41 protein-coding genes, 1 tRNA gene, 1 pseudogene and 1 CRISPR repeat array (1 of these 44 cut by a window edge) are annotated in these 57,671 nt (G+C 40.0%); of the genes and pseudogenes, 17 read left to right on the top strand and 26 right to left on the bottom strand.

What is annotated here, in order from left to right:
- Together ACOWPH_RS25195 and ACOWPH_RS25190 are read left to right on the top strand one after the other, a co-directional pair.
- Window positions 1-274, top strand: partial view of a TPM domain-containing protein gene (locus ACOWPH_RS25195; protein WP_015212856.1) — the 3' portion only. The gene continues 536 nt to the left of window position 1, outside the view; 274 of the gene's 810 nt are visible here — the last part of the coding sequence; the start codon falls outside the window, past its left edge; it ends in the stop codon at window positions 272-274.
- 106 nt (window positions 275-380) lie between these two features.
- Window positions 381-1,010, top strand: a complete 630-nt coding sequence (locus tag ACOWPH_RS25190; RefSeq protein WP_015212855.1) for a precorrin-8X methylmutase — start codon at window positions 381-383, stop codon at window positions 1,008-1,010.
- A 26-nt stretch (window positions 1,011-1,036) separates the two neighbouring features.
- Here ACOWPH_RS25190 and ACOWPH_RS25185 read toward each other — a convergent pair whose 3' ends face one another.
- The 4 genes from ACOWPH_RS25185 to ACOWPH_RS25170 form a co-directional block, all read right to left on the bottom strand.
- Complete coding sequence (locus tag ACOWPH_RS25185) at window positions 1,037-1,744, bottom strand: hypothetical protein (RefSeq protein WP_015212854.1); 708 nt, start codon at window positions 1,742-1,744, stop codon at window positions 1,037-1,039.
- A gap of 131 nt (window positions 1,745-1,875) precedes the next feature.
- Window positions 1,876-2,712, bottom strand: coding sequence for a 4-hydroxy-tetrahydrodipicolinate reductase (gene dapB, locus ACOWPH_RS25180; RefSeq protein ID WP_015212853.1), 837 nt, complete (start codon window positions 2,710-2,712; stop codon window positions 1,876-1,878).
- Window positions 2,713-2,868: 156 nt separating this feature from the next.
- Complete coding sequence (locus ACOWPH_RS25175) at window positions 2,869-3,588, bottom strand: DMT family transporter (protein ID WP_422665633.1); 720 nt, start codon at window positions 3,586-3,588, stop codon at window positions 2,869-2,871.
- Between the two features lie 930 nt (window positions 3,589-4,518).
- Complete coding sequence (locus ACOWPH_RS25170; protein WP_015212851.1) at window positions 4,519-5,700, bottom strand: RtcB family protein; 1,182 nt, start codon at window positions 5,698-5,700, stop codon at window positions 4,519-4,521.
- A 207-nt stretch (window positions 5,701-5,907) separates the two neighbouring features.
- Between ACOWPH_RS25170 and ACOWPH_RS25165 the strand changes: the two genes are divergently transcribed.
- Together ACOWPH_RS25165 and ACOWPH_RS25160 are read left to right on the top strand one after the other, a co-directional pair.
- A complete protein-coding gene (locus tag ACOWPH_RS25165) occupies window positions 5,908-6,657 on the top strand; it encodes an HAD family hydrolase (protein ID WP_015212850.1) in 750 nt (249 codons plus the stop codon).
- Between the two features lie 42 nt (window positions 6,658-6,699).
- A tRNA-Ala gene (locus tag ACOWPH_RS25160) sits at window positions 6,700-6,772 on the top strand.
- A gap of 287 nt (window positions 6,773-7,059) precedes the next feature.
- Window positions 7,060-7,474: direct repeats of the CRISPR family, unit length 37 nt; unit sequence CTTTCAACCCACCCCTAGTCGGGATGGTAGTTGAAAC.
- A gap of 486 nt (window positions 7,475-7,960) precedes the next feature.
- Here the strand turns inward: ACOWPH_RS25160 and cas12k are convergent.
- The 15 genes from cas12k to ACOWPH_RS25085 all read right to left on the bottom strand — a co-directional run bounded on the left by cas12k (window position 7,961) and on the right by ACOWPH_RS25085 (window position 29,702).
- Window positions 7,961-9,889, bottom strand: coding sequence for a type V CRISPR-associated protein Cas12k (cas12k, locus tag ACOWPH_RS25155; RefSeq protein WP_015212849.1), 1,929 nt, complete (start codon window positions 9,887-9,889; stop codon window positions 7,961-7,963).
- A gap of 640 nt (window positions 9,890-10,529) precedes the next feature.
- The gene (locus tag ACOWPH_RS25150) at window positions 10,530-12,401 is read right to left on the bottom strand and encodes a GmrSD restriction endonuclease domain-containing protein (protein WP_150110987.1); all 1,872 of its coding nucleotides are present in this window, start codon (window positions 12,399-12,401) and stop codon (window positions 10,530-10,532) included.
- A gap of 202 nt (window positions 12,402-12,603) precedes the next feature.
- Window positions 12,604-12,885: a hypothetical protein gene (locus ACOWPH_RS25145; protein ID WP_422665632.1), complete on the bottom strand. Its 282-nt coding sequence runs from the start codon at window positions 12,883-12,885 to the stop codon at window positions 12,604-12,606.
- A gap of 99 nt (window positions 12,886-12,984) precedes the next feature.
- Window positions 12,985-13,281, bottom strand: coding sequence for a hypothetical protein (locus ACOWPH_RS25140; protein WP_015212846.1), 297 nt, complete (start codon window positions 13,279-13,281; stop codon window positions 12,985-12,987).
- A gap of 92 nt (window positions 13,282-13,373) precedes the next feature.
- Window positions 13,374-14,738, bottom strand: a complete 1,365-nt coding sequence (locus ACOWPH_RS25135; protein WP_015212845.1) for a restriction endonuclease subunit S — start codon at window positions 14,736-14,738, stop codon at window positions 13,374-13,376.
- A gap of 82 nt (window positions 14,739-14,820) precedes the next feature.
- Window positions 14,821-16,569: a type I restriction-modification system subunit M gene (locus tag ACOWPH_RS25130; protein ID WP_015212844.1), complete on the bottom strand. Its 1,749-nt coding sequence runs from the start codon at window positions 16,567-16,569 to the stop codon at window positions 14,821-14,823.
- A 48-nt stretch (window positions 16,570-16,617) separates the two neighbouring features.
- On the bottom strand, window positions 16,618-17,364 hold the full coding sequence (locus tag ACOWPH_RS25125; protein ID WP_015212843.1) for a hypothetical protein: 747 nt from the start codon (window positions 17,362-17,364) through the stop codon (window positions 16,618-16,620).
- A 42-nt stretch (window positions 17,365-17,406) separates the two neighbouring features.
- Window positions 17,407-20,139, bottom strand: a complete 2,733-nt coding sequence (locus ACOWPH_RS25120; RefSeq protein WP_015212842.1) for a DEAD/DEAH box helicase family protein — start codon at window positions 20,137-20,139, stop codon at window positions 17,407-17,409.
- A gap of 150 nt (window positions 20,140-20,289) precedes the next feature.
- Entirely contained in the window at window positions 20,290-20,763 is a 474-nt protein-coding gene (locus tag ACOWPH_RS25115) for a hypothetical protein (protein WP_015212841.1), read from the bottom strand.
- A 296-nt stretch (window positions 20,764-21,059) separates the two neighbouring features.
- Window positions 21,060-22,100, bottom strand: coding sequence for a CHAT domain-containing protein (locus ACOWPH_RS25110; protein ID WP_015212840.1), 1,041 nt, complete (start codon window positions 22,098-22,100; stop codon window positions 21,060-21,062).
- A gap of 135 nt (window positions 22,101-22,235) precedes the next feature.
- On the bottom strand, window positions 22,236-25,826 hold the full coding sequence (locus tag ACOWPH_RS25105) for a tetratricopeptide repeat protein (protein ID WP_422665631.1): 3,591 nt from the start codon (window positions 25,824-25,826) through the stop codon (window positions 22,236-22,238).
- 340 nt (window positions 25,827-26,166) lie between these two features.
- Window positions 26,167-26,352 carry an oleate hydratase gene (locus tag ACOWPH_RS25100; RefSeq protein ID WP_042464510.1) on the bottom strand — a complete coding sequence of 62 codons (186 nt, stop codon included), beginning with the start codon at window positions 26,350-26,352 and terminating at the stop codon, window positions 26,167-26,169.
- Between the two features lie 118 nt (window positions 26,353-26,470).
- Entirely contained in the window at window positions 26,471-27,025 is a 555-nt protein-coding gene (locus ACOWPH_RS25095) for a TniQ family protein (protein ID WP_015212837.1), read from the bottom strand.
- Window positions 26,982-27,833 carry an AAA family ATPase gene (locus ACOWPH_RS25090; protein ID WP_015212836.1) on the bottom strand — a complete coding sequence of 284 codons (852 nt, stop codon included), beginning with the start codon at window positions 27,831-27,833 and terminating at the stop codon, window positions 26,982-26,984. The genes ACOWPH_RS25095 and ACOWPH_RS25090 overlap by 44 nt, the downstream gene beginning before the upstream one ends.
- 3 nt (window positions 27,834-27,836) lie before the next feature.
- Window positions 27,837-29,702 (bottom strand): Mu transposase C-terminal domain-containing protein, encoded by a 1,866-nt coding sequence (locus ACOWPH_RS25085; protein ID WP_015212835.1) that lies wholly within the window; start codon window positions 29,700-29,702, stop codon window positions 27,837-27,839.
- A 557-nt stretch (window positions 29,703-30,259) separates the two neighbouring features.
- Here ACOWPH_RS25085 and hsdR point away from each other — a divergent pair.
- From hsdR to ACOWPH_RS25050, 7 genes are all read left to right on the top strand, one after another.
- The gene (gene hsdR / locus ACOWPH_RS25080; RefSeq protein ID WP_042464508.1) at window positions 30,260-33,592 is read left to right on the top strand and encodes a type I restriction-modification system endonuclease; all 3,333 of its coding nucleotides are present in this window, start codon (window positions 30,260-30,262) and stop codon (window positions 33,590-33,592) included.
- Between the two features lie 326 nt (window positions 33,593-33,918).
- A complete protein-coding gene (locus ACOWPH_RS25075) occupies window positions 33,919-34,299 on the top strand; it encodes an endonuclease domain-containing protein (protein ID WP_015212833.1) in 381 nt (126 codons plus the stop codon).
- 407 nt (window positions 34,300-34,706) lie between these two features.
- The gene (locus ACOWPH_RS25070; RefSeq protein WP_015212832.1) at window positions 34,707-36,176 is read left to right on the top strand and encodes an N-6 DNA methylase; all 1,470 of its coding nucleotides are present in this window, start codon (window positions 34,707-34,709) and stop codon (window positions 36,174-36,176) included.
- A 158-nt stretch (window positions 36,177-36,334) separates the two neighbouring features.
- Entirely contained in the window at window positions 36,335-36,577 is a 243-nt protein-coding gene (locus ACOWPH_RS25065; protein ID WP_015212831.1) for a hypothetical protein, read from the top strand.
- Window positions 36,574-36,975 carry a type II toxin-antitoxin system tRNA(fMet)-specific endonuclease VapC gene (gene vapC / locus ACOWPH_RS25060; protein WP_015212830.1) on the top strand — a complete coding sequence of 134 codons (402 nt, stop codon included), beginning with the start codon at window positions 36,574-36,576 and terminating at the stop codon, window positions 36,973-36,975. The genes ACOWPH_RS25065 and vapC overlap by 4 nt, the downstream gene beginning before the upstream one ends.
- A gap of 200 nt (window positions 36,976-37,175) precedes the next feature.
- Entirely contained in the window at window positions 37,176-38,741 is a 1,566-nt protein-coding gene (locus tag ACOWPH_RS25055; protein WP_015212829.1) for a restriction endonuclease subunit S, read from the top strand.
- A gap of 104 nt (window positions 38,742-38,845) precedes the next feature.
- Window positions 38,846-39,421, top strand: a complete 576-nt coding sequence (locus tag ACOWPH_RS25050; RefSeq protein ID WP_015212828.1) for a hypothetical protein — start codon at window positions 38,846-38,848, stop codon at window positions 39,419-39,421.
- A 251-nt stretch (window positions 39,422-39,672) separates the two neighbouring features.
- On the opposite strand, the gene ACOWPH_RS25045 is transcribed toward ACOWPH_RS25050, so the two are convergent.
- Complete coding sequence (locus ACOWPH_RS25045) at window positions 39,673-41,847, bottom strand: DNA phosphorothioation-associated putative methyltransferase (protein WP_015212827.1); 2,175 nt, start codon at window positions 41,845-41,847, stop codon at window positions 39,673-39,675.
- A 1,046-nt stretch (window positions 41,848-42,893) separates the two neighbouring features.
- Between ACOWPH_RS25045 and ACOWPH_RS25040 the strand changes: the two genes are divergently transcribed.
- Window positions 42,894-43,109: a hypothetical protein gene (locus tag ACOWPH_RS25040; RefSeq protein ID WP_015212825.1), complete on the top strand. Its 216-nt coding sequence runs from the start codon at window positions 42,894-42,896 to the stop codon at window positions 43,107-43,109.
- Between the two features lie 69 nt (window positions 43,110-43,178).
- Here the strand turns inward: ACOWPH_RS25040 and ribD are convergent, their stop codons facing one another.
- From ribD to ACOWPH_RS25020, 4 genes are all read right to left on the bottom strand, one after another.
- A complete protein-coding gene (ribD, locus tag ACOWPH_RS25035; protein ID WP_015212824.1) occupies window positions 43,179-44,306 on the bottom strand; it encodes a bifunctional diaminohydroxyphosphoribosylaminopyrimidine deaminase/5-amino-6-(5-phosphoribosylamino)uracil reductase RibD in 1,128 nt (375 codons plus the stop codon).
- A gap of 20 nt (window positions 44,307-44,326) precedes the next feature.
- On the bottom strand, window positions 44,327-44,965 hold the full coding sequence (gene mreD / locus ACOWPH_RS25030; RefSeq protein WP_015212823.1) for a rod shape-determining protein MreD: 639 nt from the start codon (window positions 44,963-44,965) through the stop codon (window positions 44,327-44,329).
- Between the two features lie 23 nt (window positions 44,966-44,988).
- Entirely contained in the window at window positions 44,989-45,774 is a 786-nt protein-coding gene (mreC, locus tag ACOWPH_RS25025) for a rod shape-determining protein MreC (RefSeq protein ID WP_015212822.1), read from the bottom strand.
- Window positions 45,775-45,866: 92 nt separating this feature from the next.
- Complete coding sequence (locus tag ACOWPH_RS25020) at window positions 45,867-46,871, bottom strand: rod shape-determining protein (protein WP_015212821.1); 1,005 nt, start codon at window positions 46,869-46,871, stop codon at window positions 45,867-45,869.
- Between the two features lie 373 nt (window positions 46,872-47,244).
- Here ACOWPH_RS25020 and ACOWPH_RS25015 point away from each other — a divergent pair, with 373 nt between their 5' ends.
- Complete coding sequence (locus ACOWPH_RS25015) at window positions 47,245-47,607, top strand: single-stranded DNA-binding protein (protein ID WP_015212820.1); 363 nt, start codon at window positions 47,245-47,247, stop codon at window positions 47,605-47,607.
- A gap of 120 nt (window positions 47,608-47,727) precedes the next feature.
- On the opposite strand, the gene ACOWPH_RS25010 is transcribed toward ACOWPH_RS25015, so the two are convergent.
- Window positions 47,728-48,471, bottom strand: coding sequence for an SIMPL domain-containing protein (locus ACOWPH_RS25010; RefSeq protein ID WP_015212819.1), 744 nt, complete (start codon window positions 48,469-48,471; stop codon window positions 47,728-47,730).
- Between the two features lie 636 nt (window positions 48,472-49,107).
- Here ACOWPH_RS25010 and ACOWPH_RS25005 point away from each other — a divergent pair.
- The 4 genes and pseudogenes from ACOWPH_RS25005 (at window position 49,108) to murI (ending at window position 56,555) form a co-directional block, all read left to right on the top strand.
- Window positions 49,108-50,559, top strand: a complete 1,452-nt coding sequence (locus ACOWPH_RS25005) for a cation:proton antiporter (RefSeq protein WP_015212818.1) — start codon at window positions 49,108-49,110, stop codon at window positions 50,557-50,559.
- An 878-nt stretch (window positions 50,560-51,437) separates the two neighbouring features.
- Complete coding sequence (locus ACOWPH_RS25000) at window positions 51,438-53,306, top strand: N-acetylmuramoyl-L-alanine amidase (RefSeq protein WP_015212817.1); 1,869 nt, start codon at window positions 51,438-51,440, stop codon at window positions 53,304-53,306.
- A 346-nt stretch (window positions 53,307-53,652) separates the two neighbouring features.
- Window positions 53,653-55,573, top strand: a pseudogene (locus ACOWPH_RS24995) (N-acetylmuramoyl-L-alanine amidase).
- A gap of 124 nt (window positions 55,574-55,697) precedes the next feature.
- Window positions 55,698-56,555 (top strand): glutamate racemase, encoded by an 858-nt coding sequence (murI, locus tag ACOWPH_RS24990; protein WP_015212815.1) that lies wholly within the window; start codon window positions 55,698-55,700, stop codon window positions 56,553-56,555.
- A gap of 48 nt (window positions 56,556-56,603) precedes the next feature.
- On the opposite strand, the gene ACOWPH_RS24985 is transcribed toward murI, so the two are convergent.
- On the bottom strand, window positions 56,604-56,792 hold the full coding sequence (locus ACOWPH_RS24985) for a hypothetical protein (protein ID WP_015212814.1): 189 nt from the start codon (window positions 56,790-56,792) through the stop codon (window positions 56,604-56,606).
- Window positions 56,793-57,671: the final 879 nt, after the last annotated feature.

Raw genomic sequence — 57,671 nt, 5'->3', positions numbered from 1 at the left:
GATACTTACGCTGATTACCTCCGCTATTGGTGGGGTGATTTGTGGTTTTGCTGCTCAACCTCGCAATAATAAACAAGTATTTGCTTGGCAATGGGCGTTAATTTTCTCACCTTTGTGGGGAATTTTATTTATTGCCTTCGGTATTGGCCCAGTAGTTACCCGCACAAGTGATTGGGTTCCTCTGGTTCGTAATATTTCGGCTTTTCTGATTGGTGTTTTGGTTGCTTACCTATCTCCAGGTTTCAGTCGTCCTTCTTCCAATACTGAGTCCTGAGTACCGAGTATTGAGTTAGGGAGTTCTTCGCCTGCCCCCTAGCTTCTTCCTTCTTCCTACCTTCTGATGATAAGCTGAAAGCTGATATGTGAGAAGCTTAACAGCGATGGAATGGCACGTAACTGATGCTCAAAGCTTGGCAATCATTGATAGTGAAATTGGCGATCATGTCTTTTCACCAGCAGAGTATGAAATAGTCCGGCGAGTAATATACGCCACGTCTGATTTTGAGTACAAGTCTTTGATTCGTTTTTCAGAACACGCTTTACAAGCAGGAGCAGCAGCACTAGCGGCACGTACCACAATTGTGGTAGATGCGCCTATGGTACAGGTCGGTATTGCCTATGAAATTCAAAACACCTTTGCCAACCCGGTGTATTGCAGTATGGAAGCGCTGACACGTCCACAAAAAGAAAAAACTCGTTCCGCTTGGGGAATTGAAACTCTTGCCAAGCGTTATCCAGAGGGAATCTTTGTTGTTGGTCAAGCCCAAACTGCGCTGACTGCATTGGTAGACTTGATTGAAGCTGAGGAAATTCGACCTGCTTTGATAATTGCAACTCCGGCAGGATTTATCAATGTGGATACTGATAAAGAACGTTTGCAAGAATCTTTAGTACCTTATATTACTATTGACAGTCGCAAGGGTAATGCAGTTGTGGCAGCTGCAATTGTCAATGGTTTGGTTGATTTAGCTTGGCAAGCCTACGGACAAGATAGGAATGGGGGAAGTTAGAAAAGATATGGGGAGATGGGGAGGAATTAATATTGATCATCCTCTCTGCTTCTCTGACTTTCTGGACGACGGCGACGACGAGGTTTTTCCTGTTGGTTTTCTCGTAAGCGAAGACTGACTTCATTAAATAAATCTTCTCGCACGTAGGGATAGTCACTGACCCATAGGTTACGACTGGGAATGTAGATGTTGCTAAATTCTTCGATGCTGCTTAAATCTGGGCGATTTGACATGACGATCATTTCTGCTATTTGACCACGTGCGATCGCTTTATGAGCAGGACGTAATGGGGCATCAAACTCGACAGTAAATCCTGTGTCATCGCCTATTTCTAAGTTAATCCGTTTTTCGCGGTTTTCGATAATTACCAAATCGCCTTTGTTATTGACGGTTTCTTGTTTACCAGTCAATTTGTCTGTAATCCACCAATCTAGGACTCGCCCACGAAAAAAGCCGCTGTATTTGTAACGACGGCATTTTGCATTGCGTGTACTAGCTTGAAATACGGGATACCAGAGCCAAAAAAAAGCACTAAATACCCCGAAGATAAATATTACACTAAAGTCCAACTTAAATAGGAGTTGTACTAGCAGAATCACAACTACGGACACTACAGAAATTAACAGCCTCTGCAAAAAACTGGCAGATTTGCCCCAATAGTACTTGTACTGCATCCCGGTAGCAATGAGGGGCATAATTTGTTCAAATTTTGACCGAGTTAGAGGAACTAACATGAGTTATGAGTGCTGAGTTGTGAGTAATGAGTTGTGAGTAATGAGTACCGAGTACCGAGTGCTGAGTTGTGAGTAATGAGTTAACTTCTTTATTCCTCCTGACTCCTGACTCCTGACTCCTGACTTCTTCTTTAAAGTATTTTTTCTAATCCATATACTAATGACTTTAACTGGTTTACTTTGCGAATTGCTAGTAAGACTCCGGGCATATAGCAGGAGCGATCGCTTGTATCATGACGTAATGTGTAAATTTGCCCTGCTGCGCCAAATATCACTTCCTGATGGGCAATTAGTCCTGGTAGGCGGATACTATGAATTCTAATCCCTTCATCGGCTAAAGAGCCTCTAGCACCTGGGATCTTTTCTGTTTCTTCGACTTGAGGCGGGTTAAAGGTTTTACCTAATTCTGCTAATAACTGCGCCGTTTGAATAGCTGTACCGCTTGGTGCGTCGGCTTTTTGGTTGTGATGCAGTTCGATAATTTCTACATGATCAAAATACTGGGAAGCGGTGACAGCAGCTTGTTGCAGCAATACCATACCAATGGAGAAATTAGGAATCAGCAAGCAACCTGTACTCGCTTTTTCGGCAAAGTCGGTCAAATTTTGAATTTGTTGAGGACTTAAACCTGTAGTTCCGACTACTGGACGAATACCATAAGCGATCGCACTTCGCACATTATCGTAAACTGCATCAGGATGGGTAAAATCTACCATTACCCCTGGTGCCATCTGCCTTTCACCTGCCACATAGCCTAACATCGGCTCTAATTGATTGGTAATTGGCACTTCCAACGGTTCGCTTAAACCGGCCAGTTCTCCTGCATCCTTATCTTGATGTTCTGGAGAGGTATCGAGAGCGCCCATTAAAATCATATCTGGTGCTTGAGCGATCGCTTTGATTACCTCACGTCCCATTTTGCCAGCTGCACCGTTGACAATTACAGGGATAGTAGATTGATTAGTCATACTTTAGATCAATGTGTTTCTAGTCATTTTACATCTTGCACTAGTCCCAACAACCGCTAAATCCCATAAGATAATTCAAGATTGCCAATTGTTTGATTTTTTACAATTAGCCAGCGAGATAACCAGCACGATAGATATGAGTTCGCTGACAGTAACCTATGTATCTAGCTGTAAATCTTGAGGCTTTTGGCTAAAAACTATTGCCGATAAAACAAAAGTTGCACCAATGAAACCACTTAGCCCAAGCTGTTCGCCAAGTATCAAAAATGAGAATATCGCTGAAAATATTGGCTCAAGTGTGTAGAGTAAAGCCGCTTCTTCAGACCGAATCCATTGTTGCGCTACTGTCTGAAGCCAGATCACTATGGCAGTTGCAACCAGCCCCAGGTAGAAAATTACCCCCCAGTTTTCATTGATAATATTCATCTCATCAATTAAGCTTGTGTTACTCCAGAGTGCGCCCAGTATTGCAATTACAAATAATTGGATGCTAGTAAGTGATAAAGATGGATGGCGTGGCGCTATTTGTTCTAAAATTAGAGTATAAACCGCATAAAGAACAGCATCACCTAGCATTAACAAATCACCAATTCCTAATACTCCCCCTCCCCAAAACATTACGCCAATACCAATAACAGCAAGTCCGGCAGAAAAGAAAGTTTTCCCAGGTAAGCGCCGACCAAAAAACGACCCCAGTAAAGGTACTAAAATTGCACTTAGGCTAACGATAAATGCTGCTCGGTTTGCATGAATGCTCTCAAGAGCAATTGTTTCAATAGCTAGATAGGCAAAAAATACGAGTCCTAGCAGTAAACCATCGCGTAATATCAGCTTGTTTAGACCACGCAAGTTGCCACTAAATAATAATGCAGCCACACAAAACCGCGTTGCAAATTAATACACTTGGTGAAAGGCTACCGACTGTTTTTTCAATCAGTGGAAAGGTTGTACCCCAAATGATGTTGATGATAACAAACAGTATGATTCCCTGAATCCGCAGGTGGTTTTGTGTAAGTTTTTGGGTGAAAATTTTGAGCCTTACAGCAGCTGTTACCCACTGGCTGAATATATTACTAAAAAACAAGATCATAGCGATCTACCAACTCTCTTCTCAATCACAGAGAATAGAGCAGGTAATATTTTTATCAACATTTTTATTTTCAAAAATTAAGTTTTATCATAATATAGTAAATACTAACTCAATACCTGTCATTTAACCTCAAAAAAATAAAATTACGCAGGTTGGGTTGAGAAACTAAACCCAACATTTACAAGCGTTTGTTGGTTTTCACTATCGTATCCTACGGGATCTTTCGACAACCCAACCTACAAAAATTATTAACCGAGCAGTATTGAATACTGACTAATTATTCTATAGCGGTTCTCAGTTGAATGAGATACAAGAACCCCACCCCCAAACCCCTCATCGCTTGCGGGGAGGGGGCTATGATGTATTTAATTCAAATGCATACCGTTATATAGCCTTTCCCAATCTAGTTAGATACAAAATTACCCCTCCCCAACCCTCCTCTTGGTAAGGGGAGGGTGCGCGACAGCGCGGGTGGGGTGTATTTCATGAGATTGGGAATTGCTATATCTATTCTACCTAATTTTTTAAACATCCTCTAAAATCTTTGATTTATTGGTATTAAATTAGAGGATGTTTTAACAGGGTTTTTCTATGTCATATTGTATCCCTGACAGAAGCATTAGCAATACGCAACGCAGCGGAGTTAAATATATCTGTATACAGACGAAACCCTAGATTTTAAGCGTTAGAAAAAGGTGGGCATTACCCACCTTTTTTTAGCCTTTAACACACATAACCTGTTTGAGTGTTGCCACTATTTCTACCAAATCAGCTTGATTTTCCATCACCTGTTCAATAGGTTTATAAGCACCAGGAATTTCATCTAAAACCCCTGTATCCTTGCGGCATTCTACACCCTGAGTTTGCTCAATTAAATCATCAAGTGTATAGACATTTTTGGCCTTGCTTCTGGACATTATACGCCCTGCACCATGACTACAGGAACAAAAACTATGAGCATTACCTTTACCTTTGACAATGAAAGATTTTGCTCCCATTGAACCAGGAATAATCCCATAATCTTCTGTTTGAGCGCGGACTGCACCTTTACGAGTTACATACACATCTTCGCCAAAATGTACTTCTTTTTCGGCGTAATTATGATGACAATTTACTTCTAATAAAGGTTTAGTCACTTTTCCACCTACTAGATGTTTTTCGACGATGCGTTTAAATCGTGCCATCATGACATCACGGTTAAAAAGTGCGTAATTTTGCGCCCATTGTAAGTCTTTCCAGTATGCCTGAAATTCTGGTGTACCAGCCACAAAGTAAGCTAAATCAGGATCAGGTAATTTTTCACCTGCCATTTTTGCTAATTCTTTGGCTGTATTAATATGGCATTGTGCTAGTTTATTCCCAATGTTGCGAGAACCGGAATGCAACATCAGCCAAACTTGGTTCTCTGTATCAAGACAAATCTCAATAAAGTGATTGCCTCCCCCCAGGGAACCCATTTGTTTCATGGCTTTGCTTTCTAAGTCTTGCACACCACGATGCAAGTCTTTAAAATCGCGCCAGCGTTGCCAGTTAGAAGCTGATTTTTCTACATCTTTGTTTTCATTGAATCCTGTAGGAATTGCGGCTTCAATATCTAGGCGAATTTTCTTGAGTTTACCTTCTAGTTGTTCACCTTTAAATTGTGTTTTAATGGCACTCATACCACAACCTAGATCTACGCCGACGGCAGCAGGAATAATGGTTTCTTTAGTGGCAATTACTGAACCAACTAAGGCTCCTTTGCCTAAGTGAACATCTGGCATTAGAGCAACGTGTTTAAACACAAATGGCAATGATGCTACATTCTTTGCCATCTTGATTTCATCTGAGCCTAATGGATGATTTGCCCAAGATAAAACGGGTGATGGAGTGTTAATTCCTAATTGTTCGTAGGGCATAATTTGAATTTTTAAGAGGAATTGTAAACATAACAGTCTATATTGCTAGTATAGATTTAGACATAGAATTTAATAGCCTTCATGAGCTTGTATTATAAATGTAATACATAGGTAATGTATTTGTCAACCTAATGCTGACATTAACGAACACCAAAATGGATAATAATAATTTGCAGGATATTGCTTCCCCAGGTTTGGCATAGTGGCATGAGTTTAAAGGCAGTTTTGTTTGATTTTAATGGTGTGATCATTAAGGATGAACCAATTCACCTACAACTGATTGATGAAATTCTGATTCAAGAGAATATTCAACCTCAGCGGGTAAATGAACGTCAAGCTTCTCTTGGACGAAGTGATGCTTGTGGTAAGCAAAGCTATCGCGATTATTTTCAAGATCTGCTGAAAAATCGTGGGAGGGTGATTACGGAAGAGTATTTAAGTGATTTGCTCAACCGTAAAGCGCAAGCTTATGTGTTGGAATTGGAGAAGCTAGAAAAATTGCCTTTGTATGCTGGTGTAGATGATTTAATTTTTCAGGCGCGATCGCACAATATTAAACTAGGGTTGGTTAGTGACTCTCTTCTACAAGAAATACAATTAGTGCTAGAACGTGCCAAACTGACTGAATATTTTCAAATTATTGTCACCGGGGATGACATCGCTACCAGTAAACCCCAACCAGAAGGTTATTTATTAGCGGTAGAAAAACTTAATCAAGCTTATCCAGATTTGAATTTGCAACCCCAGGAATGTTTAGCAATTGAAGATACTCCTGCGGGTATTCAAGCTGCAAAACGCGCTCAGATGCAAGTTGTGGGAGTTGCTAATACCTATCCCTTCCATATGCTTCAGCGTCAAGCTAACTGGACAGTAGATTATCTGACTGATTTGGAATTAGACCGGGTACAGGAAGTTTTTTTGCAAAAAGAGGTGAAAACTACCCTGCCTGAGTGTTAACATATAGTACGGCTGTCTGAGTTAGTAACTTGAGACTAGCAAGGGGAATTAGCTCAGTTGGTAGAGTGCTGCGATCGCACCGCAGAGGTCAGGGGTTCGAGTCTCCTATTCTCCATTATATATGTACATTCGCAAATTAAATGTCGCTTTTCGCAATTTAGTGTCGTTATTCGCAAATTAATGTCGTGGTGGTTGTTTTTCAGAGTCAATTTAATTATTCTAAGTTTTCGCAAATTAATGTCGCATGAACTTAACATTTACTATACAATAAATTATTGCTGCAAGGGCATTATTGGATTATTGATATGTGTTCGATCGCAGCACTCCTTTCAACCCTCCCATGATCATTTCTATTTTGCAACCATTTTATTTTAATGGTTAACGCAAGTAAATTCTAGTTATCTTTCAACCCACCCCTAGTCGGGATGGTAGTTGAAACCTCAACGATATATTCTGTTTCTGGTATTTCTTTCTCTCGCTTCTTTCAACCCACCCCTAGTCGGGATGGTAGTTGAAACCGGGGGGTGCTAATTGCGATCGCAAACGCGGATTGTGGACTTTCAACCCACCCCTAGTCGGGATGGTAGTTGAAACTTGAGGTACAGCTATCCTTGATTTCTTCGATCATAAAACTTTCAACCCACCCCTAGTCGGGATGGTAGTTGAAACTTTTGAAAAAGTAGAGGAATGGATGCAGCGGGGTGACTTTCAACCCACCCCTAGTCGGGATGGTAGTTGAAACTTTGGAGGAAAACTAAAATGTTGTCTGCTCGTACAAAGCTTTCAACCCACCCCTAGTCGGGATGGTAGTTGAAACCGCGCCCGTCTAGACCCTTGCCAATACAGGTTTCCAGATGCGATTTTGGCAAACCTGTTAAAAAATCTGTTTTTTTGCTCTCAATAGAGGACATTCATCACTCTTCAAATGAGTCAAATAAATACTGGACAAGGGATTCAAGGTTTTGGCAGATCCCCAGGGTTTTTGACCCCGCTTATGGTTCGCCAAAAAAAAGATTTGGGAGGATTCCCCCGACGAAGGGGGTGATTCAGTAGCCACCACTGTGGAAATCCACATCGTTATAAATAACGACTATGGCTAAAAGCCTTACTCCTTATTGCTGGGAGCGCACCTATCCTGTCTTGCGACAGCAGCATCAGAAGCGGGCAGCTACCAGGCTCAGAAAGCATGACAGTCTTCCAACTGCCAAACTAAGCCAGATTTTTCATAGTACAGAGACTCCAAGGAGCATGAACTACGGCGCTGTTGTATCCATATTATATTGTCAAGGTTCGGATTAGTAAACTAAATTAGCGCAGCTTGACGTTCTTGGTAAGTAAAGACGGCTAAATCTCGTGCTTTTTCTTGTGGACTGCCTCTGATTGACTGTTTTCCAGTTTCAATTGCAATTCCAGCTTGTGCTGCTTGGGATTTGATACTCTCGATTAATCGTCCATAACTCCAGCGATGAACGTTTATTCGATATTCTTTGGCGTATTTTTGTTGGCCTTCTTTGTAACCAGGGCATTGATTTTCTGCTCTGGATTGAATTTCACTGCTGATTTGCTCTCGCATATCGCGGAGTTTGGGTAAAACTATACTGCCAGCTTGATATTTTTTAGCGATCGCAATAATTGCATCTGCTAACAATCTATCCACATATTGTCCTAATTCAGATTCACCAAAAGAGTTGGGTGCATTTTGTTTTTGGGCTTTGTGGCGTTCGTGAGATAGGCGTTGCTGTTGTTGTCGCTGACGATTCAGAAGATTATAGTTTTCACCAAGTAGTTGTTTGACACTGCGATAAGCTATAACTTTATTTTTAACAACATCTACGACTGCTACTGTGACTGGTTTTTCTAGTCCAAAACTAACACCTATGAGGATAGAAGATTTACCTTGATAATTAGGTTTACTGGGACGAGGAAAAGGGTTATTAATTCGAGCTAGTGTTGATTGCTGACGAGTAATAAAAGCTTGTTGTTTATCGTTGAGATCATCTTTCTGTTTTGTTTTATTTAAAATTTCGGTAATTGCTGTAACTTTCTCCTCAACTACCTGTTGAGTTCCTTCGGTAGTCAGCATTCGAGTATCTAAAGAACAATAAAAATTTAGTTGATTTACTTTCCAATGTTCACCTTTTTCTTCACCTGGCAACCAAGCTATTCTTCCTGAGCGTAGAGTAAACAAACTGCTTGAGTGCTGCCTTTTACTATTGCGTAGAATTTCTTGATCCTCTAAAAAGCGTTGGAAGTAGTGCAAATGACGCTTATCGCAGTAAATCTCAAAAGTAAGTTTTCCCAAGCCATTGAACCGTACAAAGAGACGATTTTTATCATTCTTTAACCATGTCATATCCTCGTTAGATTCATAAGCTACAGGAAAGGGAACATTAGCAGTTTTTCTTAAAAGTGCTGCTTGCCATGCTTTTGCTTCATTTTCATTTTGCGGAACATTGAAGGTGGCAATTTCTAAGGTTTCTAACCATTCTTCTCCTGTCAAATCTCTACCTTTGGGGATGCGACTTTGGAGTTGATCTTTTAATCGCTCAATTTCTATTTCTTTTCTGCGCTTATTTCTGGTAAATTCTTCTGGGTTTTCATCCAGTTCACTAATTTGACAGTTATTTTTGAGTAGATATGCAAGAGCGCAACGAGTAAGAGGTTCTTCCGCTTCTTCGTAAGTGCTTAAAAAAATTTTGAAAATTGAAGATGTTTTCGGTTTTGTGGATTTTTTAGTCTTTTTTACCTTTTTCTGTTTGTCATTTTGATTCCTACGGAGCGCTTCGCTATCGGACTGAGGGGTAAATTTGCTAAAAAGTTCAGTGGCTTTATTACGGATTACTTCTAAGCTAGATTGACTTTCTTGCTCAAGTTCTTGATCACTTTTGAGCATTTTTAGCCAACGCTGTTTCCCTTCTATTTGCTGCTTTCTGCGTTTCTGTAAAGCAAACCAGGATTTATACAGATAATCCACTAAAGTAATCGCTGAGGTGTAAAAACGTCCAGGTTGTCCAGTAAAAGGTTCTTGAGTTTTCAGGGAGTTACCCAGTGTTTTGAGTAATTCAGCCGGTATTCTACCTTTTTCTAGCCAGGTTTCAAATTCTGGGTGTTTTCCTATCTGTAGCAAAATTTCATTGATGAATGGTGTATTTTTTTCACTCATCAATTCCCATAGTTGACGGAGGCTGTCTTCTTCAGCAACCAAGCGACATTGAATTGTGATAACGCTCATGGTGTCCTCAGCTTTGTGGATCTGATTTTTTCAATGGTATTTAGGGCTAATTCAGAAAAATTTAGGCGGCGACACCATAATCTAAACTCATCTTGGTCTAACATAGTTAATTTTTAACTTTTTGGTGTAGATTTTGAGTATTCATTTTATATAAACAAATAATCGCTATTCAAATATTACTAATAATTCCCAAAAATAATCTATTCAAAAAACTTAAAAAATGTTGCTATATCTAGATAATTGATCAACTTGAGAAATTATGTACTTGCATCAAAAGTTTTTGTTTAATATCATTTTTTAAATTTAGCATAAAAAATTAATTTTAATTGCTAGTTAAGATATTTTTATCATATATACTACATTGAATTATCAGTATATAAATTAATCTTTCCAAACATTACTTTGCTTGTATATCATGGCTTATGACTGTAGTATATTGTTACTTCTTTGGAATAAAAAATATGGGAGATACAATTTTTTTTACACACATTAATACCGTAGTTTATGAATGTGAGTTTACGTAAAAGGAAAGTTTCTCTTATTAATTGTAATATTTTGTTATATTGTCACTTTTATAATCTTCAACTATTAGATAAATTAATCAATCAATGAAAGAAATGGCAAATGCTGAAGACTACACCTAATTTCTCAACAAAGTTTCTGGAAGGATAGGACTGGCATAACCGTTGTGATATTTAAGGCTAAATTCATCAAGGTATTCCATATCTAAACATTTACCCATCGCCTGACCAATTAACTCTAATAACGCTTTGCTTCGCGCTTGAAAAAAGTCATCAAAGTCATCTCTCCGTAAAGTTTCTGGATCTATGACATGAGACAGCAAGATTTCGTCCAATCTCTGTGGTGAGATACCGGACATCTCTAGTTCTTTGAGGTAGACTGAAGGTGCTTTACTGCCAATTTTTTTGTTAGTTTTGGCACTCAAGGGAGTGCGATTCACTAAGCAGTTATATTTTTTGGGATCTATGCCTTGTTTTCTGCACCAGGCGACAGGGAAGATATGATGAGAATCTATCTTTTCCTCGAAATAAAGCACATCATTGATTTCTTCGCCGGTAATCCAATCAATTGCGCCAGAAAGTCGCAGGAGTGCTGATAAACCTTGATAAACTGCACCATAACGCTTTCTTACAGTTAGCAAACGTTCATGAGTGAAATTAGCTTCCCGAATTGTGGAAGGGAGCGAATCTCCATGTTTTAGCCACAAAGGTATTTCTACTAAATCTTTTCCTGTGCGGGTTTCGTGCCAACCTGTGTACATCTCTCCAAACATTCCGCACCAAAACCAACGTTCTAGCATGGAGCGAGATTTTACAGAACGGGATTTTTCGCCTAATACAGTTAAAATTGCGGCTAAGGCAACTATTTGAATGGGATAACCTAAATCTGTGGCATCAAAGATTTTCTGCCCATGCAGGAATCTGGCTGCTTCTTCAAAGCCGGCAGTGACTTTATTCGCCCAATGAGAATATTCTGTGATGGAAATTTTTAAAACATCTGAGCGGCCACAGGAAACCGCAGGTAATTTTTCTAAATTGCTGCCTTTCTTGATAGCTTCCATTCTCCGTGCATAGCCAGCTAATAAAGCTACCGTTTGCAAAAAGTCGGTGTTACGAACTAAGCGCAGGACTTTAAATTGCTGAAATTGAGCTTCCCGTAATTTCCAATCATCTCGCAGGCTGAAGTCGTTAGCGCAGTAGCTGGAACTCATTAAATCGAAGAAGTTGAGATCACAGCCGGAGGTGTTGGTATCTTCAAATACTTGACAAACCGCTTCTTTTGGTAAGGAATCCCGCAGTTGGATGACTGGAATTTGATAATGCTCAAATTTTTTCAGGACTTCTAGTTCTAAGGTGTCTATTAGTTCTAGTTTTTGAGGATCATATTGCCAATATTTGGAATATTTACTTCGCCATTCTGAGAAGAAGAAGATTTTTGATAAGGGGAAAAGTCCAGCTTCATATTCTTTTTCTGGGGTGGAACAATCAATGATTTCACCGCCGAAACTTCTCAGTTGTTTTGATTCTGAGAAGGCGAGAATGGCACTGCGTCGCTCGCTGTTATAATCTAGGCATTTGGCAATATCGAGGTAATACCATTTTTTAATCAATTTTTGGCTTTTTTGATCTTTAATAATCACAGGTTGCTCTGAAAGTAGCACCATAAACAAGGTAGTCAGGCGTTGCTGTCCATCGAGAATCAAGAGATTGGGACTATGATTTTGTGGTTTTTTAACGTTGTTGATAAGCCGGGGTTTAAATTGTCCTTGCTGGTTGCTTTGTTGCAGCATCATGACTGCTCCAATGGGGTAAGCTAGGGAAATACTGGCAAGCAGACGACGCACACGAGCATCATCCCAAACCCAATCTCTCTGAAAGTCTGGCAGTTGGATGCGTCCAGTTTTTACATCTTTTAATAAGTCGAATAAAGGATATTTGGTAATATCAAAGGTGCTGATAGAGTGCATTGGCGGCTCTGAGGTGATGATCATTTGTGTATACGCTGCAAGGACAGAAATTTAAATAGATATAGCTAAGTGCAAGCAATTGTGAGCTAAAAAAATGTTGTTTATTTTTCGGCGATTTAATAGAGATTTATGTCACAATAATCTTCCTCTTACTGCTAGAGCAAGAGGTTTTAGGATGAGTTACTCGTAACTCACGATCAATTAGTAGGAAAGTTGGGCGGTAGAATTATATTTGTTGAGTAATAACGAGTTGTTTAAATTGATTAAGTAAATCGGCCTGCCGCAATAGGAAGGGAACATAATGCGGCCGTCTATCAAAGTTTGTTCCCCAGTCTTTGATGGTGTGCGGACTTAACCCTGTGGCTTTGGCTAGAGCATGAATACAAGCTTTACGATAACCTCTTGAGGGGTCAACATCTACCCACCTTTGACAATACTCCATTGGCTCCAAGGGCAGGTGACGTATGGTGTCAATCCTCTGCTCTTCTGGATTGGGGGAAAGTCTCACAAGCAATCTGGGACTCAAGCAGCAGTCTGATACGATAGTTTCTAGATTAAGAAATTTCTACCGATAACACCAGTCTTTTACTCGTGATTTACGACTAAACTATTTTTGTGGATAATCAGGGGGTAAGACAATTTTCCGGATCTGGTTGAGCATATCCGCCATTCTCAGAACATGGAGAACATGATCTGGCCGTCTTTCAAAGTTTGCTCCCCAATCGTTGATGGTACGCGGACTTAAAGCTGTGGCTTCTGCTAGAGCAGCAATACAGGCTTTGCGATAGCCTCGTTCCTCTGGGGGTATTTCCACCCAACGTTGGCAATATTCTAGCGGCTCCAAAGGTTGTCTACTGAGTACGTCGTTAATATATTGGGTTGAAAGCGGCTTACTGTCTATCACCTTTTTTGATGTGGTTGGAATATAAGTCGTATTTTGCGACTCTTATATAAGATTTTCCAGAAGGGTAACTGAGTTAGCATTTACTAACCTGGCTATTCTAAGCCTGGTAAGGTTAGTTGTAGCGCGTTTGTTTGTCGCTGGGTGGCTGGGATAGGAAAGTTTTCCGCTTTATCTGTAGATTTTGGTTTTGGCTGTTGTGGGTGAGTTTCTGCGGATAATGCGGATATGTCTACATCGTTGCAGTCTGAGGATGTGAGTTCACCACGAAAGGCGCGATGTAGCAGGGTTTGAAATAAATGTTCTGCTTGGCGTTCTGCTTCTCGTTGTTGGGTGCGAAAGCGATCATGTTTTTGGACTATTTGGGCAAATTTTTCTTGAAGTGGGAGAGGGGGGAGAGGAACAATACACTGTTTTACGATGCCAGTGCTAATAGTATTTAATCCACTTGTTGTATTACTTGAATTATGAAAGTATTTCCGACCGCCCGAATTATTTATATAGTAACTTAGATATGCACTGTTAATAATTTTAGGATTTACACGCACACGAATTAAATGATTTTGATGCACACAATTTTCTATTGAGCCATTCCAAACTGCACATCTTCCAATTTCTTCAGTATTTCCATGACCTTCAACAATTAAAATGTCATTTTTTTGTAGTTTGACACGTCTAAATTCATTTTCTGTTAAACTTATAGTTTTTATTTCCGATAGTTCAAGTTTATTTCTATAAACATTAGCAACTCTAAGGTATGGCAATTTAAGCGGTAGATTTTCTCTTTTTTGACTAAGTTGAATTCCACCTTGCACTTCACTAATTTGTTCTAAAAAGCTTTTATCCCAACCCATTGGATTAGTTGCAGGATCGCCAAACATTTCCAGAAAGACGGATTGGAGGAAGGTTTCGCTGAGTTGTATGGAGTAACGACGGGTTCGACGCAAGCGATCGCATTTTTCCAATATTACTGCAATTCGCTTTTGTTCTGGTAATGGTGGGAGGGGAATTGGATATTCGTCTAATAACTCTTTTCTTACACCATCTTGTCCAGCAGTTCGTGAAGAATTAGATATTATATAATTCAGCAGTGTTTGATTTTGGAGAAAATAATAAAGATATCCCTTATTAAGAACTTTGTCATTTTTGGGATTAGCCTTCATTAAAGCGACATTATACGATCCTTTAAGTCCTCTTAGTATTTGAAATATTGGAGGTCCATATCGCCCTATCATTATGTCATCTTCTGTGCAAAATCTTTTAGCAAGTGCTTCTGGAATGTAAGTTTTATTTTTGTCAGATTTGTAATCTTGTATCTGAATTAGTCTAATATAGCCAGGTTTAGGTTCATAGACAAAACATTCTTTAGGCGGCTGACTTCCTCCTATAATGTCACATACATTTTGCAGTGTTACATAAGACCAACCATGAGGTAATATTTTCTGTTTATCTATTAACATTGAATGCTTAGTTATACTAAATGATCAGGTGTTCAATTCTAAATATAGGTGGCTAACTAACAAAACAGTTAAACCAATACATTTATAACAATATCTCCAATTCTCGCACCTCAGCACCCATAACATCCTCCAACTTCAACAACCTTTCTAACGTCACCTGGGGAACATCATAAAAAACCTCATCCTGTTCCACCTGACGATAACGACTAGCAGATAAATCATATTTATTCCCCCTTACCTGCGCCTTAGTCACCCAAAATTGACGATTCAGGCGATTAATTTCATTTTGCAACGGTGAGATTTTTTCATGTAATAACGCCAACTTTTGTTTATCCGTTTCCAAAGCCTGACTAGTTGCTTCATCATCAGCCGGTGCAACAGCATTTTCAAAACTTAACCGATTAATTTCCTTATGTAATAACAAACGTTCCGCTTTTAAAGGTGCAATTTGCTTTTTTAACTCCGCTAAACGTTCCTCATTTTGTTGAGTAACATCAGCATTAAACCGATTTTGCCAACAATCCAAAATATCAGGAATATCGTTTTCAGTCACAGGTTGACGCTTATCATCCAGAGAAAAGCCATCATGCTCCATATCATAGAACCAAACGCGGTCAGTCGTTCCCCCACGAGTAAACAGCAGCACCGCAGTAGATACCCCCGCATAAGGTTTAAACACCCCGCTAGGCATAGAAACCACCCCATCCAAGCGATTTTCTTCTATAATCTTTTTGCGAATCTCGACGTGCGCTTTACTAGAACCAAACAGCACCCCATCCGGGACAATAACTGCACATCTCCCACCCATATCTAAAACCCGCAAAATCAAGTGCAGAAATAATAACTCGGATTTTTTGCTTAAACCTGCCAATTTGGGATGTACATCTGCCGCATCAACCGCACCCTTAAAAGGTGGATTCATTAACACTAAATCGAGGGTATTTTCATCATCAAACCTTTTAGAAAGGGTATCTTTAGCAAAAAACCGAGGCTGTTCAATACCATGCAGCATGAAATTCATAGAACCGATGCGTAACATCGTCATTCCCGAATCATTATCATAAGCTGTAAACGCCTCCGTTTGCAGAAATTCTGATTCTTCAGGTGTGAGTAAATCACCAACTAAATGTTTATTACCTTTTTCGTCAAATAATATTTCTGGACTGGTGTTTTTTTCTAAAATATATTGATAAGCATTAACGGGAAAACCACAAGTACCCGCCGCTAAATCACCAATTCTATCAGTAGGTTTAGGTTCTACCATTTCCACCATCATGCGAATAATATGGCGGGGAGTTCTAAACTGGCCATTGCGTCCAGCAATACTTAATTTATTTAATAAATACTCATATAAATCACCCTGAACATCTTGATTTTGTTCAGAGATTTTCATTTCATCAATTGATTTACAAGCCTCAATTAACAAACTGGGTTTATTAATCTTAAATTCCGCAGTTTGCATATACTCACTAAAGGAACTTTTATCTTCATTAGTTTCTTGCTTGTTTCCTTCCTCATTTTCTTCCTCGTTGTCAGAATTACCCATTTCTTTCAACCAGGGGAAAACTTTATTTTTGACATGATTTAAAGCATCCTCGGCTTTCTTCTGTGTCCAATTTCGCCAACGCATTTCTGCGGGAATTTTGGGCTGATAATCTTCTTTGCGGCGTTTGGCTTGACGTTCGTTTAAATCTTCGGTTTCGTCTAAGCGTTTGAGGAAGAGGAGAAATGAGAATTGTTCGATAGCATCCATTGGGTTGGATAAGCCTCCTGTCCAGAGTTTATCCCACAGTAGGTCTACTTTTGATTTTAAATTGGGGTCGGTTAGCATAACTAATTTATAAATTCATCCTCTTTTGATTTATTCAATTATTCAATTCTATTCAATTAATTTGTTTAATCCTGCTATTGCAATTTCTCCAAGATTTTCAGTTATAATTTCCATTTTGTCTACTAAATCCCAATCGAATACTTTTGTCGCGGATAATGCACCGTGAGCAGTTGCATTGCGTAATGCTTTAGAAAGCTGTACGACCTTATCCCAGCTATCAATTTCTTGAGACTCAATAATCCAATTTTTGATTATTGTTGCATCACCACGTTCAAGACCTAAAAAAGTAATAATTGCGTTATGTTCATTTTCTGCTACTGGTTTATTTAACCATAAATCAAGTTTATGTGTACCAATTGGTGGTTTCAGAGAATTATATATTGGTAAATCACATTTTTCTATAAACTGTTGTATTGTTGAGGGGTGAAAACCTCTATTTTGGTCATTCATTAAAGTTTTCGCAATAGTTTCAAATCCACCATGTGCAATTACAAGTTTCCATTGTATACCTCTGACTATATGTGTTTCTCTCAATTTATATGGTAGTGATTCCTTTCCAATTTTAGGAGACTCCCATTCAAGAGCAGATTTAAGCAAATTATACCCAGATGGTAGAGACATAAAGATATCAGTTATATGCTCATTATCATCGCTGTGAGTAGCATGAAAATATTGTAATTTTTCGTGTATATATTTTCTTTTTTCTAAATCAGATGTCCATGATCCAAAACGACCAATCTTATCCCATAAAGATTTTATAGTTTTATCGAATCTGTCATTAAGAGTTGAACTCATATAAAAACTCCAGTCTAAACTATTAAATATTGTATTATTTTTTTACGCCGCCAACAATTCCGTAAACGCCAACAAATCATCCACCTCATCATCAGAAAAAAACCTATCAACGGCATTTTTCCCAAACCTAGCCAAAGCTCCCTCATACAAATCAGCTACCTCTAACCTCCGCTTTTGTAAAAACACACTCTGCACAGCCCTTAAAAAATTAATCTGATTAGCGTTATACTGGTGTTTGGCAATAAACTCCTCAAATTGACGCTTTACCACCTCCTCATAATCAGGTATCGCATCCAAATCCAATAAATGCCGCAAAAACGCCAATAAACTATTAGCTTTTAGCCCGTAAGCCTTGCGAATATTCGACTCAGAAAGCTGAATATTACCACCTCCTAAACCTTGGCGTAAAGTTCTCTCTAACTCAATTAATTGCCAATCTGTAACCGCTTCACCTTCCTGAATAGCCTTAATAGTAGGATGATCATCTACAATTACATTTATTTTCTCCTCAACTCGTTTTTTATATTCCTCCACATAAACTTGTTCACCACCCTCACCCACAGTAATAAAACCGCGAGTAGCCACAAAATCAGCTAAATCTAACTCTAAAAAAATACTAGGGCGTTGTCGCCGATTTTTCATTTCTTCAGCTAAATTAGCTATTATCTGATTCAATTCTTTCACTGTTGCATTATTCAAGCGTGAAGATAAACACAACTTAATTGCATCTTGTTTTCGTTTATCTTGATGGATAAAATCAGGTAAACGACTCACATCTTCAGCAATAGATTGTACAGTATCCGGTTTTGCTCCTTCGGTTTGAATTTCTAATTTTAATCGTTCAACTTTACTTGTAAAAGTCGCTGCTGCTATCTCAACACCTGGCACAAATCGCAACAGAGGAGCAACTTTAAACCGTAATGACTTCAATTTATCTTTAGTAATGTAATTCCAAAATAAATCTGTCCAAGCTTCTGCAATATCCACTATCTTCTTTTTGACAGTAAATGAATCTATCGGAATTTGGGTTATTTGTTCCCGTAAACTTGCAATTACCGCTTGACAATCTGGTGATTCTTGATTATGTAAATATAACTCCAGTAAATCCAAACGAGTGTTAAAAATGCGTTGAAGTACAGGAATAGTTTGGGCTACTTCTGTTTGTGCTTTAGCTTCAAATTCATTTTCCCAAAAATCAATAATTAAAAATTCCTGCTTAGTCCGATTTGGCAACCATTCCAACTTTTTACAAGCCTTTTGATTTCGCGTTCCGCGTCCAATCATTTGCCAAAGTTTAATCTGTGATTGCACAGGTTTCATAAACACCAAATTCATGATTTCTGGTACATCTATACCCGTATCCAGCATATCCACAGATATAGCAATGCGGGGCATATCCTCTTTTTTGAAATTCCCTGTTAGCTTACCTTTATATTCTGTTTTATGGGTAATTACGCGCACTAAATCAGAATATTGAGGATACATTTCTTCAAAAGTTGTAGATAGCCGTAAAGCGTGTTTTTGAGTCAATGCAAATACAATTGTTTTCGCTGGTAGTTGCCCTGATTCATCTTTATGGCAATGTTCCATAATTTCTTCCCACTGCTTGCGGAGAGTGTCTTTATTACTAACCTTTTTTTCTAAATCTGTACCGGAAAAATCAATATTATCTGGGTCAGTTCCTTGTGCTATCAATACATTCTGTTCTTCTTCTGAAAGTTTTGCGCCTTTAATACCTTCACTTTGAAATTTAGTTTGTGCTTGATAAAGACTAAAATCAACTAAATTTTTCTCTTCAATTGCTTGTTTATAGGTATATAGAAAACTAGGAATACCATCAAAACAGTGAAAAGTATTAAATGTATTCCTATCAATAAAACCTGCGGGTGTAGCTGTTAAACCAATCATCCTCCCATCAAAATATTCCATTACCTCTTGAAAGAGGTTAAAAATAGAACGATGTGCTTCATCAAAAATAATTAAATCAAAAAAAGCTGGACTAAAGTTTTTATAGGAATTTCTCAAAGTCTTTTCAACAACAACATACAGCCGTTTAGTTTTATCTATGTTGTAGCTGTAAATGCGATCGCATGGTTCATGGGGAATATGTTCCATAAAACCATCTTCCAAAGCTTGCTTGACTAAATTATCCCTATCAGCAACAAATAATATTTTACGACTTTGATTAGCTTTTAAAAATAAGTCAATAATTGCCATTGCAGTGCGGGTTTTCCCTGTTCCCGTAGCCATTACCAACAAAGTGCGGCGTTTTCCCTGATCAAATGTTTCACAAACCCGACGAATAGCTTCTTGTTGATAATCTCTGCCGGCAATTTGGGTATTAATGGGTATTGAACTTAACGCAATTTGATTTTGGCGAATATACAATAAATTCTCTAAATCTGATGGCGAGAAAAAGCCAGCTACCTGTCGTTTTGCAGAATTTCCCACATCCCAAAAATAAATTTCCTCCCCATTAGTCATAAACGCAAAAGGGCGGAAACTTTGATGTTTTTCTATTTCTTTAACGTAGTATTCTACCTGGGTTTGGGCAATTTTAGGATCACTGCTTTGGCGTTTTGCTTCCACCACTGCAATAACTTCCCCATTGGGTTGGTACAAGCAATAATCAGTAACACCGTTCCAAGGTTCGGCATTATAGCCATCAACAGGAATTTCTAACCCCACTTGGTTATGGTCTTTGATGTTCCATCCTGCTAGGGTTAAAGCAGGATCAATTAATTGTTTCCTAGTGTTGGCTTCGTTCGCTGACATTACAGCATCCTTTATTACATTCTGCTTTGCAGAGTATTACTGTGTTTATATTTGGCTATGCCGTAACAGTATAGTATGCTTTTTAGCGTTAGCCAACTGGAATTGTGTAAAAAACTATCACTAATATTGTGGGTGTTTTCTCTTACAGAACTAGAAACCTTGTGAAGGTTGGTGAGTTTTTGGTATTGGTTGTTCAAGGGGAACTACAAACCTAAAACGATGAGGATTTTTATCTTTCTCAATCTCTTCTTTCATCTCTCTAGCCCAACTACCATTACCTCCCATGAGACACCAGCGTATCCAAGCCCCAGATGGATTCCTAGCACTGCTCCAACCAGGATCATTATAATCTGGGTCATGGGTTTCAAAAAAATCCACTATTTTGTTAAGATCTTCCAAAGTTAAAGGTCTTTGCCCTGTCAACCCCTTTGCTACCGCTATATTTCTACCTCCACCGAATTCTTCATGGAGTGCAAGACCACGTTTTGCTATCGATATAATTAGTGGTGGAATCTTAATTTCTTCTTCTGTATCATTATTTTGACTGGCAGCAAGGTAAAGAGTTAAGGATAAGGATAGAATTTGTTGCCGCATTTTCATAATCAAAACAGAGGAGTCAGTCATTTTTTGTTATTTATAGATATACATATAGTATAAACATTAATATACTATGTATAATAATTTACTCATTTAATGAAAGCCTTGATGTTGTTTCTAGGAAATCATGTTTATAGAACCCATTTGGTATCTTTTACAATTCACACACAATCTAAAACTAACAGGACTTACGCATGAGGAACGAAAAATAAAGGGTTTGAATTAGGCATGGCATAATAGCTCCAGAAACATTAACCAATGCCCAATCTCCACGAGTAGCCTATTACGTAAGTCCTACTGATATTAGAGTGTTCCAACGAGAGTTAAATCGTTAAATTTACCAAGCTTAATAAGTCGTGCCAATCAGCACCTAGCCATGCAGTAATTTTAGTTAGATGGGGCTGAAGTTTTGCTATTACAGAGGCAAACTCTCCGGCTTTTTTGGCATATTTCAAGGCTCGGTTAAGTGCGTTACCCATCTCGTCTTTATCTGGCTGTGGCTTATTTAGCTCCTCCTGGGCTTCTTCAAAGGCATTATCAATTTTCCGGCGGTCTGAGGTTTCTAACTTCGCCAGTATCTCACGTAAGGCGTTGAGTTCTGCCTCTATATTGACGCTTGCAGGTGCGGGTAAACTGACCTGTTGAAAATTGATGTTTGCAGTGTTGCTATCTCCTGTTATCACCGCGCCACCAGTGACACTACCCCCAATAGAAACTGAACGGTTTTGCCCGCTCTTGTTATCGTTATTCACACCATTATTCTTGTCAGATTTGACTGGATTTGCTGGTTTTTCGGTCTGATAATGCCGTCGCCGAATTTTTATTTCTGGGGTTGCGTATTCTGGAATTCCCTGCAAGTCAATGTTGGTACAACCAATTTGAAAACAATCTTCATAATTCCTCCCAGCCCCTAAACCCGTATAAAATCCGATGCTAAACTTAATCGCTGCTTTATCGCCAATCGCCTGATTCATCCCCACCACACAATCAATATGTTGATGAATTGCTGTGGCTTGTTCCTCGCTGTAACAAGCGTTGAGTAAAACACATTCAACCTGTTCTTGGAACAAGTCAAATAGCTTTGCCAGGGCTTGGGTACTGACAAGTTGCATCTGCCCAGAATTATCTTCCAAGGCTAATCCATCAGTACCAGAACCATGTCCCGAAAAGTGAACAATTGTTGGTTGATGGTGAGACAAGAAGCGGGTTAAATCATCCACTCGTACCGCAGATTCTGTGATGATTTGAAATTCGTCTCGATGGGGAGATAGTTGCAGTGTGTTTTTGATTTCCCGCACTTCTTCATCTAGGCGAAGATTTGCTGTGTTTTTGGGGTTAGCGGAGAGGATGAGGATGTTTTTCACGGTGTTATTTGATATGGTTTTTTATAGCAGTAGTCGGCGGACATACTAAAGCGCCAAAACCAATTTACAGCAAACATTTCACTTTTGACTTTTGACTTTTGACTGTTCGCTAATTATCGCTGGTTGAAAAAAAGTTCACTCCTCTTCCTTCTCCTCCTTCTCCTCCTTTAACTTAGGATGCTGCTGCTCGGCATGAACCGTTAAAACCCCCGTCAGCAATTTCACCTTACAATCGTCACTGGGGCATTTTTGCGTAGCTTTCAGTGCCTGTCCCCAGTTTTTAAGGTTCGCGGCGACTTCGGCAATGGCAATTAAAACTTCGGCTTTGAAATTGGAATCCGGAATCTGGTTAGCAGAGGCGATCGCTTGAGCGAGCAAGGGGGCGGCTTTTTCTGGTTGCTTTAGCTTGCCAATAGCTTCAGCAATGGCACTTAAGGCAGAGGCTTTGGAGTTGGCATCCGGAATCTGGTTAGCAGAGGCGATCGCTTGAGCGAGCAAGGGGGCGGCTTTTTCTGGTTGGTTTAGCTTGCCATAGGCTTCGGCAATGGCACTTAAGGCATAGGCTTTGAAATTGGAATCCGGAATCTGGTTAGCAGAGGCGATCGCTTGAGCGAGCAAGGGGGCGGCTTTTTCTGGTTGGTTTAGCTTGCCATAGGCTTCGGCAATGGCTCTTAAGGCAGAGGCTTTGGAGTTGGCATCCGGAATCTGGTTAGCAGAGGCGATCGCTTGAGCGAGCAAGGGGGCGGCTTTTTCTGGTTGCTTTAGCTTGCCAATAGCTTCGGCAATGGCTCTTAAGGCAGAGGCTTTGGAGTTGGCATCCGGAATCTGGTTAGCAGAGGCGATCGCTTGAGCGAGCAAGGGGGCGGCTTTTTCTGGTTGGTTTAGCTTGCCAATAGCTTCGGCAATGGCTCTTAAGGCATCGGCTTTGGAGTTGGCATCCGGAATCTGGTTAGCAGAGGCGATCGCTTGAGCGAGCAAGGGGGCGGCTTTTTCTGGTTGGTTTAGCTTGCCAATAGCTTCGGCAATGGCACTTAAGGCAGAGGCTTTGGAGTTGGCATCCGGAATCTGGTTAGCAGAGGCGATCACTTGAGCGAGCAAGGGGGCGGCTTTTTCTGGTTGGTTTAGCTTGCCATAGGCTTCGGCAATGGCTCTTAAGGCATCGGCTTTGAAATTGGAATCCGGAATCTGGTTAGCAGAGGCGATCGCTTGAGCGAGCAAGGGGGCGGCTTTTTCTGGTTGCTTTAGCTTGCCAATAGCTTCGGCAATGGCACTTAAGGCATAGGCTTTGGAGTAGGCATCCGGAATCTGGTTAGCAGAGGCGATCGCTTGAGCGAGCAAGGGGGCGGCTTTTTCTGGTTGGTTTAGCTTGCCATAGGCTTCGGCAATGGCTCTTAAGGCATCGGCTTTGAAATTGGAATCCGGAATCTGGTTAGCAGAGGCGATCGCTTGAGCGAGCAAGGGGGCGGCTTTTTCTGGTTGGTTTAGCTTGCCAATAGCTTCGGCAATGGCACTTAAGGCATCGGCTTTGAAATTGGAATCCGGAATCTGGTTAGCAGAGGCGATCGCTTGAGCGAGCAAGGGGGCGGCTTTTTCTGGTTGGTTTAGCTTGCCAATAGCTTCGGCAATGGCACTTAAGAAATAGGCTTTGGAGTTGGCATCCGGAATCTGGTTAGCAGAGGCGATCGCTTGAGCGAGCAAGGGGGCGGCTTTTTCTGGTTGGTTTAGCTTGCCATAGGCTTCGGCAATGGCTCTTAAGGCATAGGCTTTGGAGTAGGCATCCGGAATCTGGTTAGCAGAGGCGATCGCTTGAGCGAGCAAGGGGGCGGCTTTTTCTGGTTGGTTTAGCTTGCCAATAGCTTCGGCAATGGCACTTAAGGGATAGGCTTTGGAGTTGGCATCCGGAATCTGGTTAGCAGAGGCGATCGCTTGAGCGAGCAAGGGGGCGGCTTTTTCTGGTTGCTTTAGCTTGCCATAGGCTTCGGCAATGGCAATTAAGGCAGAGGCATCCTGAATCTGGCTAATAAGTTTCAAGGCTTGAGCAGAATTTTCATCCTTAAGAAAGGCAAAAGCCGCTTGTGCTTGATACTCAGGACTCTTTATCTGCTGACTCATATCAGTCAATTGCCAGCGAATTTGAGTCAATTGCCCCAGAGTTGTATAATTTAACCAGCCCCAAATCCCCAGCGCCAGTAACAGGATACTCCCAATCCCCCCCAAAAAATAGTAAATTAGCTGCTGACTACGTTGACGCAGGGCTACACTAGCTTGAATAAATTCTTGCTCCTCTTTGCTCAGTTCCTCTCGGCGTTGTTTCTGCTTTTCTTCCGCTTCTTTTAAAACTGCACCCCGCAACAATGCCCCTTCATCTCGTTGCATTTTTTGCCATTGCAGCATTGCGAACCTCAGCCTTTCTTGCCAAGCACGAAAGCTACGGTCTGCGTTCATCCATCCTCGTAGTTCAGCCCAATTACGGATCAATGCTTCATGAACAACTTCGACCGTCTCTTGGTTAGCAGCATTTTGACTGGTGACTACTAATCGTTCATCAGCCAACCGTTTCACCAATTTCCAGCTGGCTTCACCCAATTCGGCTTTCGTCGCCAGTCGTCGCGTATCTTGTGTAACTTCACCCGGTTGCACTAATTGGATGAAAATCCGCCGTACCTGTTCTTTCTGGGCTGCGCTCAACTTACCATAATTCTGATCTGCATGACGAGCCAAAGCACCTTGTACCTTACCTATATGCTGATAAGCTGTATGAGTTAACTGTTTACCCTTTCGCTGCTCCCACAATTCCGTTAATGCAAACTCCAGCAGGGGTAAATTCCCCGGTTCATCTTCCACATCATCTAATATGCGTTCCACTAGTCCCACTTCAAAAGTCACCCCCAACTTGTCAGCAGGCTTTTCAATCACCTGTGAAAGTTCATTATGATTCATCGAGCTGATCAGCTTGATATCAGTTTTCAATACATCTCCAAAAGGGGGATATCCCAGAGCATTTCCCAAGAAATCTGCCCGCATGGTTGCAACTAGCACATGATCGTATTGGGACTGAGAAGGAGAGGATTCAAAGCTGACTAATAAACTATCTAGAAAACTATGGCGAATTTTATGATCGGCGCATAGGGTATAAATTTCTTCAAATTGATCGGCAATTAGCAACACCTGATCTGTGGGGTGATTTTGGTGAATCTGAGCAAATACATCACCCAAATGGATTTCACGATCACTAAGAGATTGTGACAACTTACGAGCTTGGATGATTTTATCAGTAGCATCCAGATTTTGCGTGTAAAGTGGAACTAGCGCCAAGGCTAGGGCATGGAAAGGGTCGGAACCGGGACGAAAGTGGGTAAACTTCCAATGACCTGCTTTTTGCAGTTTCGGCACTAATCCCGCCAGAACCACCGAAGATTTACCGCTTCCCGACGCACCCAATACGGGGATAAAATTCCGGCTTTGAGTCGCAGCGAAAAGTTCTTTTATAAATATTTCACGTCCAAAGAAAAACTCTGCGTCATCGGGACCAAAATGAAACAAACCACGATAAGGACAGGGAAGACTTTTATCAGCAGCGCCCGTAGATTCAACAGGTAATACTTTTGTACTTTCAGGGTAGTAGTAATTGGTGATGGTAATAGTAGCGGTATTCCTATCTCCAGTAATAATCGCACTGCTATCAGCATTACCCCCAAGTTTGACGCTGTGGTCTTCTCCTGTCATTCTCCCCTCACTTATCGATTTTGCCGCCAAATTAATACACTGGCTTTAATACGTCATACTAATATATAATCGTCAGTAAAATTAACATAATTATTTAAAAGAGAATTTCAGCACAAATATCTGTAATTACGAAAAAATTCACAAATTTAAACAAAGACGCGATTCATCGCGTCTTTAAATGAGGGCTTTGGTGTTGTATTGTCTTCAACAAGATAATTGAGTAATGCAAAACAAGAAATGAAAATTTTTATACTTTTAATTCTCAATATTTCCAGTGAAATTAGGGAATAAATATCAGATTCCACCATAAATTCCACTTCATTTTCATTTTTGGTGCTTTTTACTCAGGTAAAATCGTAAATGACCGCAGAATTTCTTCACCGTTGCAGTCGCGCATTGGCTTGGGAACAAAGTTACTGATGCGATCTCCTAAAAGGGCATATCCCCAGAAAACTTGTACATCAGCATTTTCAATTATTTCTAACGCTTTAGCTAAATCTTTGTTCCTAACACGCGATCGCGCCATCACTTCATTTAATTTCCGTGGTGTTCACATCTCTTTCTTGTTTGTAACTGAGGTGCGATCGCAAATCTCTCCGTAAGAATTGCAAAGCACTCTGTAATAATGGCCTTATTCCCACAATCTAATCACGCCTTTGCCTTTTCGCCATCTTTGCAAAAGGCAGGGAACAATGAGGACATTGACCTTTAACCCAATCTGCGGGAATCGGGAAAGGAGTTTCACAATTAGTACATTTTATTAATAAACGTAAATTGTGGCGATCGCATTTCATTCTATCCTTACACTGCCACTCAATCCGATGACAAGGAGATTCTGCATAACAAGCCCCACATAACCTAATTGGTCTAGGCTTCATCGTCATTCCCTGAGAGGGGAGCATTTCTATTAATCTATCTGCATTAACTCCCACCACAGAGGACAAAGCCTCCAACTCTTGTAGAGTAGGAAAAGGATTGAAATAAAGCTTCTCCCAACGTGAAATCATTGCACCGAGTCCAGCAATTTTTCCCAAAGAGTATCCTGACGGTAGGCTGTTAGCCTTAAACCGTCGCAAACGCCCTAGATAATGACTAATACTCTCCTCCTCATAAGGTTCAACATAGCCTAACTTTGGGCGAATTTCATCATCTTCATCAATCCCTATTTCTGTTTTTGAGAGGAATATATTTTGTGCCATAACGACTAGCAATTTTTTCTAAAATACTTTCATCAACTCGGTGAAATCCATTTTTGAGAGAATGTAAAACAGCCTTAGTTAGTATCTTGATTAAAATTCCCATTCGTGCTTCTGTACTAACTGCTAAAATCTCAAAAATATTGCCCTCAGCTAAATTAGATGCTTCTGGAAGAGATAAAACATCCAATTCAATTGTAGTTAATGTTTTTTTGAAATCATCATATTCCAACCGTTCAAACTCATAGAGTGTTGGGAAATTAGTCAACAAATCACAATCGTGTAAAAGATCATCTAACTCCTTACCTCCAGCTAAAACAATAGGAACATTACACTCTTCAAAAAGTTGTTTCAAGTCTAGCAGTGCTTCTTTTTGAAGATTTTCCGCATTATCTATAATCACCAATTCCAATCCAAATAGTTCCAGACTACCCGCTAATCTTGGACGTAAATCCTGTCGTTTACCTGTTGGTGCAGCATGATTAATATCCTTCAGGATTTGTGAAAATAGCCGCTTAGAACTCGATGCAGACCAAGCCTTTACATAGGAAACTCGTTTTTTATCCTCATCTCGATAGTGAAGCGCGGCTCTGCTTTTTCCCACATTTCTTGGTCCAATGATTCGACCACATTGTTTGAGAATACGCAATTCATCTAACCATCTGAAGCATTCCGAAGCCCGATCAGTAGTGATAAAACAAGCTCTAAAAATCTCTTCAATATCAATAGTTTTAGCAATTTGAGCTTTGATGTCTAACCTTGGGGCTAGGACTTCAACAATAGATTGAGTTGCAAGTTGAGGTTGCGCCATAATTTACCAAATCTTGTTCAAATTTTTTTGACGGTTAGAGAAAACTAACTTATGTCTCTCTTCTTCTTGAGTGTTAGGTGAAGCTGATAGATTTTCCTGTGGTTGCTGTTCTATCTTCTCAAGCTTGATTTCTTCCCTGGAAATTCTCTCTGGTAAAACTTCCTGATTTTCTTGTTTCTTCAAAGATTTGGAAGTCCTACTTTTGCGTAGTTCAATAACATTGGAATTTTTCTTGGATGCAGAACGGAGACGCTTTTGTTCTGAGTTTCTTTTTGCCTTTTTATCCTCTTTCCGTTCCTCTACAAGTTCTTTACGTTTACCCAATGCTAATAAAGCATCATAGTTAAAATGCTCCTTACGAGCATTACTTCTCTCTTTATTCAGGGCTTTTAATTCTTCTATACTTAAATCATGGGTATCCATATTAACGGCATGAGCATAACCCAAAAATTCTCCTGCATTATCATCAGTTTCACCACTGTAGATATATAAACTCAGGATATGATCTGGATCATATCTCAGCGTTACATATTCACCTTTATGTGCTTTGAGAAATTCTCCCCGATAAATCAGGTTTTCAAATTGAATAGATCCATGAGCTTGAACAACTCGTTGGGCTTCTTTCATCAAACAAATATCTAATTCTCGCTCATCCAAAGGTTCAGGTAGTTTTCCTCCCATACCCTTAAACCAGCGTTCAAATCTCGTATCACGAGGCTCTTTAGGATAAGGCTCGTGATTATAGATATCACAAAAGAAACTAGCGAGAATCTTATCCAAATCCTGAATAGTTAAACAGGCTTCTTTCTCTGCATTTTCTGGGCGTTCCTGAACATTTGCCCCTGTATAACCAGGTAACTCTTTGAGAACTTGAGTATTAATAGTTTTGAAAATCCGTTCCACAATACCACCTTCCGGTGGGCGATCGCGTAATTCACACTGAAATCCTAATTTCTTACCAATAGCTTTGAGATGTTTTGAGCGAAAATCTTTACCACCATCAGTAAAAAAATATTGATAGGGGTGTCCACATACATCCCAAGACTTATTAAGTTGATAATCTTCAGGGTAGTTTTTAGGTAAAATAGCGTGTCTTAAAGCTAAAGCCACCTCTGTAGAACCGGGTTGTTTAATCCATAAGCGAAAACCAACAACACAGCTTGAAAAAGTATCCACAATAGTAGTTAGCCAAGGACGATCAGACAGTAAATTGCCATGATTATCAACTATGCGAACATCCAATTTAGTATGGTCACACTGAATAATTTGGTTACTAAAGTCAGCCCTAAGTAACTCTCCATCTCGTGTTACTACTGTCATCCAAGATCCCGAACCCGGATTTCTAACTCTTGTTTTCCGTTTCTGTTGCTCGATTAAAGGATCTAAAATTCTATAAACAGTGGCTTGATGAGGATATTCTCCTAGCTTAAGTTCAAGATCCACAATTGCGTGTCGCTTCACTTCACGAACTATGGATGCTGGTGATATTGGATGTTTTTCTTTCAGACTCTTTTCATAGATTGTTGTGATGAAGTTTTGCCAATATTCGCTAACTCGATATTTTCCCTTATCGGCTCGTTCTATTCCTGCTGTCTCTCTTAACTTGTCTTCATCGTATTGCTTGAGAAGACGTTCCACCTGGCGAGTAGAAACATCAAGGGTATTTGCAACTGCCTGTTTTCTCTGAGACTTAATAGTGCGGTTGGGAGATTCAGCAAGCCACTGGATTAGATTAAATGTCAGTTTATGTCTATCCGACGTTGCCAGAATAATTTGGGATGGATCTACCACAAAATTACTCTTGTCAAGCAAAATAGCATCTGGAACTTGCGTCGTTCCTTCAGTAAATTCAAATTCTTCGTCTGCCATAGAGTGAAACCCACTCATGAATAATTAAGGTACTAATGTACCATGAATTACTCAAAAATGCGACATCTAATTTGCAAAATACCAAATTCTTAACAAACGACATTTAATTTGCGAAACCAGGTTTTACGACATACAATATGCGAATTAGGTAACTTAGTCTTTTGTAGGGGTAAATAGCTTATGATGCTTATAGAATAAAGGTTTTAGTCCTTAAAAGCAGTTGCGACACTAATTTGCGAAAAGCGACATTTAATTTGCGAACGTACAATAGCCTTTCTCACTCTAGTTAGATACAAAATTACCCCTCCCCAATCCTCCCCTTGGTAAGGCTACGGTGCGCGACAGCACGGGTGGGGTGTATTTCATGAGCTTGGGAATTGCTATATATTCACAGATTAATAATATTTTCCAAATTTTTAGTTAGATGTATATTATGAGACTTGAATTACTGCTAGACTATGACTAAGTTAATTTGGGCAACCTACAACAAGAGGAGTCTTGATTAGGTTATTTGAGACAACTTGAAACTAACTGGACAGATTCTCTCAAAAGCCAGTATGCCAGAGTCATTAAACTTCTCATTCCTTGCAGTCCACGACATACAACTGGTTCGATTAGCGACTCTAGCCGAGCGATATTTTGCAGATGATCCCAACACCTGTTTGATTAAATTGCGGCAGTTTGGTGAATTGCTGGCGCAGTTAGCAGCAGCTAATATTGGACTGTATGAGTTAGAGAATGAAAAACAGATTGATTTGCTCAATCGTTTGCGCGATCGCGGATTACTCAAGGGAGAAGTTGATAGACTATTCCATGAACTACGTAAAATTGGCAACACAGCAACACATGAACTTTCAGGAAATCACCGCACCGCTTTAAGTGGCCTGAAATATGCTCGTGTGTTAGGGATTTGGTTTCATCGAGTATTTACCAAAAATCCTAATTTTGCCCCAGATCCATTTATTCCCCCACCTGATCCAAAAATAGAAACAGAATCTCTTAAAGCCGAGTTAGCACGCTTGCGAGATGAGGTCAAAGAAAAACTTTCGGCGGTTGAATTAGCCCAAACACTGGCAGAAATAGAAGCCCAGCGTCGGATAGTTGCAGAGGATTTAGCACGGGAAGCAGAGTCCAAAATTCAGGAAGTGTTAAATCACCTGAATGAAATTCAAGCTCAAGCTAAGAAAAAATCCCAACAAACAATTCAGCAAACCATTACCCAAGCTCAGATTTCTGAAAGTGATGTGCTTCTGGATGAGAGAGAAACACGGAAACTCATTGATGCTCAACTGCAAGCTGCTAAATGGGAAGCAGATTCAGAAGCATTAACTTATCAAAATGGTGTCCGTCCTCAAAAGGGAAGAAATTTAGCGATCGCAGAATATCCTACAGCAAATGGACGCGCTGACTATGCCTTATTCTGTGGCTTGCAGATTGTAGGAGTAGTGGAAGCCAAGCGTCAAAGTAAAGATGTTTCTGAAGGGGCATTAAACCAAGCAAAACGCTACAGTGAAGGTTTCCAAATTGAAGGAGAAATTTTTTCTAGTGGTTCTGGGAATAAATATAAAGTTCCCTTTGTTTTTGCTACCAACGGCAGGCCATACTTACAGCAACTTCAAACCAAAAGTGGGATTTGGTTCTGTGATTTGCGTCGTCCCACTAATCTGCGGGTGTGTCTTTCCACATGGTACAGTCCTCAAGGCTTACTAGATGCCCTGTCTCAAGATATTGACCAAGCACATACTCGTTTAACTCAAGAAGGCTTTAACTATGGATTGCAATTACGTGATTATCAAATTCGTGCCATTCAAGCTGTAGAGTCTGCCTTATCCAGGGAAAACCGGGTATTACTGTTAGCAATGGCAACAGGCACAGGTAAAACTAAAACTTGTATTGCTTTGGTGTATCGCTTACTCAAAACCAAGCGATTTCGACGCATCTTATTTTTAGTTGATCGCACTGCGTTAGGTGAACAAACTGACAACGCTTTTAAAGATTCCCGAATGGAGAACCTGCAAAGTTTCGCTGATATCTTCGAGATCAAGGGCTTAAAAGACACGGAAATTGATCGGGATACCAAAGTTCATATTTCCACAGTGCAGGGCATGGTAAAGCGAGTTCTTTACCCGTCTGACAGTACATCTGTGATTACGGCAGATCAGTATGATTGCATTGTCGTGGATGAGTGTCACCGGGGCTATTTACTAGATCGAGAATTGAGCGATCGCGAAATAGAATTTCGGGATTTTAACGATTACGTCTCAAAATACCGTCGAGTGTTGGAGCATTTCGACGCTGTAAAGATTGGTTTAACAGCCACTCCAGCCCTACACACAACACAAATTTTTGGTAAACCTGTTTATACTTACGGCTATAAAGAAGCGGTGATAGATGGTTGGTTAATTGATCATGAACCACCTTTCCAAATTAGAACAAAGCTTTCGGAAGAGGGGATGGTTTGGAACCCTGGGGAGGAGATGGAATTTTTCAATCCCCAAACTGGGAAACTTGACTTAGTTCATGCACCAGATGAGGTAAAAATTGAAGTAGAACAGTTTAACCGCAAAGTAATTACAGAAGATTTTAATCGAGTTGTTTGTGAAGCTTTAGCACAGCATATTGATCCATCACTGCCAGAAAAAACCTTGATTTTTTGTGCTACAGATGGTCATGCAGATATTGTTGTCAACCAGCTTAAACAAGCCTTTCAGGATACCTATGGCAGTGTCGAAGATGATGCAATTGTCAAAATTACAGGTAATGCCGACAAGCCATTAGAGTTAATTAGAAAGTTTCGTAATGAAGTTAATCCGAAAGTGGCCGTTACTGTAGACTTACTCACTACAGGCATTGATGTTCCGCCAATTTGTAATTTAGTATTTATTCGTCGAGTCAATTCTCGGATTCTCTACGAGCAAATGCTGGGAAGGGCTACACGCCTCTGTCATGATATTGGTAAAGAGGTGTTTAAAATTTTCGATGCCGTGCGATTATATGAAGCGATCGCACCTGTTTCGAGTATGAAGCCTGTGGTAGTTAACCCCAATATTTCCTTTACTCAATTGGTAGAAGAGTTGGAAACAGTCAACAATCCTGATGCCTTAGAAACAGTCATTAACCAACTCCTGGCGAAAATTCAGCGCAAACGCAGGTATTTGAGTGCTAATAGTCAAGAACAGTTAGAAGCGATCGCAGGAATGCCAATACCAAATATGGTTTCCCATCTCAAACAAAGTACACCCCAACAGGTAAAGGAATGGTGGGAACAAAGAAAAACATTAGCGCAAATTCTGGATCGTCGAGATGGTGGAAATAAACCAATATTGGTTTCCCGTCATAGTGATGAGTTAATAGGAATTGAACGGGGTTATGGCAATGCTGAACGTCCAGAAGATTATTTAGATAGTTTTAGGGCTTTCTTGTTAGAAAATATGAATAAAATTCCCGCTTTGATAGTTGTTACCCAGCGTCCCCGTGAGTTAACAAGGGCGCAACTCAAGGAATTGCGAATGCGATTAGATACCGCAGGATATACAGAAACTAACCTCAAAACTGCATGGCGAGAAACCACTAATGAAGATATTGCTGCTTCTATTATTGGCTTTATCCGTCAAGCTACTTTGGGTGATGCTTTGATTCCCTACACAGAAAGGGTAGATCGGGCGATGAAGAAAATCCTGGCCAGTCAACCTTGGACACCTCCTCAACGCAAGTGGTTAGAACGAATTGGTAAACAGCTAAAAGCGGAAACAATCGTTGATCGAGAAGCTTTGGATAAAGGGGAATTTAAGGCTCAAGGTGGAGGATTTGATAGGTTAAATACGGTTTTTGATGGTGATTTAGAAAATATTGTGATTCAGATTCATGAGAGTATTTGGAATGTGGCTTGATATCGTTTTTACCCTCCCTTAGTCCCCCCTTGGAAAAGGGGGAAACCGGAAAATTTAGTTCCCTCCTCTTCACAAGGGGGAAAATAGAAAATCTTGTCCCCTCCCCTTGATAAGGAAAACGGTAAATACCATCTATTAGATTATCAATTCTAAATAAGTAATCTTGTCCCCTCCCCTTGATAAGGAAAACGGTAAATACCATCTACCAGATTATCAATTCTAAATAAGTAATCTTGTCCCCTCTCCTTTACAAGGGGAGGGTTAGGGAGGGGTAAACCCTATTAAAGAAACGAGATCATTCAAAAAAATAAGCATAGAAAGTACTGATGACAAAGCTGTATAACAAAACCTCAGAAAAGCAAAAACGACAAACTCTTAGAAAAAATATACCCCCAGCCGAAAAAATAGTTTGGGCAAAACTTAGAAGTCAACAAGTTGAAGGCTGTAAATTTCGCAGACAATACAGTATTGACAGATTTGTAGTTGATTTTTATTCTTGTGAATTAAAACTTGCTATAGAAATTGATGGCGATAGTCACTATCAAGAAGGTATTCCAGAATATGACTGGGAACGTCAAGTATTTTTGGAATCAAAAGGTACGAAGATTTTACGATTTACCAATCAGGAAGTTTATCAAAATGTTGATGGTGTGGTGGATAAGATTAGGGAAGTTGTTTGTATTTTGAAAGAAGTTACCCCTCCCTAACCCTCCCCTTGCAAAGGGGAGGGGACAAGATTCTTTATTTCTCCCCTTTTCAAAGGCGAAGAATATATTCTTTTTTCCCCCCTTTTCAAGAAGATTGGGGACAAGATTCTTTATTTTCTCCCTTTCCAAGTTTGGTAAAAGGTATTATCTATTTCCCGGCTTTCTAAGGAGAAGAATATATTCTTTTTCACCCTCTTTCCAAGAAGATTGGGGATAAGATTCTTTATTTTCTCCCTTTCCAAGTTTGGTAAAAGGTATTATCTATTTCCCGGCTTTCTAAGGAGAAGAAGTTACCCCTCCCTAACCCTCCCCTTGTCAAGGGGAGGGGACAAGATTCTCTATTTCCCCCCTTTCCAAGGGGGGACTAAGGGGGGTATTACTTATATATTCACGATAGGTTTCTATTTATGGCTGCTACTTCTGATATTGTTCAAAAGCTTTGGAAACTATGCGATGTTTTACGAGATGATGGCGTTACGTACCTACAATACGTTACAGAATTAACCTATCTCCTATTCCTGAAGATGGCACAGGAAACGGGGGCTGAAAAGCAATTATCAGAGGGTTATCGCTGGGGTGATTTGGTTAGTAAGGGTGAAACGGAACAACTGATATTTTATAGATCCCTGTTACTGATGTTGGGTTCTGAAAGTTCTTCTCAACGGGTACAGGCGATTTTTGTTAATGCTCAAACTTCTTTGAAAATACCCCGCATTCTCAAAAAGCTTGTTACCAGTATTGATGAATTGGACTGGTTTTCTGAGCATCGAGATGAGTTTGGTGATTTGTATGAAGGGTTACTTCAGAAAAACGCTGATGAAAAGAAATCTGGTGCGGGTCAGTATTTCACCCCTAGACCTTTGATTGATTGCATGGTGACTTTGATTAAGCCCCAACCAGGAGAATTAATTCAAGACCCTGCTGCGGGTACGGGTGGGTTTTTAATTGCCGGCGATCGCTATATTCGGCAAAATCATGATGTGTTTGAATGGCCAGAAGCCTTACAATCTTTTCAGCAGCATCAGGCGTTTTATGGCATGGAGTTGGTGCAGGATGCTCACCGCTTGCTGTTGATGAATATGATGTTACACGGTATTGAAGGGGCTGTTGATTTAGGTGATACTCTGAGTCCAACAGGACAGCGTTTAGCTAAGGCTGATGTCATTCTCACAAATCCCCCCTTTGGCACTAAAAAAGGCGGTGGACTGCCTTCGAGAGATGATTTTACTTTTCCGACCTCAAACAAGCAATTGGGGTTTTTGCAGCACATTTACAGGTCACTCAAACCAGGGGGACGCGCTGCGGTGGTTTTGCCGGATAATGTGCTGTTTGAAGATGGACAGGGTAAGTCTATTCGGGCTGATTTGATGAATAAGTGTAATTTACACACGATTTTAAGGCTACCAACTGGGATTTTTTATGCTCAAGGTGTGAAAACGAATGTGTTATTTTTCCAGCGGGGGACAATGGAGAAAGCTAACACTAAAAATGTTTGGTTTTATGATATGCGTACAAATATGCCCAGTTTTGGTAAGCGTTATCCTTTAACTCGTGATCATTTTGCTGAGTTTGAACAGTGTTATGGTGATGATGCTAATGGTGATAGTCTTCGTGTAGATTTGGGGGAAAATGGGCGTTTTCGCTGTTTTACGCGGGAGTATATTGAAAAGAGAAATGAGAATTTAGATATTTCTTGGTTACGGGATGAAAGTTTGCAATCTGGGGATAATTTACCTGAACCGGAAATAATTGCAGCAGAGATTATGGAAAAGTTGCGAATTGCGACTAAGGAAATGGCCGCTTTGATGATATTGCTGGAAGGGGAGGAAGCCGCAGAGGCTGTTAGTGCTTCGGTAGGTTTATCAGATAATTTGTAATTATTTTGTCAGAATCAGGATTTACAGGATTTAAGGATTTCCAGGATGGAGAATAATTAAAAATTAAAAAGTTCGTTTCTGGGTGAGTGTGGGGATTAATAAATAAGGTATAATGAATTTAGGAAAATGTGTTTTATTCAGTTAAGGGAGCAAATTAAATGACTATTACACAGGCTATTTTAGAGAAAGTACAGAATTTAACACCTCAACAACAAGAGCAGGTTTTAAATTTTATTGAGTCTTTAAATTTGTTATCACAAAAACAGGATACACCACAAAAATCACCGGAGGAATTAGGCTGGCCTCCTGGTTTTTTTGAACAGACTTATGGTAGTTGTGAAGATGATCCAATTCTTCTTGATGATGAGGATAATTTTGAACAAAGAGAAGAAGCTGCATGATTTATTTGCTAGATACTAATGTTTGCGCTCGTTATCTTAATGGTAAATCTTTAACAATTCGGCAGCGTTTACGTTCAACTAATGTTGCGGATATTGCGGTTTGTTCTGTAGTTAAAGGTGAGTTATTTTATGGCGCGATGAAAAGCAATAATCTTGAGAAAACTTTGATTAAACAGCAAGATTTTCTCAAGTTGTTTATTTCATTGCCATTTGATGATGATGCTTCTCTCATTTATGGAAGAATTAAGGCAGAATTATCAAGGAAGGGAATTATTATTGGTCACAATGATTTACAAATTGCGGCTATTGCTATGGCGAATAATTTGATATTAGTGACGCATAATGTTAAGGAGTTTAGCCGGGTAAATGGTTTACAGTTTGAAGATTGGGAAGTTTAATTTTTTGTCTGAATCAGGATTTAAGGATTTACAGGATTAATTTATTAATTTCTATTCTGATGCGTTACGTTAATTAAATCATTGAACGCGGATGAACGCAGATAATTTTTATTTCTCGGATTTTTGGATTTTTAATTTTAATGGTTTAATGATATAAATATGCTTCACGCAGAGGCGCAAAGGGTAAGAGATAGTTTATTATGAGTGATGATTTATTAGATTTGCCGGAAGGTTGGGAGCTAACTACTTTAGAGGACTTATGTATAAATCCAAAAAATGATATTGTTGATGGTCCTTTTGGATCAAATCTAAAAGCATCTGAATATATAGATAGTGGTATTCCAATTATCAGGTTACAAAATATTGACAGAAACATTTTTATTGATAAAAATATTAAGTTTGTCAGTGTTGAAAAAGGTCAAGAGCTAGAAAGGCATACTTTTAAAAAAGGTGATATCATTATTACAAAATTAGGAGATCCTTTAGGTAAAGCTTGTCTTGTCCCTGATCATCTTAGTAATGGAATAATTGTTGCAGATGTTGTTAGAGCAAGAATCAATGAAAAATTTGCATTAAAAAAATACTTAATTTATCTCCTAAATTCTCAAATTATTATTGTTCAACTACAGACAGATACAAAAGGAACAACACGCCCAAGAGTTAATTTAAATCATATCAGGCAACTAAAAATCCCCCTTCCACCCCTCAACGAGCAAAAGCGGATAGTTGCCAAAATTGAGGAGTTGAGCGATCGCTCTCAAAAAGCCCAACAAGCCCTAGAAGCCATACCGCAGTTGTGCGATCGCTTTCGTCAATCCGTCCTCGCAGCAGCCTTTAGAGGCGATTTAACAGCCGATTGGCGCGAAAAAAATCCAGATGTTGAACCTGCTTCAGTTTTGTTGGAGAGGATTAAAAATAAAAGATTTGAACTCGCTGAAACTGCTAGAGAAATTTCTACAGTTAAAAAAGTTTATGACGAAGAAGCTCAATTCTCCAGTCAACAAAAATATTCATATTTACCAGAAACGTGGATTAGCTGTACTATTAATAGTATTGGAAATGTTTGTAATGGAAGTACACCTTCTAGAAATGTAGAAGAATATTGGAAAGGTTCAATACCTTGGGTAAGTTCGGGAGAAGTTGTTAATAATATAATTTATGAGACTCGTGAGAAAATTACAGAACTTGGATATAAAAATACTTCGGTTAGAATACTACCAAAAGGAACTGTTCTTCTAGCAATGATAGGACAGGGTAAAACTAGAGGACAAACATCTATATTAGAAATTAAAGCTACTATTAATCAAAATATTGCAGCTATTATTTTAAATCATGGGTTGGTTGTATCAGAATATCTTTGGTACTGGTTTCAATACCAATATGCAGCTACTAGAGAATTAGGAAGTGGTTCTGGTCCACAAGCACTAAATTGTCAAAGAGTACGTGAAATACCGCTAATTTTAGCTCCTATTAATGAACAAATAGAAGTAGTTAATAGTATTAAATACATACTTCACAAAGTTGAAGTGATTACGGAAAATTATCAACAAGCAACCAAAAAACTAGAAAAACTCAATCAATCAATATTATCCAAAGCCTTCCGAGGAGAACTAGTCCCCCAAGATCCTGAAGATGAACCAGCATCAATATTACTAGAAAAAATTAGAGCAGAAAGAGAAAAATTACACAACAGCAAACCAAAAAGTACAAGTAAAAGAAAAACCAAGACACCAAAAGGACAGGGAACAATACCAGGACTAGAGTAATATGATGATCACAACTTCTAATACAGCAGTTTGCTTAGTTAAGAGGTACAAAATCTAAATTAAAACCCATACACCAAGCCATTTTTACTCCTGACTTCTGCTGCATGAACATCGAAGAATTAAAACTAGGCAAATATCTCACACTATCAGAATTTTGTACCTGCACCCAGACTTATCATAAATATGCCGAACACATCAACCCATTTCCCCAAAATATCAAGGAAGTAATTCCCGCATTACAAGATTTAAATAAATATATCATCGACCCAATTATTGACAATTACGGCATAGATAAATTTCATCTCACCTATGGCTTTTGTTCAGCAGATTTAAAAAAATATCTTGAAAAGAAAGACCCATTAACAGGTCAAAAAAATGGTCGTGTTGCACCCAATTTAGATCAACACATGAGTCATGAAATTAATAAAAATGCTAAATACTATTGTGAAAGATTGGGTGCTGCTTGTGATTTTATCATTGCAGATTTATCTAGTGAATCCCTTGTTGAATGGATTTTACAAACCAAATTACCTTTTGATTCTCTCTACTTTTACGGAAGCCAAAGACCAATTCATATTAGTTATGGACTTCAGCACAAAAGAGATATTTGGACATTTGGTAATCTTGGACAACCCACAAAAAAAGGAATTGAACATTGGGTTAAATTAGCCAAAACATAATTTTCATTTGTAGGACTTTAGCATTTCTAAACCCTGCTAGTAATTACGAATTACGTAAATATTCAGACTAGAGAATACTCCAAGTCAGGAAAATATAGCAATTCCCAATCTCATGAAATACACCCCACCCGCGCTGTCGCGCACCCTCCCCTTACCAAGGGGAGGGTTGGGGAGGGGTAATTTTGTATCTAACTAGAGTGGGAAAGGCTATAAAGGCTTTTTGAGTCAATTTTGATGATTTTGAGCAAGTATTACTTCTTTCTATTCCTGATTTCATCAGCATTCTGACTCCTGACTCCTGACTCCTGAGTTTTTACCGAATTACATCTTTTGCTTTTACGACTTCTCATAGCAGACTGTAACACTTTTACTTTATATGCATCAGCATCTTTTCGCCAAGATAATTTATAACCTTTAAGTACTGCACAGTGGTCTTCTAAACATTTATTCCACCCAGAAACATGACTAATACTGCGCCAATTTTCCAACAACCCCCAATCTTCTTCTTGACGAGTTAACTTAGCAAACTTTTCATACTGGGGATAGTCAGGAGTTACTAAAAAATCTATTTGATGTAATATTGGTGGGTCATCATCAAGATCATATTCTCGATAAGTAACTTGTAAATCCCGCAAATCAATTTCCATTCCTCTACACAATGCTGGATGGGGATTAGTATCAAAATCAGGATAAAATAAATAGGAAATTTTAGGTGTTTTGAGATGAAATTTAATCACATTTGCTGCTTCTAATCTCCCAATAGTACGACTAGCACAACCTTCGTAAAGTCGTAATAAAGGATCAAGGGCTTGTAATGCAGAAATATGAACCCAAAGAGAATTAGGTAATTTTTTACCGATCTTACTTTCTTGACAACGTTTGATAATTAGTTCTGTATTTCCCAAGCTGCGTAGCATTTGATCTGCATCTAAACAAGCTTGTTTATAACTACTAAATAAACCAAGTATATCTTCTTGTACTGCTGGTGTTAATTGTCCTAGTTTGGGACGACGGCTAAATTTACACAATGCTAAATAAACCATCAAGTCTTGACGGCGTTTATCTGCGATCGCATCCCACTCGTCAGAGTCCGTAGCCTGTATAATGACATGAAATGCTCGTCGTAAACTCCCAAATTCTGTACAAATTTCCCCTTCTTGCGCCAATTCACCCTTACTAGGCAGTCTTCCCCGTTCGGTAATAAAAGCCATCAACGGTGCTAAAAGTTCCTGATACTCTTCAAACCGCTTCACACAAGCCCTAACTCTAGGAGTAGTAGCGCGAGAACGAAAACGAGAAGCCCGAAATAACTCAGCTTCAGCTTCATCTCGAAACACAAAGTAAACTCCCAAAGCCACAGGAATTGCATCAACTCCTAACACTTGGTCAATGTAAACTTTTAATTCTTCTTGTTCATAATATTTCTGAAATGTGTTGCGGTTAGTAATAATGCCATCACCATAAGCCACGACACCTCTTTTGCTATCAGCTATCAAAACTTGGGCAGACACTAACAGCACATTCTGAGCTAATTCCCAGGCTTTAATCAAGGCTTCCCGTCGTTCACCTTGGTCTTCAATCACATTAATGACAAAGCCAATGTTAACAATACCCGCAGGTATGAGGGGAGTATCCGGTGAGTAATAAGGGTCCCAGCCGCAACTAATATAACCTTCTTCAGCAATACGCTTTACATCCCCGCCATGTCCACACCCATAATCAAAAAAGGTCGTTTCTGGAGTAAATAAGCCAGACTCAATCCCTAAACGCACAGGACGGGATAAATCATGGCGCACAATAGCCGCTTTATGTCGTTCTATTTTGGGAATAAATGGTGCTGTAGCAGTACTTATTGGCTTCTGAATCAAGCTATGTCCCTGTATTTCTACACCATAGGCTTGTAACCGCTTTTCCCAACCCAATTTTGTCCCGATACCTCTGGTGTTATCTAGTAAACCTAACGCTTCTTGAGCGCGTGTTAAGGCTGCAAACTCATGATAAAGGGGATAGTCAGGAGTAACGAAGGTTTCTTTGCGATGAAGAATAGGAGGATTTTCTGTATCTCTGTAATCTCGAAAGCCAACAATGAGAGTTTCGACATCAACTTGAATACTGGCTTGTAAAGCGGGGTGGGGGTCAGTATCAAAATCAGGATAAAATAAGTAGGAAATCTTGGGTTTATTAGTGCTAAATTTAACTAGTGTTGCTTTCTCTAATTGAGGTGCAGCACTGCGAGCGCGGCTTTCATACTCTTGAAGTCGTGTATCAAGGCTATACAGCGCCAAAATATGGATGTAAAAAGCATCAGGTAAAAGTTTGCCAAATTGACTGTTGTAGCAATAAGCAGCTATTGAACTCAATGAAATTTGCTCTGGAGTTAAGCAAGTTTCCTCAAGGGTGTTCCAGTTGTTTTCAGGCTTAACCATCGCACTTATTATGTAGAGAAATGTGGCTTTAAATAATTAAATAATCTTATAGCGGTATGCATTTGAATGAAATACATCATAGCCCCCTCATCGCTTGCGGGGAGGGGGTTGGGGGTGGGGTTCTTGTATCTCACTCAACCGAGAACCGCTATAGAAGCGAAGTTTTTATTTCAATTCTCTAATGATAATTATGATTTGATATTTTTTTCTCGATAAAATTTATTATGGGGTTATTCAACCTCAATTGAGATTGCTAGAAGCTTGATTCTAGATATGTTTTTACTTCTAAGGTTAATCGAATTAACGCTAAATATAGCCTTTCCCACTCTAGCTTAGATACAAAATTACCCCTCCCCAACCCTCCCCTTACCAAGGGGAGGGTGCGCGACAGCGCGGGTGGGGTGTATTTCATGAGATTGAGAATTGCTATATATATTTTAAGGATTTTTACCATAAAACTATGTAAATTTAATTACTAAAGCTAATTAATTTTCATATGTATTTATAGTAGTTTTACTCTGGTTAATTCTTGCTTAAACACCTTAAATTTGAAAACATAGATTATATACAGCGGGTTGCAGATTAATGAGGCACAGAATCAAAATTGAACCCTAGACACCAAGCCAGTTTTACTCCTAACTCCTGACTCCTGACTCCTGACTCCTGCTGTAGCCTCTAGTTCAAACTCATGAATATCAAGAGTTATATGGCAATTCCCAAGCTCATGAAATACACCCCACCCGCGCTATCGCTCCCCTTACCAAAGGGAGGGTTGGAGAGGGGTAATTTTGTATATCACGCTTAGTGGGAAACGCTATAATTAGATACAATACTCTTTGCTGACAATAACTACAAGTCTTTTTTAGCCAAGTAAATTTTTGTTAACTTAATCAAGCAGGATTGCCGATTGTTAATCTTTATAAAGAGATAAATCTGTTTATTAAGTTTTTAATAATACTTGTCTCAGCTTGTGGATTTATTTCGTCAGCTAAGATCGAAATTGTGTAATCTGGAAACAACTAAGCTAATAATTTAATAGAGGTCTGATGACTCCCACGATTATGCGTCAGCTTTGGTCTATAGTTGAAGCCGCCCAAACCGTGACTCTTTTGCAACTTGACGATGCTAGCTTGGTACAATGGTTAGTTAAACAAACCACAAAGCAAGCTTTATTAGATCCCAACGAAACTGATTTTCTTTGTGACTATATTCGCGCCCGGTTAAGTCTTATCCGTGATCTTGCTTATGAACGTCAGCAGTAATAAGCAGATGACAGAAAAAGGGAAGCAGAGGAAAAGAGGGAGAATAACATCTGAAGCAATGACCAATGACTAATGACTTTTTTCTGACAAATAACCTTCTACTAAACAGTCAGAACCGACCACACGCCAGTGAACACGTTCTAAAGATAAAGCCTCGGTCATGGTGGTAAAACCTAAGTCACCTACAGGGGTAGGAGCATGACTACCACCAATGATTTTAGGGGCGATAAAAGCGAGGATTTTTTGAACTGCCCCTTGAGCGATCGCACTTGCTGCTAAAGTACCACCACATTCCCAAAGTACGCTACAAAAACCACGCTCATACAAATAAGTCATTACCTTTTCTGGTGTCAATGACGGAAACTCCAACACTTCTACCCCTTTTTCGAGCAACAGCTTATGAAAATCGGGTGAACTACCCACTTCAGTCAGCACCACAGTTGGAGCCTCCGCAACTTCCCAAATACGAGCATTTTCTGGCAAATTAAGACTACGACTCATGACCACTCGCAAAGGATTATTGCTTCCCTGCTGATGGCTAGTTAAGTAAGGATTATCGTATCTAACGGTGTTTCCACCAACAATTACAGCATCACAAGCAGCCCGCAATTGATGGACTTCGCTGCGGGCTTCTTGATTGGTTATCCAAGCACTATGACCTGAACTAGTAGCAATTTTGCCATCCAAAGTCATAGCATATTTCAAAATTCCTAAAGGTCGTTTGTGGAGAATACGATAAATAAAACCTTCATTTAATTGACGGCAAGCAGCCTCTTCTACCCCTACTAGCACTTCTATTCCCGCCGCACGCAAACGAGCAATGCCACCTCCGGCCACTAAAGGGTTAGGGTCAACCATACCCACCACAACCTTAGAGACACCAGCCGCTATCAACGCTTCAGAACAGGGTGGAGTCCGTCCATAATGGTTACAAGGTTCCAAGCTGACATAAATTGTCGCTCCATGGCTTTTTTCCCCGGCCGCTCTAAGAGCAAAAACCTCAGCATGAGGTTCACCCGCGCAGGGATGAAACCCCTCTCCGACAATCTCCCCATCTTTAACAATCACTGCCCCCACTAATGGATTTGGTGAAGTGCGTCCCAAAGCACGCCGGGCTAGTTGCAAACACCGTTGCATCATCAGGGAATCAAATTCACTACCTACCATATTTGAGGAAACTGTTACTGGGGTTAACATCCCTATTTTCTACCTACAAATTACGAATTATTAATTAATTTCATCTGTTGCCACCAGCGATTCAAGGGATAGTAAACGACAGGAGCCCACAGGCTACTGAGAATAGCAGAAGCTAAAGCAACACGCTGATAATATGTCCAGATATCTTCAACTTTGCGGACGCATTGTTCACCACAGCTACCACCCAATATAGATAATTGCACAGCAAAAATAGTATCTGCCACCACCGCCATCCCAAAGACGATCAAAGCAATAGAAATGAAGTCTTCTTGAATAAAACGCTGCTTCTGAATCAGGCTAGTTAGCATTCCTACTATTCCCAAGCTAATAGCATGGGTAGGGTTAGGTGATGTCATAGCGTCTTGTAGTAGACCGAGAACAATACCCGCCAATGCACCCTCAAAAACAGAGCGTTTCACACTCCAAGCTACCACCCAAATTAGTAACCAGTTAGGCCCAATACCCAATAATTCCATACCTGGCAATCGGGTTGGCAACATGAGTAAACATAACAGCACAGATCCCGATGTTACTGTCCAATCCAGAAGTTGACGTAACCAGGGATGCCAACTTGTCAATTGAGGAATTAAGGATTTGGATTTTCGATCTGGCCTTATTGCTATTTTATTTTTGCTGCCAGGAAATCCAGGAATTTTCATTGTTTTGTGAAATTTTCAGGAGTCTAATCAGATTTTTGTTTTTCCGGATCTAGGTTTTCTGGCTTAGGATATACAGTTACCCAATCCAAATAACGAATTGGTGGGAATAGCTCAACTTTAGCCACTGATGCGGGGAGTTTCTTTAAATCTAGAGACTTTATTCTTCCTACTGGTAAACCAGCCGGAAATTTCTGACTATAAGTAGAAGTTGAAACTAAGTCACCTACTTTAACATTAGGAACTTTTTCATAAAACTCTAGCACTCCTTCAACTGAAGAATCACCCCGCACAATCCCCTTGGCAGCTGTCCGGCTAATAGTGACACCCACTTGACTTTTCAAATCGCTAACTAACAATACGCGACTAGTGTTAGGAGTAACACTTTCTACCAAACCCACTAAGCCACCATCTGCTTTGACAATAGAACCTTCCTCAATACCAGCATTTGTGCCACTATTTAAAGTTACTTGTTGCCACCAGTGGTCTGCACTACGTCCCACTACTCTTGCTACAATTGGGCGTGCCGAAAGTGGTTCTTTTCCTATGTAACCCACTAAACCTTGTAGTTTTTGATTTTGACTTTCTAGATCGACTATGCGCGTTTGTAACTCTAATAGTCGAGCATCACGGATACGTTCTTCGGGGCTTATACCTGGCTGCAACGTTTGCAACGGACGGGTAATCCCTTGATATATCTCCATCACCAGCGTCCCTTGTGTCTGTCGCAGTGTCCAAGCACTACCAACAACTAGAGCTAACAAACCTATTTGTAACCCCTTATGTTCCCACCAACGGCGTAGAGTAAACATTGATACCTGTATATATTCTTTAAATTGTTGGGATAATGGATGCCATATTTAGTAGATACAGAATCCATCATCTTGTTTACGCTTTTGGTTATCTACATATTGCGAGAACGACCACTAAAGACTCGTTCTAGCTGCTTGAAGTTTTCTAGCACACGACCTGTCCCCAAGACCACACAACTGAGAGGATCGGCGGCAATGTGTGTGACAATACCCGTCTCATGACTAATTAGCGTGTCTAGTCCTTTTAGTAATGCGCCACCTCCCGCTAACATAATTCCTCTATCAATAATGTCTGCGGCTAGTTCTGGAGGCGTGCGTTCTAGTGTCCGCTTTACTGCTTCTATAATTACTGATAGCGGCTCTAACATACTTTCACGAATTTCTCCACCCTTGACAGTCACAGTTCTAGGTAAACCAGAAAGCAAGTGTAATCCCCGGACTTCCATAATATCAGCATCATCGTTGGTTGGATAGGCAGAACCAATGCGAATTTTGATATCTTCAGCGGTACGTTCTCCAATGACCAGGTTATTAACTTTCTTCATATACTGGATAATTGCTTCCGTCAGTTCATCTCCCGCGATACGTACAGATTCGCTAATTACTGTACCCTGAAGACTGAGTACAGCTACTTCTGTTGTCCCACCACCAATATCAATGATCATATTACCTGTGGGTTCGGCTACTGGTAAGCCTGCACCAATTGCTGCTGCTACAGGCTCATCAATTAAATATACTTCTCTAGCTCCGGCTTGAGTAGCTGCATCCATTACGGCTCGTCTTTCTACCCCAGTTACACCGCTGGGAATACCAATGACAATCCGGGGTAAAATCAGGGATCTGCCCTCATTTACTCGCTGGATAAAACTTTTTAGCATCAGTTCGGCAGTATCAAAATCAGCAATAACACCATCACGCAAAGGACGGACAGCTATTACGTTACCTGGTGTCCGACCGAGCATTTTTTTGGCATCTTCTCCAACTGCCAGCGCTATTTTTTCATTTTTATCAATGGCAACCACTGAAGGCTCTTGAAGTACAATTCCTTTGCCAGATACATAAACTAGGGTGTTGGCTGTACCGAGGTCGATACCCATATCCCATGATGAGCGAAAGTTCTTAAAAAGACCCACGCGTGTCTTTGCCCCCTATTTGCGCTAATTTGTAATGATAACAGTGAGAGTTAATTGTGCTAGATTCGATGATATTTTTCCGCCTGACTCCAGTACACTAAACTATTTTTATCTATAATTTTTGTTAATCTTGATGGATGTTTCAGGCATCTTAGTTTCTCTATTCCAAAGTCACTCAGTATAACCGTATAATTTTGGCAACGATGCCAAGTATTTTTTGAATCATTGTTTGATATTAATCATATTGCTAAACACTTAACATATTTTAAATAATTTTACAATTAGCTATTATATTATTCACAATAAATGAGTACACTTGTACTTAAAGGTAACACCCATGAGCATTAATGTTGTCACCCTGGTCGGACGTGTAGGCGGCGACCCAGATATGAAGTATTTTGAGTCTGGTACAGTTAAATGCCGGTTGACTCTAGCAGTGAATCGTCGATCGCGTAACAATGATAAACCAGACTGGTTTAATCTAGAACTGTGGGGTAAAACGGCTGAAGTTGCTGGCAACTATGTACGTAAAGGCAGCCTAATCGGGGTTAAAGGTTCTTTGAAATTTGATTCTTGGAGCGATCGCCAAACCGGAGTCAATCGTTCTAGTCCAGTTATCCATGTAGAGCAACTAGAGTTGCTAGGTTCTAAGCGCGACGGAGACGGTGGTATGGCTGATATGTCTCCAGAAAATTTCTAATTTTAGTCAGGAGTCAGGAGTCAGGAGTCAGGAGTCAGGAGTCAGGAGTCAGGAGGAAGAATAGAAGAACATCAGAATCATCTATAACCTTCCAAATGACTAATGACTAATGACTAATGACTAATAACTAATTTGCAATGTCACAGATGCTTGTACTTCTTGTTCACCACCAATTACAGGGGTAGAAGCATCTGCATTAGTTAATTTAGCCTCACTACGATAAAGCATAGGTGGTGGGGGCGCACTTGCACCATTAACTTGAATACTGACTATTTCTTTAGCTTGCAATCCTAAAGTGTTTAAAACAGCATCAGCCTGTTGTTGGGCATCCTGGGTAGCTTTTTTGAGGGCTTGTTTTTGGGCATTGGCGATCGCATCGTCACTAGCGATAAAACTCACACCGCTAATTTGTGTCGCTCCCGTTTTTACAGCTTCATCCAATAATGTGCCTACTTTATCAGTAGGAACACGAAAGCTCACCGTGTTACTAGCAGCATAACCAGTAATTCTCTGTATATTATTGGTGTAGCTATAAACTGGGTTCAAGCGAACACCTGTCGTAGTTAATTTGTCTACATTCCGGCTTTTGAGTAAAGCAACCACTGCTGATGACCTGCGGGCTGCCTCTTTTTGGACTTCCTCAGCCGTTTTTCCTTGAATTTCTACACCCAAACTCACTTGGGACAAGGTTGTAGGAATTGCTTCCATACCACGACCACTCACCGTTAAAGTCCGCCATAGTTTTTCTTTTTCCTGCGCTGATGCAGGTAAAGTAAAAATCATAAATAATATTAAAGTCAAAGATAGTGCTTTCCCAAAGTTCCTGGTCTGAACACGAGAACTAGATAAAGTATTTCGATGCATTTAGATCTACACTCCTCAAAAAATTTATACCAAGTTTCCAAGTTTTAGTTAACTTTTACCCGGAACTTTTCACAATTACAACCCAATTCAATTTGTATATTTATACTTTGGCACTCCCTCAATCAAAAAGTTTCTTGGTTACATTTTTGGCAACTAAAAAAGTGGCTCTAAATTGATCAGGGCTGATTAGCTGCTGAAAACATAACCATAGGTTTATTATCAGTTTGATTTAGAACAAGTTCGTAATGACTACTCAGTAAGGGTTTTAGAGTTTTCTAATGATCATCTGGTTGTCGTCGTTTTGTACTAAAGACTGGGTGTTCATTTGTCCCAATATCAAAGTTGCATTGGCAGCATCTGAATCAATTTTGCAGGAGGCATCAATTACTTTATACCTCTTATCAGTAGTGTATATATAGCAATTTCCAAGCTCATGAAATACACCCCACCCGCGCTGTCGCGCACCATCCCCTTACCAAGGGGAGGGTTGGGGAGGGGTAATTTTGTATCTAACTAGAGTGGGAAAGGCTATATATCTAATATCTTATGATTGCTGTTAGCAGTAGGTATATATCTAGTCTATGAAATGGTTTCGATAAAAGAGTAAAAATAAAGAGAAGGATATTCACAGAACCAATGCAGTTTTTCAGTGCAATCAATTTTACTGTTCCTCTGTTGGCAAGTGCCACGGAATCAGCAGATAGTTCAATGGTGGTAGCATCGGTGCTACTGAGCTTAGTAGTAATTTACCTCGCCAGCAAAGTAGGTGGGGAATTATCAAATAAAATAGGTTTGCCACCTGTTTTAGGTGAACTTGTGGGTGGTGTCATAGTCGGCACATCTGTATTACATCTGTTGGTATTCCCAGAAGGTGGTACAGACAGTTCTAGTTCATTAATCATGACTTTCCTGCAAATCACTGCTGGTTTAACTCCAGAAGCCACTCCACAGGTATTTGCTGCACAGTCAGAGGTAGTATCTGTTTTAGCAGAACTGGGCGTGATTATCCTGCTCTTTGAAATTGGCTTAGAGTCCAATTTAAAAGACTTAATGGCAGTCGGTATCCAAGCCGTAGTTGTGGCAATTGTAGGGGTAGCAGTACCCTTTGCCGCAGGTACATTTGGCTTAATGACTTTGTTTGGTATCAGTGCTGTACCGGCAATTTTTGCTGGGGCTGCGTTGACTGCTACTAGTATCGGTATTACCTCCAAAGTCCTCTCAGAACTAGGCCGATTAAATTCAAAAGAAGGGCAGATTATTCTCGGTGCGGCGGTAATAGATGATATCTTGGGAATTATCGTCTTAGCTGTAGTAGCCAGTTTAGCTAAAGATGGCGCAGTAGATGTAGGTAATGTCATTTATTTGATTATTAGCGCCACTGCTTTTCTCGTTGGTGCGATTGTGTTGGGGAATGTTTTCAATAAATCCTTCGTTGCGATCGCAAATAAACTCAAAACACGTGGCGGATTGGTCATACCGGCATTTATCTTCGCTTTTGTCATGGCCTATCTTGCCGCTATTATCCACTTAGAAGCAATTCTCGGAGCTTTTGCAGCAGGGTTAGTCCTAGAAGAAACTGATAAACGCAAGGAACTGCAAAAGCAAGTTATTCCCATTGCCGATATGCTAGTACCTGTGTTCTTCGTCGCCGTTGGGGCAAAAACCGATTTGGGAGTTCTAAACCCAGCAATTCCCAGTAATCGCGAAGGCCTAATTATGGCAATTTTCCTGATTACAGTTGCCATTCTCGGTAAAGTGATCACAGGTTTAGCCGTGTTTGGTCAACCCAACATTAACCGGTTGGCAATTGGTGTAGGGATGATTCCCAGAGGTGAGGTAGGCTTGGTATTTGCCGGTGTTGGTGCAGCTAGTGGCGCTCTCTCAAAACCCCTAGGAGCAGCAATTATTATGATGGTAATTCTCACTACCTTTTTAGCCCCCCCTCTGCTAAGATTCGTCTTTCCCGAATCAAAAACCGCAACTACTTTAGATGAAGGTTCCTCTGATACATTGTTAGCAATTGCAACAGCAAATGACGGTAAGCATTTGGAAGTCACTTCAGATTCTCAGGAGAGCTTGAATAAGTAGAAGTAGTCTTTGTGTAGTTTGTACTTGTCCATAATCAACTGTGGACAAGTATATTGTGGCTACTTTTTCCAGTACCTTATACAGCAGAAGTCAGGAGTCAGGAGTCAGGAGTAAAACTGGCTTCATGTATAGGTTTCAATTTAGATTTTGTACCTCCCAACTACGCAAACTACTGTATCTCAATAATATTCAGTCCCGCTAATTACTATTTCCCTATCTCCAGTTCAGGATAGACGTGCCTTAAAGCAGTTACCTCGACCAATTACTACTTAACGGAAACTTAAATTTCTCAATCGCCGTCTCCTGTGATAGTTAATTTTCATTGGTTTATCATTCTGGTTAGGATTCGGAATGACCTTGGGTTCTATCCCATATCTAGTTATTTGTGATGGTGTGAACGTTGTCTAGTCATGAAGAAGTAGCACCCGCCAACTTCACTTGTACAGTTGACAGCGGTGGGCTTTATTGTAAATTTAGATTCAATGACGCACCTAAAAATTAATTTTTTCTGCTGTCAGGTGTCACAAAATTATAGCTGTCCAAACGTCATTAATTCTGAATTACCTTTTTGTGGTTATCATCTAAAAGTCATTTATTATGTATTTTGATTTCAGTAGCAGTGTCAAAGTTTAATATTAAATTTGAAATTTCGATAATAGCCTTGTGGTGAGAGATTCTAATTTGACAATTCAAAATTATTATAGCAATTCCCAATCTCATGAAATACACCCCCTCCCCTTACCAAGGGGAGGGTTGGGGAGGGGTAATTTTGTATCTAACTAGAGTGGGAAAGGCTATATACGTGGTGATTGTGTGCAGATTTGCCAAAATTTTGAGATATTAATGACTTACATAAATGTAAATCAGGAGAAATAACTTTGAAGCTACACTACTTACTACCCAGTACAGTTGGAACTATTCTTTTACTATCTTCCCCGACTTTAGCTGCGAAATTGGAATCTTGGCGGTTTGATAGCAATCAAAACCGACTAGAAATCAATACTTCGGGTGCTGTTCAACCCCAAGCGCAACTCATATTTAATCCCACAAGGTTGGTAATTGATTTACCCAACACCGAATTTGGTCGGTCGCAATTAACTCAACCAGTAGGTGGTGCAATTCGTTCCATTCGTGTTGGACAGTTTAACCCCACAACCGCTCGCCTAGTTGTAGAACTAGCACCTGGTTATACTCTCGACCCCAATCTGGTTAAATTTGTAGGAATATCGGCTAACCGATGGACAGTACAATTGCCAAAACTAGAATTTGAGCAAGCAGTCGCACCCTCCGACAACAATAATAATACTTATAATTTAGTCACCATAGACTCCCAAGATTCCCAAACTCAACCTGAGTTTTCCACAGCGGCCAACACTATAGCTGGGATTACTCAAATTCAAAGATTACAAACCACAGGAGATGGTTTTTTTATTCGTACTAATGGTGGTAATCCTCAAGTTAAGGTGTCCCGTAGCCGCGATCGCACTACCATATTTATGGATATTGGTGGTGCAACTTTATCACCTAATCTATCCCCAAGAAATTTATCAGTAAATAAGCATGGTGTCAGCCGCATAGAATTCACCCAACTGCGAACTAAACCAGCATCTATCCGCATGACATTACGGGTAAACAAAGATAGCCCCGACTGGCGAGTAAGTAACAGTAGTGTGGGCGGCTTGATTCTACTGCCAACCAAAGGTGTTGTCCGCTTACCTCAAAACAGTAATCAATCAACAACCATTCCTGCCAACCCTAGCAACCCAGATGTTACCAACACCCCAGCTACAATTCAGTCTGTGGAATTAGCTGGTAATAACACCCAACTACTGATTAGAGCTGATCAAACTTTATCTGCTCAGGGTAGTTGGGATAGAACTACTGGACTATTTCGCATCACTATTCCCAATGCTAAATTAGCTCCCAGCGTCAAAGGTCCTATTTTTGATGCCAATAGTCCTGTTCTCCGGGTACGTCTGCAACCACAAGTACCAAACACCGTAGTCATTTTTGTCCAACCAGCATCGGGAGTGAGAATTGGGGAACTCAATCAGGTCGGCAACCAGCTTCTGGCTTTACAATTACAACGATATGCTCAAGTCAGACCCCCAATTAGTTTACCTCCCTTACCATCACCAAATAGCGGACAATTACCAGACCCAAATATAAAGACTCCTCAGCCCAGACCCCGCCGCTCAGTTCCTAAAGGTAAATTATTAGTTATGATTGACCCTGGACACGGAGGTAAAGACCCTGGAGCGGTTGGTATTGGCGGCATACAGGAAAAAAATCTTATCTTACCTATTAGCAAAAGGGTAGCCGCGATTTTGCAGCAAAACGGCGTACAAGCAGTTCTGACTAGGGATTCTGACTATTTTGTGACTCTCCCCGGACGAGTAGCAATGGCAGAAAGAGCTAATGCTGATGTTTTTGTCAGCATTCATGCTAATTCAGTGGGTCTAAGTCGTCCTGATGTTAGTGGTTTAGAAACTTATTATTATGAAAATGGTCTGAGTTTAGCTCGAACTGTCCACAATAGAATTCTTCAAAGTGTCAATGTTAGAGATCGGAAAGTACGGAAAGCTAGATTTTTCGTCCTCAGAAAAAGTTCTATGCCCTCAATTTTAGTGGAAGTAGGTTATGTGACTGGTAGAGAAGATGTTGCCAAACTCAAAACCTCAGCTTATCAGAATCAAATGGCCGAAGCGATCGCTCAAGGAATTCTCCAGTACCTAAAGCAAAGGTAAGTAATTTAATTTCCAGTATTCAGTAAATAAACTTAATGATTTATTGAATATTAAATTGTATTTATTAGCAATGTTACCTGACTAGTCATTCTGCTGGGAGAAATGGAATTTTCTGATTCCGGTTAATTTTAATAGCTCTTTTTGGTGTAATCTGATGCTTTGCAGGTTAAATTAATTTACTCTTATAGGATGGCAAAATTTACAGCCTATGCTATAGTGTTACGCCATTAGCTGTGTCTCGATACCAGCGCCAAGCCAAAATTTGGGCGGTAAAGGTAGGTGTGAGGATTTACCAAGATGTTGAGATATTGACGGCTCCCATGAATGCGAATCAGGAGAAAGGACTGTGAAACTACACTGGTTAATACCCAGCACTTTTGGAACCATCTTCATGCTATCGTCGCCTGCTATGGCTGCGAAGTTGGAATCTTGGCGGTTTGATAGCAATCAAAACCGACTAGAAATTAATACTTCGGGCGCTGTTCAACCCCAAGCGCAACTCATATTTAACCCCACACGGTTGGTAATTGATTTACCAAACACCGAATTTGGGCGATCGCAATTAACTCAACCAGTAGGGGGGGCAATTCGTGCTATCCGCATCGGGCAGTTTGACAAACAAACAACGCGCCTAGTTATAGAATTGACTCCTGGTTATACCCTAGACCCCAATCTGGTCAAATTTACCGGGGCTAGTAGCAGTCGCTGGATAGTACAACTACCAAATATAGAAGCTGAAGCAGCACCTGCCTCTGGTTATATAGGTCAGCAAGCAGCAGAAACCCCCGCACTCATACCTCCACTCATCACCGTTTACCCCAGCAGCCTCCCCTAGAAATATTTACAACATGGTGACAACTACTCCTGTCACCTTACCTAACCAAGAGATAGCAGCTAACACCACAAGGGAAGTAGTTCAAATTGAAAACTTGCGGGTAACAGGCGATGGTTTTTTCATTCAGACTAGTGGTGGTAATCCCCAAATTCAAGTTAATCGCAGCGAAGATAACCGCATTATCAATCTTGACATTACTGGCGCAGCCTTATCATCAAATCTGAAACAACGAGATCAGTTGATTAATCGCTATGGTGTCAACCGGATCGAATTTACTCAACTTTCTAGTAAAACCCCTACTGTTCGCATGACTTTGCGGGTGGATAGCAACAGCCCCGATTGGCGGGCAACATCTGGCGGTAATAGGGGTTTTGTTTTATTGCCTAATCGTCTGAGTAGAGTTAAAGAAAATCAACCTTCTATTTCAAATGCTGGTGCAAATATTAGCGACTCCCCAGCTACAATTCAGTCTGTAGAACTGGCTGGTAATGGGACACAACTAGTGATTAGAGCCGACCAAGCCGTATCCGCTACTGGAAATTGGGACAGAAGCACTGGTCTATTTCGCATCACTATTCCTAATGCTAAGTTAGCTAATCGGGTAACAGGGCCTGCTTTTAATGCTAATAGTCCCGTCCTCAGGGTACGTCTACAACCCCAAGCAAATAATACTGTATTGGTCTTTGTTCAACCGGCATCAGGTGTGCAAATTGGAGAACTCAATCAGTTTGGAGAGAAGCTTTTAGCTCTACAGTTACAACGCTCTCGTCAGTTAACGCCTCCAATTAGCTTACCTCCCTTATCATCAACGAATAATAGACAACTGCCAGATCCAGACATAACAAATTCCCAAATCCGTTCACAGCCTCAACCACGTTTATCAGTTCCTAGAGGAAAACTATTAGTAGTAATTGACCCCGGACATGGTGGTAAAGATCCAGGTGCTATTGGTTTAGGCGGTTTGTCAGAAAAAGATGTTATCCTCCCCATCGGCAAAAGAGTAGCTGCTATTTTGGAGCAAAATGGCGTTCAAGCTGTGATGACGCGAGATGCTGACTTTTTCGTGGAACTACAAGGACGGGTAGATATAGCAAAACGAGTCAATGCAACTTTGTTTGTTAGCATTCACGCTAATGCAGTAGATAATCGTCCCGATGTTAATGGTTTAGAAGTATATTATTACGACAGTGGTTATGGTCTAGCCGAATCTGTTCGCAAGGCGATTCTTCAGGATATTGGTACTATCAAAGATAGAGGAACTCGTAAAGCTAGATTCTATGTCCTCAGAAAAAGTTCTATGCCCTCGATTTTAGTGGAAACAGGCTATATAACTGGTAGGGAAGATAATCTTCGGTTGGCATCATCAGAATACCAAAATCGGATGGCTGATGCGATCGCTCGTGGTATTCTCAAATACTTACAGCAAAGATAAGAATACATCACGTTAAAAATGTAGTCCAAATTACTAATACAAAAAACTGAATTTAGTGGTCAACCAGCAGATTGTCTGCTAAATTCTGTATTTTAAATAGCAAAATCTAAATCAATATTTGCCTGTGTATTCATCCTCTATTTTTGAAGGTAATCTTGACGATTTCTCTGTTAAAGAACCTCAACGCTCTCCTATTGGGGTGTTTGACAGTGGTGTAGGTGGACTAACGGTATTGCAACAAATTTATAAGCAACTTCCCAATGAATCAATTATTTACTTTGGGGATACAGCTCACCTTCCTTATGGAATTCGTTCACAAGCAGAAATATTACAATATGTCAGAGAAATTCTGGACTGGATGCAACAGCAACGGGTGAAAATGGTGATTATGGCTTGTAACACCAGTTCTGCTCTCGCTCTAGAAAATGTCCGTCAAGAATTTAATTTCCCTATTTTAGGAGTAGTTCTACCAGGAGCAAAAGCCGCAGTACAGCAAGGTAAGCGAATAGGTGTCATTGCTACCCCAGCTACTGCCAAAAGCAATGCCTATCGTCAAGCTATTATGGAAATACAGCCCGATGTCCAAGTCTGGCAAGTTAGTTGTCCAGAATTTGTGCCACTAATTGAGCAAAATCGTATTCACGACCCTTACACAATGGAAGTGGCAAGATCCTATTTGGAACCGTTAATCAAACAAGAGATTGACACTTTAGTCTATGGTTGTACCCATTATCCCCATTTAGCACCAATATTGCGATCGCTCCTCCCCTCACACGTTAAACTGGTTGACCCAGCTGTTCATGTTGTGGCAGCTTGCGCTCAAGAGTTAGATTTATTAAGCATCAAAAATAATTATCTCCCCATGCCAACTCGTTTTGCGGTTAGCGGTTGTCCACAACAATTTGCCCAGTCTGGATTGCACTGGTTAGGCTATACCCCTCTGGTAGAACAGGTATACCTTACTGATGCCACAGTTTTCTAAGCCATTAATCATTAGTCATTGGTTAAATATTTTGACCAATGACCTTTTTTATTGGCTATTAACTACCTCAGTTACCTTTGTTATTAATCCTCTATCCTGCTTCTGCATAGTCTTAGAGCCACCTTTAATCACACTATTTCCACTTGTTCGTTTTGCCAGTGCTAATAATAAGTAGACGGTGAATAAATATCCAGCAGCTAAAATAAATACCATCATAGGCATATTTCCATAAATCATTGTTCTACCAGCCCTGCTTTCAAAGGAAGATTAAAATTGCATACAAAAATAGTAGAACTCAAGCTAATTAAGAATGTACTTAATTGCTGTAGCTGGCTATGCAAAGCCACCCAGTAGAGTCTAAAAAACCCCTGGTTCAACCTGTTTATTATTTAATTTATTTTTTCGCAGACCACACATCCGACAGCAGTTAAATTACTCGATGGCAATTTAAAACTGCGCTCCTCAGCAGTCTACCCAGTCTGCGTTATTTACCCTCACACCAATTGAGTAAGAGCTACACTTATGCTCAACCTTAGCTGAAAAAGTGTGTAGTGGCTTCCCTAACAGGAAGCACATAATCTAACCCAAAAGGTCTGCTGATCGCACAGCAAACAATTAGGAATTATTCCCTTCATTCTGTCGGCGACATATTATTTTAGATTCACGGCTCAAATGAGTAAAACCACCTAGTGATGATTTACTTTTTTTGGGAGTGAATATCTCAAAGATTTAAAATTCCTATACATTAGCGTAACACAACAGACCTGCATTTTCAGCCAACTTCCAGACTAAATTTTAAATTTTCTCCAAGTTGACACACAATTTTGAGATTGCCCAGTCTCACCCGGAAATAAGTAATGTGTAATTAGTTAATCAGTAAAGGAAAAACCAATTGTATTGATGTTCAGATCATGTACAGGATTCTCAATGACTGTCAATAATAAATTTTTTCGTGCCGATAGAAATTCCTGTAATACAAGTAATCCAAGATACTTTCAGCTTTTTTAGGGTTTTTACCATTTATTGAAGATGGGATTCCTGAGGAAAACTTTGCGCTGGCACTGGGTTATCTTAAAATGAGTAAAGGATATGTAAACTTTCGTAACCTAAGTCAGA

The sequence above is a fragment of the Anabaena sp. PCC 7938 genome (assembly GCF_049315035.1).
Lineage (GTDB): Bacteria > Cyanobacteriota > Cyanobacteriia > Cyanobacteriales > Nostocaceae > Anabaena > Anabaena cylindrica.
The sequence above is the reverse complement of the archived record's forward strand: the minus strand, read 5'-3'. Positions and strand labels throughout refer to the sequence as shown.

What these genes read in the sequence shown, in the direction of transcription:
- ACOWPH_RS25100 (WP_042464510.1), bottom strand. Translation starts at nt 26,352, where the DNA reads ATGGCGCGATCGCGTGTTAGGAACAAAGATTTAGCTAAAGCGTTAGAA.
- ACOWPH_RS25170 (WP_015212851.1), bottom strand. Translation starts at nt 5,700, where the DNA reads ATGCCCTACGAACAATTAGGAATTAACACTCCATCACCCGTTTTATCT.
- ACOWPH_RS25130 (WP_015212844.1), bottom strand. Translation starts at nt 16,569, where the DNA reads ATGCTAACCGACCCCAATTTAAAATCAAAAGTAGACCTACTGTGGGAT.
- ACOWPH_RS25115 (WP_015212841.1), bottom strand. Translation starts at nt 20,763, where the DNA reads ATGACTGACTCCTCTGTTTTGATTATGAAAATGCGGCAACAAATTCTA.
- ACOWPH_RS25010 (WP_015212819.1), bottom strand. Translation starts at nt 48,471, where the DNA reads ATGCATCGAAATACTTTATCTAGTTCTCGTGTTCAGACCAGGAACTTT.
- ACOWPH_RS25015 (WP_015212820.1), top strand. Translation starts at nt 47,245, where the DNA reads ATGAGCATTAATGTTGTCACCCTGGTCGGACGTGTAGGCGGCGACCCA.
- ACOWPH_RS24985 (WP_015212814.1), bottom strand. Translation starts at nt 56,792, where the DNA reads ATGATTTATGGAAATATGCCTATGATGGTATTTATTTTAGCTGCTGGA.
- ACOWPH_RS25095 (WP_015212837.1), bottom strand. Translation starts at nt 27,025, where the DNA reads ATGGCACAAAATATATTCCTCTCAAAAACAGAAATAGGGATTGATGAA.
- ACOWPH_RS25045 (WP_015212827.1), bottom strand. Translation starts at nt 41,847, where the DNA reads ATGGTTAAGCCTGAAAACAACTGGAACACCCTTGAGGAAACTTGCTTA.
- ACOWPH_RS25055 (WP_015212829.1), top strand. Translation starts at nt 37,176, where the DNA reads ATGAGTGATGATTTATTAGATTTGCCGGAAGGTTGGGAGCTAACTACT.
- mreD (WP_015212823.1), bottom strand. Translation starts at nt 44,965, where the DNA reads ATGAAAATTCCTGGATTTCCTGGCAGCAAAAATAAAATAGCAATAAGG.
- ACOWPH_RS25165 (WP_015212850.1), top strand. Translation starts at nt 5,908, where the DNA reads ATGAGTTTAAAGGCAGTTTTGTTTGATTTTAATGGTGTGATCATTAAG.
- ACOWPH_RS25190 (WP_015212855.1), top strand. Translation starts at nt 381, where the DNA reads ATGGAATGGCACGTAACTGATGCTCAAAGCTTGGCAATCATTGATAGT.
- ACOWPH_RS25075 (WP_015212833.1), top strand. Translation starts at nt 33,919, where the DNA reads ATGACAAAGCTGTATAACAAAACCTCAGAAAAGCAAAAACGACAAACT.
- ACOWPH_RS25020 (WP_015212821.1), bottom strand. Translation starts at nt 46,871, where the DNA reads ATGGGTATCGACCTCGGTACAGCCAACACCCTAGTTTATGTATCTGGC.
- ACOWPH_RS25125 (WP_015212843.1), bottom strand. Translation starts at nt 17,364, where the DNA reads ATGAGTTCAACTCTTAATGACAGATTCGATAAAACTATAAAATCTTTA.
- ribD (WP_015212824.1), bottom strand. Translation starts at nt 44,306, where the DNA reads ATGTTAACCCCAGTAACAGTTTCCTCAAATATGGTAGGTAGTGAATTT.
- ACOWPH_RS25185 (WP_015212854.1), bottom strand. Translation starts at nt 1,744, where the DNA reads ATGTTAGTTCCTCTAACTCGGTCAAAATTTGAACAAATTATGCCCCTC.
- dapB (WP_015212853.1), bottom strand. Translation starts at nt 2,712, where the DNA reads ATGACTAATCAATCTACTATCCCTGTAATTGTCAACGGTGCAGCTGGC.
- mreC (WP_015212822.1), bottom strand. Translation starts at nt 45,774, where the DNA reads ATGTTTACTCTACGCCGTTGGTGGGAACATAAGGGGTTACAAATAGGT.
- ACOWPH_RS25090 (WP_015212836.1), bottom strand. Translation starts at nt 27,833, where the DNA reads ATGGCGCAACCTCAACTTGCAACTCAATCTATTGTTGAAGTCCTAGCC.
- ACOWPH_RS25065 (WP_015212831.1), top strand. Translation starts at nt 36,335, where the DNA reads ATGACTATTACACAGGCTATTTTAGAGAAAGTACAGAATTTAACACCT.
- ACOWPH_RS25105 (WP_422665631.1), bottom strand. Translation starts at nt 25,826, where the DNA reads ATGACAGGAGAAGACCACAGCGTCAAACTTGGGGGTAATGCTGATAGC.
- ACOWPH_RS25085 (WP_015212835.1), bottom strand. Translation starts at nt 29,702, where the DNA reads ATGGCAGACGAAGAATTTGAATTTACTGAAGGAACGACGCAAGTTCCA.
- ACOWPH_RS25135 (WP_015212845.1), bottom strand. Translation starts at nt 14,738, where the DNA reads ATGTTAATAGATAAACAGAAAATATTACCTCATGGTTGGTCTTATGTA.
- ACOWPH_RS25005 (WP_015212818.1), top strand. Translation starts at nt 49,108, where the DNA reads ATGCAGTTTTTCAGTGCAATCAATTTTACTGTTCCTCTGTTGGCAAGT.
- ACOWPH_RS25050 (WP_015212828.1), top strand. Translation starts at nt 38,846, where the DNA reads ATGAACATCGAAGAATTAAAACTAGGCAAATATCTCACACTATCAGAA.
- hsdR (WP_042464508.1), top strand. Translation starts at nt 30,260, where the DNA reads ATGCCAGAGTCATTAAACTTCTCATTCCTTGCAGTCCACGACATACAA.
- cas12k (WP_015212849.1), bottom strand. Translation starts at nt 9,889, where the DNA reads ATGAGCGTTATCACAATTCAATGTCGCTTGGTTGCTGAAGAAGACAGC.
- ACOWPH_RS25120 (WP_015212842.1), bottom strand. Translation starts at nt 20,139, where the DNA reads ATGTCAGCGAACGAAGCCAACACTAGGAAACAATTAATTGATCCTGCT.
- vapC (WP_015212830.1), top strand. Translation starts at nt 36,574, where the DNA reads ATGATTTATTTGCTAGATACTAATGTTTGCGCTCGTTATCTTAATGGT.
- ACOWPH_RS25150 (WP_150110987.1), bottom strand. Translation starts at nt 12,401, where the DNA reads ATGATCATCACCTCAGAGCCGCCAATGCACTCTATCAGCACCTTTGAT.
- ACOWPH_RS25070 (WP_015212832.1), top strand. Translation starts at nt 34,707, where the DNA reads ATGGCTGCTACTTCTGATATTGTTCAAAAGCTTTGGAAACTATGCGAT.
- ACOWPH_RS25040 (WP_015212825.1), top strand. Translation starts at nt 42,894, where the DNA reads ATGACTCCCACGATTATGCGTCAGCTTTGGTCTATAGTTGAAGCCGCC.